The 57,671-nt window shown below is 34.0% G+C and carries 49 protein-coding genes (1 of these 49 running past the window's edge); 19 read left to right on the top strand and 30 right to left on the bottom strand.

Annotated features, from left to right (window positions below; all coding sequences use genetic code 11):
• The 3 genes in view from AC5ZCW_RS18265 to AC5ZCW_RS18255 are tightly spaced (at most 31 nt apart) and all read left to right on the top strand, a layout consistent with a single transcriptional unit that may run on beyond the window.
• A protein-coding gene (locus tag AC5ZCW_RS18265) for an ABC transporter ATP-binding protein (RefSeq protein ID WP_496121130.1) crosses the window boundary here: on the top strand, positions 1–350 show its 3' portion. 373 nt of this gene lie to the left of the window's left edge; the window shows 350 of its 723 coding nt (coding positions 374–723); its start codon lies off the left edge, out of view; the stop codon is at positions 348–350.
• On the top strand, positions 334–1,101 hold the full coding sequence (locus AC5ZCW_RS18260; protein WP_496121129.1) for an ABC transporter permease: 768 nt from the start codon (positions 334–336) through the stop codon (positions 1,099–1,101). The genes AC5ZCW_RS18265 and AC5ZCW_RS18260 overlap by 17 nt, the downstream gene beginning before the upstream one ends.
• 31 nt (positions 1,102–1,132) lie before the next feature.
• Entirely contained in the window at positions 1,133–1,504 is a 372-nt protein-coding gene (locus AC5ZCW_RS18255; protein ID WP_496121128.1) for a group III truncated hemoglobin, read from the top strand.
• 139 nt (positions 1,505–1,643) lie between these two features.
• On the opposite strand, the gene AC5ZCW_RS18250 is transcribed toward AC5ZCW_RS18255, so the two are convergent.
• The 8 genes from AC5ZCW_RS18250 to AC5ZCW_RS18215 all read right to left on the bottom strand — a co-directional run bounded on the left by AC5ZCW_RS18250 (position 1,644) and on the right by AC5ZCW_RS18215 (position 15,476).
• Positions 1,644–2,240: a Crp/Fnr family transcriptional regulator gene (locus AC5ZCW_RS18250; RefSeq protein WP_281632765.1), complete on the bottom strand. Its 597-nt coding sequence runs from the start codon at positions 2,238–2,240 to the stop codon at positions 1,644–1,646.
• A 251-nt stretch (positions 2,241–2,491) separates the two neighbouring features.
• The gene (locus tag AC5ZCW_RS18245; RefSeq protein ID WP_496121127.1) at positions 2,492–3,802 is read right to left on the bottom strand and encodes an OmpA family protein; all 1,311 of its coding nucleotides are present in this window, start codon (positions 3,800–3,802) and stop codon (positions 2,492–2,494) included.
• Between the two features lie 29 nt (positions 3,803–3,831).
• Positions 3,832–10,509 carry an MBG domain-containing protein gene (locus tag AC5ZCW_RS18240; protein WP_496121126.1) on the bottom strand — a complete coding sequence of 2,226 codons (6,678 nt, stop codon included), beginning with the start codon at positions 10,507–10,509 and terminating at the stop codon, positions 3,832–3,834.
• A gap of 11 nt (positions 10,510–10,520) precedes the next feature.
• Positions 10,521–11,117: a phage tail protein gene (locus AC5ZCW_RS18235; protein ID WP_496121125.1), complete on the bottom strand. Its 597-nt coding sequence runs from the start codon at positions 11,115–11,117 to the stop codon at positions 10,521–10,523.
• Between the two features lie 11 nt (positions 11,118–11,128).
• Positions 11,129–11,725 carry a phage tail protein gene (locus AC5ZCW_RS18230; RefSeq protein WP_496121124.1) on the bottom strand — a complete coding sequence of 199 codons (597 nt, stop codon included), beginning with the start codon at positions 11,723–11,725 and terminating at the stop codon, positions 11,129–11,131.
• 10 nt (positions 11,726–11,735) lie between these two features.
• Positions 11,736–12,347 carry a phage tail protein gene (locus tag AC5ZCW_RS18225; protein WP_496121123.1) on the bottom strand — a complete coding sequence of 204 codons (612 nt, stop codon included), beginning with the start codon at positions 12,345–12,347 and terminating at the stop codon, positions 11,736–11,738.
• 420 nt (positions 12,348–12,767) lie between these two features.
• Complete coding sequence (locus tag AC5ZCW_RS18220; protein ID WP_343544618.1) at positions 12,768–15,122, bottom strand: mechanosensitive ion channel family protein; 2,355 nt, start codon at positions 15,120–15,122, stop codon at positions 12,768–12,770.
• Positions 15,123–15,227: 105 nt separating this feature from the next.
• Positions 15,228–15,476: a hypothetical protein gene (locus AC5ZCW_RS18215; protein ID WP_496121122.1), complete on the bottom strand. Its 249-nt coding sequence runs from the start codon at positions 15,474–15,476 to the stop codon at positions 15,228–15,230.
• Positions 15,477–15,567: 91 nt separating this feature from the next.
• Here AC5ZCW_RS18215 and AC5ZCW_RS18210 point away from each other — a divergent pair, with 91 nt between their 5' ends.
• The 4 genes from AC5ZCW_RS18210 to AC5ZCW_RS18195 all read left to right on the top strand — a co-directional run bounded on the left by AC5ZCW_RS18210 (position 15,568) and on the right by AC5ZCW_RS18195 (position 21,906).
• Entirely contained in the window at positions 15,568–15,864 is a 297-nt protein-coding gene (locus tag AC5ZCW_RS18210) for a winged helix-turn-helix transcriptional regulator (RefSeq protein ID WP_281632757.1), read from the top strand.
• Positions 15,865–15,939: 75 nt separating this feature from the next.
• Positions 15,940–16,317: a hypothetical protein gene (locus AC5ZCW_RS18205; RefSeq protein ID WP_343544617.1), complete on the top strand. Its 378-nt coding sequence runs from the start codon at positions 15,940–15,942 to the stop codon at positions 16,315–16,317.
• An 80-nt stretch (positions 16,318–16,397) separates the two neighbouring features.
• Entirely contained in the window at positions 16,398–20,774 is a 4,377-nt protein-coding gene (locus AC5ZCW_RS18200; protein WP_496121121.1) for a CusA/CzcA family heavy metal efflux RND transporter, read from the top strand.
• 1 nt (position 20,775) lies between these two features.
• A complete protein-coding gene (locus AC5ZCW_RS18195; RefSeq protein ID WP_496121120.1) occupies positions 20,776–21,906 on the top strand; it encodes an efflux RND transporter periplasmic adaptor subunit in 1,131 nt (376 codons plus the stop codon).
• A 394-nt stretch (positions 21,907–22,300) separates the two neighbouring features.
• Here the strand turns inward: AC5ZCW_RS18195 and AC5ZCW_RS18190 are convergent, their stop codons facing one another.
• The 7 genes from AC5ZCW_RS18190 to AC5ZCW_RS18160 form a co-directional block, all read right to left on the bottom strand.
• Positions 22,301–24,241: an oleate hydratase gene (locus AC5ZCW_RS18190; RefSeq protein ID WP_496121118.1), complete on the bottom strand. Its 1,941-nt coding sequence runs from the start codon at positions 24,239–24,241 to the stop codon at positions 22,301–22,303.
• A 136-nt stretch (positions 24,242–24,377) separates the two neighbouring features.
• Positions 24,378–25,013 carry a ligase-associated DNA damage response endonuclease PdeM gene (gene pdeM, locus AC5ZCW_RS18185; protein ID WP_496121117.1) on the bottom strand — a complete coding sequence of 212 codons (636 nt, stop codon included), beginning with the start codon at positions 25,011–25,013 and terminating at the stop codon, positions 24,378–24,380.
• Positions 25,014–25,018: 5 nt separating this feature from the next.
• Positions 25,019–27,478: a ligase-associated DNA damage response DEXH box helicase gene (locus AC5ZCW_RS18180; protein WP_496121115.1), complete on the bottom strand. Its 2,460-nt coding sequence runs from the start codon at positions 27,476–27,478 to the stop codon at positions 25,019–25,021.
• The gene (locus tag AC5ZCW_RS18175) at positions 27,479–29,080 is read right to left on the bottom strand and encodes an ATP-dependent DNA ligase (RefSeq protein WP_343544610.1); all 1,602 of its coding nucleotides are present in this window, start codon (positions 29,078–29,080) and stop codon (positions 27,479–27,481) included.
• Positions 29,081–29,164: 84 nt separating this feature from the next.
• On the bottom strand, positions 29,165–30,169 hold the full coding sequence (locus AC5ZCW_RS18170; protein ID WP_496121113.1) for a ligase-associated DNA damage response exonuclease: 1,005 nt from the start codon (positions 30,167–30,169) through the stop codon (positions 29,165–29,167).
• Positions 30,170–30,212: 43 nt separating this feature from the next.
• Positions 30,213–30,599 carry a YidH family protein gene (locus tag AC5ZCW_RS18165; protein WP_343544608.1) on the bottom strand — a complete coding sequence of 129 codons (387 nt, stop codon included), beginning with the start codon at positions 30,597–30,599 and terminating at the stop codon, positions 30,213–30,215.
• 17 nt (positions 30,600–30,616) lie between these two features.
• On the bottom strand, positions 30,617–30,937 hold the full coding sequence (locus AC5ZCW_RS18160; protein ID WP_343544607.1) for a hypothetical protein: 321 nt from the start codon (positions 30,935–30,937) through the stop codon (positions 30,617–30,619).
• Positions 30,938–31,159: 222 nt separating this feature from the next.
• Here AC5ZCW_RS18160 and AC5ZCW_RS18155 point away from each other — a divergent pair, with 222 nt between their 5' ends.
• Complete coding sequence (locus tag AC5ZCW_RS18155; RefSeq protein ID WP_262510489.1) at positions 31,160–31,291, top strand: hypothetical protein; 132 nt, start codon at positions 31,160–31,162, stop codon at positions 31,289–31,291.
• Positions 31,292–31,376: 85 nt separating this feature from the next.
• Here AC5ZCW_RS18155 and AC5ZCW_RS18150 read toward each other — a convergent pair whose 3' ends face one another.
• The 7 genes from AC5ZCW_RS18150 to AC5ZCW_RS18120 form a co-directional block, all read right to left on the bottom strand.
• Positions 31,377–32,006 carry a DsbA family oxidoreductase gene (locus AC5ZCW_RS18150; RefSeq protein WP_343544606.1) on the bottom strand — a complete coding sequence of 210 codons (630 nt, stop codon included), beginning with the start codon at positions 32,004–32,006 and terminating at the stop codon, positions 31,377–31,379.
• A 560-nt stretch (positions 32,007–32,566) separates the two neighbouring features.
• Positions 32,567–33,685 (bottom strand): DNA polymerase III subunit beta, encoded by a 1,119-nt coding sequence (gene dnaN, locus AC5ZCW_RS18145; RefSeq protein ID WP_111423316.1) that lies wholly within the window; start codon positions 33,683–33,685, stop codon positions 32,567–32,569.
• A 107-nt stretch (positions 33,686–33,792) separates the two neighbouring features.
• Positions 33,793–35,478: a gliding motility-associated ABC transporter substrate-binding protein GldG gene (gene gldG / locus AC5ZCW_RS18140; RefSeq protein ID WP_496121111.1), complete on the bottom strand. Its 1,686-nt coding sequence runs from the start codon at positions 35,476–35,478 to the stop codon at positions 33,793–33,795.
• Complete coding sequence (gldF, locus tag AC5ZCW_RS18135) at positions 35,478–36,203, bottom strand: gliding motility-associated ABC transporter permease subunit GldF (RefSeq protein WP_496121109.1); 726 nt, start codon at positions 36,201–36,203, stop codon at positions 35,478–35,480. Before gldF ends, gldG begins: the two co-directional genes overlap by 1 nt.
• 79 nt (positions 36,204–36,282) lie before the next feature.
• Complete coding sequence (locus tag AC5ZCW_RS18130; RefSeq protein ID WP_496121108.1) at positions 36,283–36,579, bottom strand: putative quinol monooxygenase; 297 nt, start codon at positions 36,577–36,579, stop codon at positions 36,283–36,285.
• A gap of 134 nt (positions 36,580–36,713) precedes the next feature.
• Complete coding sequence (locus AC5ZCW_RS18125) at positions 36,714–37,199, bottom strand: hypothetical protein (RefSeq protein ID WP_496121106.1); 486 nt, start codon at positions 37,197–37,199, stop codon at positions 36,714–36,716.
• An 11-nt stretch (positions 37,200–37,210) separates the two neighbouring features.
• Complete coding sequence (locus AC5ZCW_RS18120; protein ID WP_496121105.1) at positions 37,211–38,038, bottom strand: SAM hydrolase/SAM-dependent halogenase family protein; 828 nt, start codon at positions 38,036–38,038, stop codon at positions 37,211–37,213.
• Between the two features lie 263 nt (positions 38,039–38,301).
• Here AC5ZCW_RS18120 and AC5ZCW_RS18115 point away from each other — a divergent pair, with 263 nt between their 5' ends.
• The 8 genes from AC5ZCW_RS18115 (at position 38,302) to AC5ZCW_RS18080 (ending at position 44,377) form a co-directional block, all read left to right on the top strand.
• Entirely contained in the window at positions 38,302–39,252 is a 951-nt protein-coding gene (locus AC5ZCW_RS18115) for a PhoH family protein (protein ID WP_281632742.1), read from the top strand.
• A gap of 146 nt (positions 39,253–39,398) precedes the next feature.
• Positions 39,399–40,085, top strand: a complete 687-nt coding sequence (locus AC5ZCW_RS18110) for a hypothetical protein (RefSeq protein WP_496121104.1) — start codon at positions 39,399–39,401, stop codon at positions 40,083–40,085.
• A 14-nt stretch (positions 40,086–40,099) separates the two neighbouring features.
• On the top strand, positions 40,100–40,462 hold the full coding sequence (locus AC5ZCW_RS18105; protein WP_496121102.1) for a DUF1801 domain-containing protein: 363 nt from the start codon (positions 40,100–40,102) through the stop codon (positions 40,460–40,462).
• Between the two features lie 138 nt (positions 40,463–40,600).
• The gene (locus AC5ZCW_RS18100; RefSeq protein WP_496121101.1) at positions 40,601–41,431 is read left to right on the top strand and encodes a Cof-type HAD-IIB family hydrolase; all 831 of its coding nucleotides are present in this window, start codon (positions 40,601–40,603) and stop codon (positions 41,429–41,431) included.
• Positions 41,432–41,542: 111 nt separating this feature from the next.
• A complete protein-coding gene (locus tag AC5ZCW_RS18095) occupies positions 41,543–42,136 on the top strand; it encodes a hypothetical protein (protein WP_496121100.1) in 594 nt (197 codons plus the stop codon).
• A 91-nt stretch (positions 42,137–42,227) separates the two neighbouring features.
• A complete protein-coding gene (locus AC5ZCW_RS18090; protein ID WP_496121098.1) occupies positions 42,228–43,181 on the top strand; it encodes a phosphoribosylaminoimidazolesuccinocarboxamide synthase in 954 nt (317 codons plus the stop codon).
• 281 nt (positions 43,182–43,462) lie between these two features.
• The gene (locus AC5ZCW_RS18085) at positions 43,463–43,843 is read left to right on the top strand and encodes an ankyrin repeat domain-containing protein (protein ID WP_496121097.1); all 381 of its coding nucleotides are present in this window, start codon (positions 43,463–43,465) and stop codon (positions 43,841–43,843) included.
• A gap of 153 nt (positions 43,844–43,996) precedes the next feature.
• The gene (locus AC5ZCW_RS18080; protein WP_496121096.1) at positions 43,997–44,377 is read left to right on the top strand and encodes an ankyrin repeat domain-containing protein; all 381 of its coding nucleotides are present in this window, start codon (positions 43,997–43,999) and stop codon (positions 44,375–44,377) included.
• A gap of 64 nt (positions 44,378–44,441) precedes the next feature.
• Here AC5ZCW_RS18080 and AC5ZCW_RS18075 read toward each other — a convergent pair whose 3' ends face one another.
• Positions 44,442–44,984 carry an SRPBCC family protein gene (locus tag AC5ZCW_RS18075; protein ID WP_343544593.1) on the bottom strand — a complete coding sequence of 181 codons (543 nt, stop codon included), beginning with the start codon at positions 44,982–44,984 and terminating at the stop codon, positions 44,442–44,444.
• A 385-nt stretch (positions 44,985–45,369) separates the two neighbouring features.
• Between AC5ZCW_RS18075 and AC5ZCW_RS18070 the strand changes: the two genes are divergently transcribed.
• Entirely contained in the window at positions 45,370–45,750 is a 381-nt protein-coding gene (locus tag AC5ZCW_RS18070; RefSeq protein WP_343544592.1) for an ankyrin repeat domain-containing protein, read from the top strand.
• 163 nt (positions 45,751–45,913) lie between these two features.
• Here AC5ZCW_RS18070 and AC5ZCW_RS18065 read toward each other — a convergent pair whose 3' ends face one another.
• The 7 genes from AC5ZCW_RS18065 to AC5ZCW_RS18035 form a co-directional block, all read right to left on the bottom strand.
• Positions 45,914–49,012 (bottom strand): efflux RND transporter permease subunit, encoded by a 3,099-nt coding sequence (locus tag AC5ZCW_RS18065; protein ID WP_343544591.1) that lies wholly within the window; start codon positions 49,010–49,012, stop codon positions 45,914–45,916.
• Positions 49,013–49,092: 80 nt separating this feature from the next.
• Complete coding sequence (locus AC5ZCW_RS18060; protein WP_496121094.1) at positions 49,093–50,358, bottom strand: carbohydrate porin; 1,266 nt, start codon at positions 50,356–50,358, stop codon at positions 49,093–49,095.
• A 5-nt stretch (positions 50,359–50,363) separates the two neighbouring features.
• Positions 50,364–51,449, bottom strand: coding sequence for an efflux RND transporter periplasmic adaptor subunit (locus AC5ZCW_RS18055; protein WP_343544589.1), 1,086 nt, complete (start codon positions 51,447–51,449; stop codon positions 50,364–50,366).
• A 13-nt stretch (positions 51,450–51,462) separates the two neighbouring features.
• Entirely contained in the window at positions 51,463–52,710 is a 1,248-nt protein-coding gene (locus AC5ZCW_RS18050; protein ID WP_496121093.1) for a TolC family protein, read from the bottom strand.
• Between the two features lie 84 nt (positions 52,711–52,794).
• Entirely contained in the window at positions 52,795–54,156 is a 1,362-nt protein-coding gene (locus AC5ZCW_RS18045; RefSeq protein ID WP_496121091.1) for a sensor histidine kinase, read from the bottom strand.
• Complete coding sequence (locus tag AC5ZCW_RS18040) at positions 54,153–54,833, bottom strand: response regulator transcription factor (protein WP_496121089.1); 681 nt, start codon at positions 54,831–54,833, stop codon at positions 54,153–54,155. Before AC5ZCW_RS18040 ends, AC5ZCW_RS18045 begins: the two co-directional genes overlap by 4 nt.
• Before the next feature lie 64 nt (positions 54,834–54,897).
• On the bottom strand, positions 54,898–55,986 hold the full coding sequence (locus tag AC5ZCW_RS18035; RefSeq protein WP_343544585.1) for a M42 family metallopeptidase: 1,089 nt from the start codon (positions 55,984–55,986) through the stop codon (positions 54,898–54,900).
• An 81-nt stretch (positions 55,987–56,067) separates the two neighbouring features.
• Between AC5ZCW_RS18035 and AC5ZCW_RS18030 the strand changes: the two genes are divergently transcribed.
• Both AC5ZCW_RS18030 and AC5ZCW_RS18025 read left to right on the top strand, forming a co-directional pair.
• Complete coding sequence (locus AC5ZCW_RS18030) at positions 56,068–56,745, top strand: DUF4294 domain-containing protein (RefSeq protein WP_281632726.1); 678 nt, start codon at positions 56,068–56,070, stop codon at positions 56,743–56,745.
• A 480-nt stretch (positions 56,746–57,225) separates the two neighbouring features.
• The gene (locus tag AC5ZCW_RS18025) at positions 57,226–57,519 is read left to right on the top strand and encodes a hypothetical protein (RefSeq protein WP_496121087.1); all 294 of its coding nucleotides are present in this window, start codon (positions 57,226–57,228) and stop codon (positions 57,517–57,519) included.
• Positions 57,520–57,671: the final 152 nt, after the last annotated feature.

Genomic DNA, 57,671 nt, shown 5'->3' with positions numbered 1-57,671 from the left:
TGAGGACACTTTCTGGCGGAACAACGCAGAAAGTAAGTGCAACATTAGCTTTCCTTTTTAACCCAGATGTTTTAATTCTAGACGAACCGACTGCAGGACTAGATCCATTGGCAGCTGAAATCTTGAAGGAGAAAATCATTAAAGAGAAAAACAAAGGAAAATTAATCTTGATTACTTCGCATTTGCTAAGTGAACTGGACGATATGATTACTCAAATCATTTTTATGCAGGACGGAAAAGTACATTTTCATAAAACTATAAAAGATCTTTTGGAATCAACTGGAGAAACTAAAATTTCAAAATCTATTGCCACAATATTAAAAGAAAAACAGCATGAACAGAATAATTAAAATAGTCTTACTGGATATTCTTAAAAACAAGATTGTTGTGAGTTATGCATTAATTCTAGCATTGCTTTCTTGGGGATCTTTTATGCTGGAAGATAATACAGCCAAAGGTTTATTGACTGTTTTGAATGTTATTTTATTCACAGTTCCGCTGGTATCGATACTTTTTTCAACCATTTATATTTACAACAGTTCCGAGTTTATAGAACTGTTACTGAGCCAGCCTATCAAAAGAAAAAAAATCTGGATTAGTTTGTTTACAGGACTTTCTATAGCGATGTTTTTGGCTTTTTTTCTGGGTGCAGGAATTCCTCTTTTATTAAATGCGCCAGGAATGGCAGGATTGATGATGCTGCTGTCTGGAAGTCTAATTTCGATTGTTTTTGTATCGCTGGCTTTTTTGAGCTGTATTTTAACTCGAGATAAAGCAAAAGGAATAGGTCTGGCAATTTTATTTTGGATGTATTTTGCGATACTATTTGATGCGATTGTATTGTTCCTTTTGTTTCAGTTTGCAGAATACCCAATTGAAGAAGCTATGGTTGGTGTTACAGCATCAAGTCCAATTGATTTGGCTAGAATACAAATACTGTTGCATCTGGATCAGTCGGCCATGATGGGTTATACTGGAGCCATTTTCAAAGATTTTTTCGGAACAACTGTCGGGTTGCTGATTTCTTTTCTGCTGCTTGTTTTGTGGATTGCTGTTCCGTTTGTAATTTCGGTTAGAAAATTTGACCGTAAGGATCTTTAATCTTTTATTATTTATTCAGAACAAAAGAAATATGAAAACAGATATTAAAAATAAAGATGACATAATTGTATTGGTCGATTCTTTTTACTTAAAGGTAAAATCAGATTTGACTATAGGATACTTGTTTACAGATGTGGCGATGGTCAATTGGCAAAAACACCTCCCGATTATGTATGATTTTTGGGATAACATACTTTTTCATACAGGAAATTTTGATGGTAATCCTATGTTGAAACATCGAATGTTAGATCAGAAAAGTACGCTTACAGAAGCTCATTTTAGGCATTGGACAAAGCTCTGGAAAAAGACAGTTGATGATTTGTTTGAAGGAGAAAAAGCCGATGAGATAAAAGTAAGAGCAGAAAATATTTCGAAGTGGATGATGAACAAAGTCATTTCTTAATACAAAAACGGGAGCTTTAAAAAGTTCCCGTTTTTATTTTTAAAGATATTAGAACTGAATTAATAATTTCTTTTAACCTTGATACAAAAAAAGAATAAATTGTCCTGTTTTAGTATGATTCAAATCATAAGCAATGAAATTAATAAAATAATTTATGATCCACGATTTCAATTTTTTTGTTCTTGTTCATAAGAGATAATGTTCGTATTACGGTTTCTACACGAAGACCTGTAAAATCTGCAATTTCTTGTCTTGTATACGGAATTTTCATTTTTGTACAAGACGCGATATCATGTTGTTTTTTTAAGTTGTCTAAAAAATACTGAATGCGATGCTCCGGTTTATGATTGACTATATTTTTAGAAAAAACAATTTTATTATAGATTTTCCATGCAAATAATTTGAGTATTTTAAATTGCATTTCGGGGTTTTCTTCAAGAAAAGAAAAAAAGTTTGTTTTGGATAATTTCAAAATAACGCAGTCCGTCTGGGCAATTGCTGAAGCGGGGTAGGGCTGCCCGATAAAAAGTGGCGGTTCGCCAAAACTATTTCCGTTATTAAAGATGCCAACGGTTAAATCTTTACCATCTTCATTGGTATAACTCATTTTTACAGTTCCTTCTAAAATTTGAAAATAGGAAAGAGCAACATCATTTTCAAAAAAAATAATGGTGTTTTTAGGAACCTTTTTGGCTACAGCTCCCCATGTATAAAGCAAATCAGTATCAATGTGCATAGCGAAACAATTAATACGTTATTAGGAATTGGTTAAGTGTTTGGTATTGTTTTGATTAAGGCAAATGAAGGAATTAAAAAAGAAAGAAAATATGATAATTGTTAGCTTTTGAATTGTTTTTTAAATAAAAATTTACTCAAATGAAATTTGGAAAATAATGGTGAGATAATGGAGCGTTTTATGAAAATGAAAAAGCATGATGAAGAGCTAAATTCTTGCATCATGCTTTATACAATTGTAGATTAAAAAAATTATTGTGCGTCTATCAGTATAAGCGAAACCCTTCTGTTTAAAGGTTTATTTTCTGCTGGAGTATTAGGAACCAAAGGCTCGGTTTCTCCTTTTGAAAATAAATGCATACGGTTAGATTCTATTCCTTTATTTTTTAAATAATCGGCAACAGCTTCGGCTCTTTTCATTCCAATTTCAAGATTGCGTTTTTCTGTTCCTATATCGCAAGTATACCCAGTAATATTCAGTTCTGTATCTTGATTTGATTTTAAGATTTTAGCAATTTCATCTAATCTTGAAGCAAGTTCTGGCGTTACGCTTGTATTTCCAACTTCTTGAAACGCGAGAGGTTTTTCAACATAGGTTTTTTCAGGAGCTGTAAGTTCTTTTTTGGCTGGCGGAGTTTCGACAGTTTTTTGCTGTACTGGAGCTTCCTGCTGAACTTGAACTGTCTCAGTCACTGTTTCTGCTTTTGGCTGAACTGGTTCTTGTCTGTTTTTTGCTAATGAAAAGCCTAATTTCAACTGAATACCAGCAGATAAATAACGGCTTTCCTGAACTATTTTACTATTTCCAATTGTGCCGTTTGCCTGAATATTGTCAAGCCCGTTTGGATCATATGCCACGATATTGGTGCTTGGCGTTTCTTTTGCTAAATCAGTTAAGCCGTAATCAACATACAAACCAGTGTAAAGCTTTGTTTTCTCTTTTAATTTGAATGTAAGACCAGTTTCAAAACTTAACATAAAAGCTGGATCTAAGCTTACCGTTGTTTTATCCTGCCAATTGGTTACTTTGCCAAATCCGTGAGAAGGCAGATCATCAATCAAAAGATTTAAATCTGGATAATAACCGCTCAGTTGTAACTCAGAAGCAGAAGCTTTTACTGTTTGTTTTCCAGGAAACATAATTTTTCCTCCAAATCCAAAATACAATTGTGTCTGAGAAGCAATTGAGGTTCTGTATTGCATCATTAGCGGAATCGCCACACCAATAAAATGCTGTTCTTCTTTATAGTTAGTTGGTGTTACTTGATACTCAAATGCAGAAGTCTGGTCGTCTACTTCATAAGTTGAAATTGTGGTTCCGTTGTTCAATTTAAAACTATTTTGATTGTACGTAACATCAACTCCTGTTGAGATTCCCCAGTGATTGCTGAAGAAATAGGTGTATCCGACACCTATTCCTCCTCCAAATTTCAGTTTACCGTCTCCAATAGTACTATCATAGAGAATACCCGATGGACCGCCATTAATTTTAAAATTAATTTCCTGTGCTTTTATTGTGACGCTAAACAGCAGTAGTATAGCTATAGTGGTTTTAACCTTCATTACTTGTAATTTTAAATTAAATCTCATTTTTATTTAACCAATAAATTGATTGTTTTAAGCTGACCATCTGCCAGTTTAAGAACCACAATGTATAAGGCTGCCTGCGAGGGAGCAATAATCTGATTTTTGGCTTTTGCATTTGAAATAGTCTGCAGTAATTTTCCTGTGATGTCATAAATAACTATCTCAGATCCGTTTAGTTGAGATTCGCTAAAATCACACTCTAAAGTAAATTCTGCTCCTGGTCTAACTGGGTTTGGATAGATTTTGATTTTCTTGCTGAACGCCGTTCCAGTAGTCTCAGTTGGACAAGATTTAATTGAATTTCCGTTTTTATCTTTTGCAATTACATGATAAGTACCATTTAAAGGCTGAATTTCGCTGTAATACTGACGGGTAGCGCCAGATATGGCTGTTCCGTTTTTATACCATTGCCAAGCCACAAAATTATTTGATTTGTTGTCAAAGAGCAGAACATTTGCCCATTGCTGTATAACAAGTCCGGACTGGCTTATTTCTAATGGCTTAACTATAGCTGTCGCCGCATTATGATTTTCGTCGCCATTTTGTGTTGCAGTAATGGTTGAGTTTCCTGATTCTGTAATGTTTAATGCCGATCCAGAAATTGTACCCAATGCTGTGTTTGCAATGGCATAAGAAACTGGCAAACCGCTGTCGGTTGTTGCAGTTAAAGCCACACTATTAGAATCGGCACAGCCAAATTCTAGAGTCTGATTCCAAGTTATCGTTTGGTTAGCTTTTGTAATTTCAAATTCTGCTCCAGTAAAAGCAATTACGTAATCTGCACCAGCATTGATTGTTCCCAGTTTGATGTTGTATTTTCCAACATTTTCTCCAGCATCTCTTGTAAGTAGACCGCTAAGTATTGCGTTTGTGTCTCCGTTAGCAAAACCTGAAGCAGTATAATTGAATACAGGATCAGCTGTACCATACACTTTTGTATGTCCTGTTGTGGCAGTTATAGTAAGAGTATATTTTTGTGTTGTAAAATTTACTTCGTTTCCATAATTGACAAAACCATTACTGTTTACAGCATACGTTCTAACATAGTAAGTTCTATTTCCTTTTAATCCAGATAGAGAATTTGTAAATGTTCCTAATGTTGCTGTAGCATTAATTCTAGTGTCGTCAATTGTTGGATTGGCATGCTGTGCATATACAAAACCAACCTCTGTTAGACAAGATCCATTATCTGTGTTTATTCCGTCAGAAGATGCTGTACCAGATAAAGAAGCGCCAGTTACTGTTATTTCTGAAATAGCATTCGTATTTAAAATTACTGGATTAACAGGCTGCATTATTTTGACAGTTGCAGAAGCGGAACAAGAATTCGCATCTGTAACCGTTACAGTGTAAGTTCCCGCAGTAAGATTAGTTGCAGTTGCTGCATTTCCACCAAATGGCGACCAAGAGTAAGAATAAGCACCTGTACCACCTGTTACGCTTACTGTAGCTGATCCGTTATTTCCATTATGACAAGATACGTCTACAGGAGTTGTGGTTAAATTTAAAGCATCAGGTTCCGTAATAGTAATGGTATTGGTAACAAAACATAAATTCTCATCTGTAACCGTTACAGTATATATTCCGGCAGTAAGACCAGTTGCGGTTGCAGTATTTCCACCAGATGGAGCCCAAGAGTATGTGTAAGTTCCAGTTCCGCCAGTTGCAACTACAGATGCCATGCCGTTATTGCCTCCGTGGCAGGAAACATTGGTATGTGTGTCTGATGCTGAAAGGGCAGAAGGCTCAGTAATCTGTACAGACTCTGTTACAAAACATCCATTTGCATCGGTCACTGTAACAAAATAAGTGTTTGGACTTAATCCTGTTGCAGTAGCATCAGATCCTCCAGATGGTGACCATGAATAGGTGTAAGGAAAGGTTCCTCCAGAAGGAATTACAGTTGCCGTTCCGTTATTTGCCTGATTACATAAAACATCTGTTTTGGCTATCGTTGCTTTAAGAACAGGTGGTTCAGCTATAGTTACAGTTGCCGTAGTCTGACATAAATTGGCATCTTTGACAGTAACTGTATATGTTCCTGCTGCTAAACCAGAAGCAGTCGCATTAGTTCCTCCTGATGGTGCCCAAGAATAGGTATAAAGACCTGTTCCTCCAGTTACATTTACTGTTGCAGATCCGTTAGAACCTCCATTACAAGAAACATCAGTTTGAGATGTTGTAGCAATAAGTGCATCAGGTTCTGTTATGATGACACTTTGTGTTTTCGTACAAGAGTTAGCATCTTTTACGGTTACAGTGTAAGTTCCCGCTTTAAGACCAGTTGCAGTAGCTGTTGATTGGACAGGTGTTGTATTCCATGAGTAAGTATAAGTTCCAGTTCCTCCGGTTGCTGAAACACTTGCAGAACCATTGTTTCCGCCATTGCAGCTAACATTTGTTTTTGCTCCCGGTGTTATTACAATAGCTGACGGTTCATTGATTGTAAAGTTTTTTACAATAGAACAGCCATTGTTAGCGGTAATTTTTACAGAATAATTTCCTGCTGCTAGGTCATAAACTCTACTAGTGTTTCCTACATTTGGAGTCCATTCGTAGGTAAACGGTCCAGGAGCTCCTGATGGAACAACCCAAGCAGAGCCTGTACTTGCTCCATTGCAAAGTACATCAGTTTTATCAGCAGTAGCGACTACAGTGTTGGTTGTATTGATAGTAACGTTTCTGATAATAGAACAACCATTCCCATCTGTGATTGTACAGTGATAAGTACCAGCTGATAATCCGCGTGCAGTAGCAGCAATCCCTCCAGAAGGTGCCCAAGAATAGCTATAACCTCCAACACCTCCAGATGGTATTACTGTGGCTTCACCACCCGTAGAACAAGTAGCATCTATTTGAGTTGTACTTGCGTTTAGTGCAGACGGTTCACCAATCATAAACGTTTTGGTAATAAAACAGCTGTTAGCATCTGTAATTTTACAAGTGTAAGTACCAGCAGAAAGTCCAGTAGCCGTAGCTCCCGTTTGTCTAGATGGAGTCCACAAATAGGTCAGGTTGCCAGAACCGCCAGATGCGCTAACAGTTGCAGTTCCAGTCGCTCCGCCATTGCATAAAACATCTGTCTGAGATTGTGTTGCGTTTAAAACTGGTGGGTCTATAAAGGTAAAGCTTTGTGAAGTCTGACAGTTGTTAGCATCATTTATTGTTACAGTATAAGTTCCTGCTTGAAGACCAGATGCAGTTGCTGCACTTCCTCCAGATGGAGCCCACGAGTAAGTATAAGCTCCAGTTCCTCCAGTAACATTTACAGTTGCTGTACCATTTGATCCGCCATTGCAAGAAATATTGGTTTGACTTGAAGTTATTGTAAATGCAGGTGGTTCAGATATAGGGAAATCAAGTGTTTTTACACATTGGTTTGCATCTTTTACGGTTACAGTATAAGTTCCGGCAGAAAGTCCAGTTGCAGTTGCAGTTGTCTGGATAGGATTAGTATTCCAAGAGTAAGTATAATTTCGTGTACCGCCTGAAGCAATCACTTGAGCTGTTCCATTAGCACCTCTATAACAAGAAGTATTATTTACAGTGCCTTTTGCAAGCGTGAGTGCACTTGCTGGCTGTCCTATTGTCACACTAGCTGTATTGGAACATGAGTTTTCATCTGTCACAGTTACACTGTAAGTTCCTGCTATTAATCCTGTTATAGTGGCTGTATCTCCTCCATTAGACCATGAGTATGTATAGGAACCAGTTCCACCAGTTGCAGTTGCAGTTGCTTGACCAGTTGCATCACCAAAACAAGCTATGTCAACTTTCGGTGTAAGTATAGTAATATAGTTAACAGTTAAGGTTGCATTACTTGAAGTAGCTGAAGGGGGACATGTTCCGCCAACGACAGCTCTATATTTATATCCGTTAAATGCCGCAGGCGCCCCAGTTATAGTTAGGGTAGAAGTAGTAATACCACTGTAAGGAGCGTTGTTTTGCACATCGACAAATCCTGCACCTTGACCATTATCTACCTGCCACTTGTATGCTGTTGCATTTGATGCAGTTACTGAAAAAGTAGTAGTGCCACCAGAGCAGATAGCTATTGATGAAGGGTTTGATGTAATAGCAGGAGCAGCATTTACAGTAAGCTTTGCACTGTTTGAAGTGGCTGGAGTGGTACAAATGCCGGCTGCTATAGCTCTGTATGAATACCCGTTCATTGCCACTGTCGCTCCAGTTACTGTAAGAGTTGCGTTATTTACTCCAGAATAAGGCCCACCGTCTGATATATTGGCAAATCCATCACCTTCACCTTTGTCTACCTGCCATTGATATATTGTTGCATTAGAAGCAATAGCAGTAAAGGTAGTATTAGCTCCTTGGCACACAGAGCTTGCAGAAGGCTGTCCTGTTATAGAAGGCGCAGAATTTATTGTTAAGTTTACATTAACTGAAGTTGCGGAAGGATTACATCCTCCTGTCACTACTACTCTATATGCATAACCACCTAGTTCGGCAGTTGCTCCATTTATTGTAAGAGTAGAGGTAGTAACACCAGAAAATTGAGCATTGTTTGATATGGCGTTAAATCCTGTCCCTTTATCTACATACCATTGGTATCCTGTTGCATTAGATGCTGTAACAGAAAAAGCGGCATTGTCACCAATACAAACTGATGTAGATGAAGGCTGTGTTGTTATAGACGGAGCAGAATTTACAATTAGTGTAGCATTGTTTGAATAGGCGGTAGTGTTACAGCTATTTGTTGCCAAAGCTCTATATACATTGCCTCTCATTGCTGCTGTTGCCCCAGTTATTGTAAGAGTAGTACTAGTAACACCAGAATATGGACCACCATTTAAAATGTCTCCAAATCCACTACCTTCATCTACTTGCCATTTATATGAAGTTGCATTAGTTGTATTTATATTAAAGGTAGTACTGCCGCCTGTACAGATTGTATTCGAAGAAGGTTGTGAAGTTATTGCAGGTACTGGAGTTATAGTCCCAGATAATGCTAGATTTTTTGTTGGAATTCCCGTAGAAGAAACAGTTAAATTTCCAGAGGGTGTTCCTGTGGCTGTTGCAGCGATACGTATAAATATGTTCCGATCGGTTACAATACCACCGGAAGGTGTGATAGATAAGTTAGGGGTGTAAGAACCTCCAGCCGTTGTTGCTATTTCAAAGCCTGCCGGAGCAGATAAATCTAAATTTGAAGATAACTGACCAGCTTTTACTCTAAAGCTCTGTGGAGAAGAAGGTAAATTTGGACAAGAAGTAAATCCGCTTAGTGAAGTTACATTAGTAGAAGCTCCTGGAGATTCTGCTATTACTACTGTTTGCGTGCTGGTACACGCAAAGTTATCTGTAATAGTAACGGTATATGTCATTGGAGCAAGACCGGAAGCTGTAGCACGAGTACCACCGCTAGGAGCCCAAGAATAAGAATAGTTTGAACTGCCTCCAGATACAGTAACTGTTGCTGTACCATTGTTGGCTCCATAAGCACTTGGGGTGTTAGCCGAAACATTGCTGATAATTTCTGGAGAAACGGTCAAAACAGCCGAACTTGTAGTAATAGAGCACGAGCCATTTGAAGCGATACAGTAATATTTATATCCGTTTATACTTGAGTTTACATTCGATATGCTTAATGTCTTTGTAGTAGCATTGGAGAATGAAGGAGATGTGCCTCCATTGGAAACAGGAGTTATAATACCAGCTGCATCTTGATACCATTGGTAAGAAGTTGCTCCCAAATCAGTAATGCTAAAGGTAGTATTTGATCCAAAGCATACTACTTTGCTTACAGGTGATTGACTTACTATTGGTGAAGGAGTTATTGTGCTTGACACAGCAACAGTAACGCTTGGCGCTCCTAGTGATGCAATGACAATATTTCCTGATGGATTATTGTTAGCGCTCGAATTTGTACGTACATATATCTGAGTAGGAGATAGTGTTGAACCGCCTGAAGCTAAGGTAATGCTAGAAGTAAAATTACTGCCTGAACTTAGAGAAATTTCATAACCCGTTGGAGGCGTAATTGTTACATTGCTATTTAAATTTGTGCCAGAAACAGTAAAGGATTGTTGCGCAGAAGGTGTGCCTGAGCACGCTGCAAAAGTTGGCAAATTAGCAGGTGCAGTAATTGTCGAGAGAATCTTTTCCCATTTCATAGCATCAAGTGCAACATACTCAAAGGTTCCGGTAGTACTTATTACATATTCATCTATTATCGCATTAGAATAATCGAAACCTCCATAAGTACTCAAATCTATGTTCGTGTAACCATTACTAATTGAGTTGTCAATATTAAATCCAGAATTTCCAGTTGTGGTAAAGACAGTAGCTCCGTTTAGTTTTCCTGTAATTGTGCAAGTTCCTGCTCCAGTATCTAAATCTGATTGTCTCAGAAGAAGATAAATTGACTTTAATTTAAATGGAGAAGAAGCGCTTTTAATTGTAAATTGAACTGGAATGCCAATATCTGCGGTATTTGAATTGTCAATATATTTATTATCGGGAGCTGTACCGCTCCATCCTGTTCCGCCATAAGCTGATATTGCAAATGTTCCTCCCTTTTGTGAAGTAATATTAAAAATTACGCCATTATCTGTAAAAGAAAGACTACCAGCACTTTCTGTCTCAAATGTTTCTGTCGATTGAGCAAAAATGGAACTAGAAAAGACGAATATGACCAGTATTATAGAGTATATTTTTCTCATGTTGTCTGTTTTTAATTACTACGTGGAAATATGCCCTGTAAGGCTATTATATAGTTAATTGCTGTGTAAGGTTGCATCACATTTATGGGTAAATTATTACCAACAGGAGTTGAACTTACAGGAGCCAAAGTAGTGTTTGGTGTCTTTTCATTATAACCCAGCACATCTCTTGTTATATTGTTTACCGTTATAGAAGGAGATGCAATAGAAGAGTTGGTGGAAGCAACGTTTGTTGTTGCTTTTGCAGAACTCACTTTGATATTTCCGCTATGTGTGTGTGTGGGTAAATTATTGACCGTTAAAGTAATCGATTCTGATCCGTCTACTGTTCCTTCAATTGAATTGGACGATGCTCCTATTGCGACACGACCTCGGTAATCTGGCAAGGCAAATGTCGTTATGCCATCACCGCCATAAGTGGTGCCTATTAAAGTGTATAATATTTCATTACCGCTAATTTGTAAAGCACTTCCATCACAAATATGCCATCCTAGTGGAGCATAATTACCTGTGAAAAGCCTAATTTCTCCTATGTAACAATCGACTTGCGCGTGAATTGCTTTTGTGGATAGAAAAAGAACAAATATTAAAATGTATTTTATTTTCATATTTTTTTTTATTAATTGCGAGATGGATAAAGTCCGTTAATTGCTATACAATAGTTACCTGACAAACTAGGCTGAAGTGCAACAGGACTTCCTGCTCCAGAATTTGATAGGGATAAACTTGTAGCTGGAAGTGTAACATTTGCAGAAGATGAATTGTAATAATTAATATTTCGATTAGAATTATTAAAGTTTTGAAAAGGGGCAGCCAATGATACGGCTGATGAAGGTTCCTTTGAATTTGCTGTAGCCGAAGATGCTTTTATTGTAACAGAATGTACATGAGCAGGCAAATTAGCAGTTGTTATAGTATTATTTCCAGCTTTTGATTGTCCTAAAGTGGTGTTAGTTTGATCAACTCCAATAGCCATTTTATTTCTAAGATCAGGAAGCATAAAAGTTGTTATTCCATTGCCGCCGTAGATGACACCTAAAATACTAAATAAAGCTTGGTTTGAATTTATGGACAAAGTTTGCCCTTCGCATTTCATCCATCCTTTTGGAACGATTTGGCCGGGAAACAATCTTATTTCACCCACAAAAGGAATCTGTGCAAAAGTTGATTTAGCTAATAGTACAAGAATAATGAGTAGTAAGTATTTTTTTTTCATATGTTTAAATTTATGGACGTGGAGGATAAGTAGCATTCAAAGAAATGATATAGTTTAGTCCAAGAGCTGGTCTTGATAGCTTAACCGCATTTCCTGAACCTGTGGGAGTAGTAGTAATAGTTTGAATATCTATATTGCCTGCACCAGAACTATATCCTGAATTGGCAACAAAAGTTCTACCCGAATTTATTCCTGAAACTGCAATGCTTGAGCTCGAAGAGGGAACGGTTGTAGAAGCATTTTCGTTACTAACAGTAATTGATGCAGAATGAGTATGATAAGGCATCTCATTAGGTAAAATAGTTATTAATTCTTGGCCGCCTGTTTGCCCTACAACGTAAAGCGATCCCGAGTTTGACTGTCCAGCACCAATAGGAACTCGGCTTCGTAAATCTGGAAGATTAAACGTAGTTTTTCCGTCACCGCCATAACTTGTGCCAATGATAGAATACAGAGCAGTGTATTGGCTTATTGGTAATGTGCGACCATCACAAAATGTCCAGCCAGCAGGTGCATAATTGCCAGCAAAAAGACGAATTTCTCCTGTGTATTCATCTACTTGAGCAAATAGAAAACTCGTAAAAAATAATAGCACAAAAGTTAGAAAGTAGTTTTTTTTCATAAGTAAATATTAGTGTTAATTGCAAATAGATTTTTTATTCCGACCTAATATTAGAATGTTAAAAAATGATTATTCGCAAAAAGTTAGTTTTTAATTTCTTTAATCAATTGATGTTTGATTTTTTATAAAGAAAGGAATAGGCCAAGTGTAATAAGACAAAAGTAAGGTTCTGCAGGCACTTTTAAAATAGGTGAAAATACCCATTTTTTAATCTTTCACTGAAAATCAGAAAAATATCTCAATGGTTTTTTAGAATTTATCTTATAATATCACAAGATTAATTCTGTCTCAGATATTTCAAACATAACTATTCAATAAAATCTTGCATGAAAAATGCTTATAGTACATAATAGACCAGTTTATATACAAAAAGAACTGCCTTATAAAAGGCAGTTCTTTTTGTATTTAGCTTGGTTTTGATTAACTGGAAAAAGTTAAACCCTTGTTTTTAAAACTGATATAAAGCTCTTGCCTTGCTGAACTTATCGTTTCTTCCGTCCTGTAAATACTACACCAAAATTTGATTAAAAGCTTATATTTCCCGTCAGAAATTGAACTATAATATATTTGTGATGGTTTTGAATTGTTTACTAATGGAAGATTAGCAAGCGTTTCGTTTACGATTGCATTAATTTCCTCTGGAATTGTTTCTCCGTTGATTTCAACAGTAATTTCAACCAATTTAAAATTGTCCGTATACGTCCAGTTCGTGATATTTTGAGATAATAAGTTACCATTCGGGATTATAATTTCGGCACCGTTTGGAGCATTGATTTTAGTTGTACGAAGTCCCATCGATTTGATTCGGCCAGATTCGGAACTAATTTCTACGACATCACCAACTTGAATAGGTTTATCAAAAATCAGGATAATTCCCGATACAAAATTGTTTACAACGTTCTGAAGCCCAAGTCCGACACCAACACCTAAAGCACCAAGAAGAATACTCAATTTGTCTAAAGGCATTCCAGAAGCTGCGACAGCAAGCAGATACCCGCTTATAAGAACAACCAATCTTGTAATAAGCAATTTTGAATGCTGTCTTTTATTGATGTTTTCTTCATTTTCATCGTCAATTTCACCAAAGAAATACGCAACATACTTTTGAAGCAAATGTGCTGCCCAAATAATAATAAAGAATAAAACAATATTACCAAGAGTAAATGTAATGCTTCCTATTGTATTTGGATGACTTAACAGCTTAGTCAGAGAAGCACGAAGCGATTCCCAAATATTCAAATTTGACGCAATCACAATCAGCCACATATAGCTAATAACAATAATAAAAGGTTTTTTTAAAGTATCTGATAAACTTTCATAATCAAACATTTTTTCAATTCCTCTTTTTACTCTAGTAGTGTAAATTTGAAGCAGAATAATTTCCAAAATAATCTTCAAAAGGACACTTAAAGCAACGATTTGAGTAAGCGATATAAAAGCCGTAATGGTTAGCATATTAGAAAGAGAGACTCTTCCAAATAAGTTGTAAAGAATTGATAAAATATTTAACCCGATAAAAATGATACTTGCCCATTTAAAAAAGCCTTTTATGTAAAGCTCTTCTTTAAGTGTTTTTATCTGAACAAAACCATAGCGAATTCCTAAAACATTAATGGCAACAAATGCAAAACGCTGCAATAATCCAATTGTAATAAACAAATCCAGAAAGCAAAGTGCGAAGAATAATCCTAAAAGATAAAGCCAATTTCTCATGGCAACACCAGACCATTGATTTTTGAAAAGGAAAATTAAAACGCCTAAAAGGAAAAGCTGAATCAATTCTAAAAATAAAGCAGGAGCATACAAATTGGTTACAACAGCAATATTCAAAGCGATTACTAATACCGGAAGTAAAACTCCACGATTTAAATATTTGAAGTTTAAAAGCAGAAGATTTTCAGAATAACCGTTTGTTTTAAGGAATTTGATATTTCGAGAAATGTACCAAAATAAAAGTCCCATAAAGAAACATAACGTAATAAGTCCGCCAGCTTTATAGCTTAGATAGTAGGCAGCAACATTTTCTTCGATTATAATTTTTGCTTTAATGTTGTGAGTAACCCTTTTCTTAGAAGCGGTGTCATTAATCTGCCATAGAGAAGGATATTCTTTCTTAAAAATACTGATTCCAGATTTTTCCAGTTTGCCTTCAACAGTTGTCAAAGCATTAGAAACTGAAATTTTGCGTTGAACCGTTAACCTTTTTTTATTGTTTAAAGTAGTCTGGTTTTTAGTCATCAAACTATCAGTGGCAACATATCTCTTTCTAAGGTTTCCGAACTCTTTTTGAAATTGTTTACGACGAATAGTATCCTTTAACAGCGTAATTAAAGTTTTGTCTTTGCGAAGATCAATTACACGTTTTTTAATATTTTCTAGATCCAGATTTTTGGCATTGATTGCTTTATTCTGTTCTTCTAATTCCTGCTGAATTTCCTGCAATACAACACGATACATCTGCTGATTGCGTACATTAGGATTCGCTCCTTTTAAACTGGCTAAAATTAAATCCAATTTACTTTCTGTACGTTTCATATCGCCAAAAAGATGGCGCGTATCACCAGCAAAATCAATATCATTATAGGCAGATTCTAATACTTCTCCGGCTTTTTCAATTGCCATTAAGTAATCGCTGTCTGTAGCTGTAGTGTCATTAAAAAGTCTTCCGCGGCTTTCTTTTTTGATTGTTTTTTGCTCTTGCGCATAATTAAACTGCGAGAAGAAAAGAAGTAAAAATAAAGAGAAAAAATAAAAGGTTCTTTTTTGAATAATCATAATTTAAGGGCTTATTTGGGAGCCCAAATTTAATTTTTTTTGAATGACTTTCAGTTAAGAAAAATTAAAATTAAAAAACTATAACTGAATATTGAGCCGTAAATTTTATTCCAAATCTCTAGAAGTAATTTCTTGTTCAATTTCTTTAAGAGAATTAGAGTGGGTAATCATAATAAAAGCCATTAAAAAAGGAAATAGTATTAAAATGAGAAATCCTTTTTTTAGAAATAATAATACAATCAGAAATAAAATTATGATGGCAATCACAATCAATATCTTAATTGTCGACTGAATTGTTTTCTGCATTTTTAACAGCTCTTCAATACTCATTTCGCTTGGTTTCTTGGCTTTCATTTTATATTTTTACTTTAGAATTACAACAAATTTTAATTAAAAAACTTTCCAAAACAATAAGTCATTTTTTTTTTGACTACCCACAATCATTATGGAAGAAACAGAAACTTGTCCGGCACAAAGACTTTTAAAAATGTTATCTGGAAAATGGAAAGCCGAAATTTTCCGTCTGGCTGTAGAAGCACCTTTGCGTTTTAATAATTTATTGCGTCAGATTCAGGGTTCCAATAAACAATCATTATCTACAGCTTTAAAAGAGCTGGAAGAGGAAGGGCTTTTGGAAAAAACTACAATTAAACTAAAACCGCTCCATATCGAATATAATTTGACAGAAAAAGGAAAAGCTTTAATTCCAGTTTTTCAGCATTTAGAAGGGTTGTCTCAATAAGTCTAAATTGTTAAAAGATATATTATAACTATTTTTCATAGTGAAAAATTATATAATTTGGGTTAAATTTGCCTTGTGCGAAAACAAATTGTCTACATATTCATTTTTCTAATAGCTTCAAACAGCAGTTTTGTACAGCAGTTTTATAAACTGCCAATATTGATTCAGCATTATGGAGAGCACAAAAAACTGATGGACTTAAGTTTTGTAGACTTTTTATCGATGCATTATTGGGGAGAAGATCTCAAAGACAACGACGGCGATCGCGACATGCAGTTGCCTTTTAAAACCATAAGCAGCAGTTCGTTTCACTTTGTTTTTATTTTAGACGACAAAGATTTGCTTCCAATTCCTTTCAATCCAGAATTACCACAGTTAAAAATACCAACTTATAGATCTGATCTTCATTCAGATCCAAATTTACTTTCCTTATTCAGACCTCCGGTAGCATAAGTATTTTTTAAAATTTTTATTGAAGCGACTGAAACGTATTGTTTTGGTGGCTCATTTATTATTTTCTAATTAATACATTTATGCTTAATAAAGTAATTCAGTTCTCAGTTAAGAACAAACTGGCAATTGGAATCTTTACATTGCTGTGGATTATCTATGGTGTGTACGAGGTTACCCAATTACCAATTGATGCTGTACCAGACATCACAAACAATCAGGTACAAATTATTACCACAGCGCCATCATTAGGAGCCGAAGACGTCGAAAGATTAATTACTTTCCCAATGGAACAGGCCATCAGTAATATTCCTCATCTTAAAGAGAGCAGAAGTATTTCTCGCTTTGGACTTTCATTAGTAAGTGTTGTTTTTGAAGACGATGCCGATGTGTATTGGGCCAGACAGCAAATTGCAGAAAGACTCCAGCAGGTAGAAATTGATCGAAATGCCAACAGACCCGAAATGGCGCCAGTTACAACTGGTTTAGGTGAAATATACCAATATGTTTTAAAACCAAAACCAGGTTACGAGGAAAAATATTCGCTAGAAGATTTAAGAACAATTCAGGATTGGACTATTAGAAGACAGCTTTTAGGAACTGCAGGAGTTGCCGATGTTTCAACTTTTGGAGGAAAACTTAAACAGTATGAAATTGCTGTAAATCCAGCTAGATTGAAAGCACAGAACTTAACGATTAGTGATGTTTTTACCGCTTTAAATAATAGCAATGAAAACACAGGTGGAGCTTATATCGAGAAAGGGCCAACGGTTTCTTATATTAGAAGTACAGGTTTAGCTAAAAGCATTGAAGATATTGAGAATATTGTAGTTAAAAGTACTCAAGGCGGACTGCCAATTTTGGTAAAAGATGTGGCGAATGTCAAAATTTCGTCGGCTATTCGTTACGGTGCTTTAACTACAGACGAATACGGAGAATCTGTTGGCGGAATTGTGATGATGTTAAAGGGAGAAAATGCCAATAATGTTATTGTCAATGTAAAAGATAAAATTGCTCAAATTGAAAAAATCCTTCCTGAAGGTTTAAAAATTGAGCCTTTCTTAGATCGAACTAAAATGGTGGATAATGCCATCGGAACAGTTGAGAAAAATTTAATTGAAGGCGCTTTAATAGTTGTTCTGATTCTGGTTTTATTCCTCGGAAATCTTAGAGCAGGTTTTATCGTAGCTTCGGTTATTCCGCTAGCGATGCTTTTTGCCATTATAATGATGAATACTTTTGGCGTAAGCGGAAACTTAATGAGTCTTGGAGCCTTAGACTTCGGATTAATTGTAGATGGAGCCGTTATTATTGTAGAAGCCATTCTGCATCATCTTCATAGTTCTAAAAAATACCAGTCGGTTTCGAATATTTCTCAGGATGAAATGGATAAAGAAGTAACTGGATCTGCTGCTCGTATGATGAACGCGGCGGTTTTTGGACAAATTATTATCCTGATTGTTTACTTGCCGATTCTTTCTTTGCAAGGAATTGAAGGAAAAATGTTTAAGCCAATGGCACAAACTGTTGCTTTTGCCATTTTGGGAGCTTTTATTCTGTCATTGACTTATGTGCCAATGGTTAGCGCTTTGTTTTTAAGTAAAAAAATCAGCCATAAAAAGAATCTTTCAGATCGTATTATGGAAAGATTAGAAATAGCATATGAAGGATGGCTGACCAAAGCTTTAGACATCAGGAAAGCAATTGTTATCGGAGCATTTGTGCTTTTCGGAATTGCAGTTTTATTATTCGGAAGAATGGGAGGAGAGTTTATTCCACAATTGGAAGAAGGAGATTTTGCTGTAGAAACTCGTCTGCTTTTAGGAACTAATCTTTCTACGACAACAGAAACTATCACGAAAATTTCTAAAGAATTAAAGAAAGAATTTCCAGAAGTGCAACAGGTGGTTTCGCGAATTGGAAGCGCCGAGATTCCAACCGATCCAATGCCTATTGAAGGAGGAGATATGATTATTGTTTTAAAAGACAAGTCAGAATGGACAAGCGCTTCTTCGTTTCCAGAATTGGCTGATAAAATGACTAAAACCGTTAAGCGAATTGCACCTGGAGTGACAACAGGATTTCAGTTTCCGGTTCAGATGCGTTTTAATGAATTAATGACTGGAGCTAAGCAGGATTTGGTTTGTAAAATTTACGGAGAAGATCTTCAGAAACTTTCAGAATATGCCGAAAAACTTGGGGCTATTAGCAAAACTGTTGAAGGCGCAGCCGATTTATATGTAGAAAAAGTAACCGGAATGCCTCAAATCGTAATTGATTACAATTGGGCAGAAATGGCAAAATATAGTTTACGTGTTGCAGATGTAAATGCAACAATTAATGCCGCTTTTGCAGGTGCTGTTGCTGGAAGTATTTATGAAGGTGAAAAACGTTTTGATATGGTGATTCGTGTGGAAGATAACGGAAGAAAAGGCATCGAAGACGTGCGTAATCTTCTAATTGCAACTCCTTCTGGAATGCAGATTCCGCTTTATCAAGTAGCAAAAGTAGATGAAGTCGAAGGCCCAAATCAGATTCAGAGAGAAAATGCAAAACGAAGAATCATCGTCGGATTTAATGTTCGAGGTAGAGACGTACAGTCAATTGTGGAAGAATTGCAGCAAAAAGTGAATCAGCAGATCAAATTTGATCCAGGTTATTATATTACGTATGGTGGTGCTTTTGAGAATTTACAGCAAGCAAAAGCAAGATTGGGAGTTGCAGTTCCAGCTGCTTTATTAATGATTTTTGCTTTGTTGTATTTTGCTTTCAGATCGTTCAAAGAAGGAATTATCATTTTTACCGCAATTCCGTTATCTGCAATTGGAGGTGTCTTTGCATTAGTTATGAGAGATATGCCTTTTAGTATTTCTGCAGGTGTCGGATTTATTGCGCTTTTTGGAGTAGCCGTATTAAACGGAATCGTTTTGATATCAGAATTCAACCGAATTCAAAAACATGGTGAAATCACAGATCCATTTGATATTATTCTATTAGGAACCAAAAACAGATTGCGTCCGGTCTTAATGACAGCGGCTGTAGCTTCTTTAGGATTTTTGCCAATGGCTTTAAGCAACGGAGCAGGAGCAGAGGTGCAACGTCCGCTAGCAACTGTTGTAATCGGCGGATTGGTAACAGCAACTCTTTTAACATTGTTTGTACTTCCAGCTATTTATTTAATGACATATCACGCTAAAGTTTTTACGAAAAAGAGAAAAAAACAAATGAATAATCTAACCATTTTATTAAGCATTCTTTTTATTGGTAATATGGCAAATGCGCAACAATTACCAATTTCGTTAGACGAATCAATTTCAATTGCAATTCGGAATAACAGAACAATTAAATCGGCTAAGTTAAACGAACAGTCAAAAAGCCATTTGCAGAAAACGGCTTATAATCTTCCGCAAACACAAATAGATGCCGATTATGGCCAATTTAATAGCGTGCAGAAAGATACCCGTTTTGGAATCAGTCAGACTTTTGCTTTTCCTACTGTTTACAGCAATCAGAAAAAAGCATTACAAGCCGATTTTAATAAAGCTAAAGCCGAAGTACAGCTGACTTCTCAGGAAATTAAAACCAGAGTTCGTAACAGCTATTATGATTATTTATGGCTCGAAAGCAAAAAAGAACTTTTGGTTTATGCCGATTCAATTTATAGAATTATGGAGAAAAAATCAGATTTACGATTTAAAGCTGGTGAAGCCAATGTTCTAGAAAAAAGTGCTTCGCAGTCTGCCAGACAATTTTATAGCAATCAATTGGTAATGGTAAACCGAGATCTTGAAATTGCTTTAAATCTGTTTAATTCTGTTCTTCAGGATAAAGTTGCCTATGCTCCGAAAAGAGAAAAAGTAAAAGCAGTTTTGAATCCGTCATTAATTGAAAATCTAAAAACAGAGAATCTTCCGGCTGTTCAGCGTTCGCAATTTGAATCGGAATCTGCAAAGTGGAGATGGAAAACAGAAAGTGCAAAACTGCTTCCAGAAATTACTTTAGGTTATAATAATTTAAGCATTATTGGTGCTCAAACTAATACTTCAGGTCAGGAAGTTTATTATGATAGTTCACAAAGATTTAATTATATCAATGCAGGACTTTCAATCCCTATTTTCTTCACGAGTCAGACAGAACGAAAGCGTGCGGCAAAAGCAGAATATGAGAGTTACGTTGAGCTTTCTGAGGCAGCTAAAATTGAGATGAAAACCAATCTGGAGAACGCTGATCGAGAAGTGAAAAAATATCAGGAAAGTTTAGAATACTACGAAAAAGAAGGTTTAAAAAATGCGCAGACCATTATTGAGGCTTCAAGCAGTCAGCTGCAAAATGGCGATATTGATTATCTGCAATGGGTTTTAGTAGTAAATCAAGCTATTACAATCAAAAGCGAATATCTAGATGCGCTCAATGCTTATAATAAAGCCGTTGTAACTCTTCAAAATCTAAATAACATTTAAAATGAAAAAATATATTGCAGCGTTTATAGGCGCTATATTTCTATTGTCCTGCGGAAATAAGAAAACGGAAGAAAATAAAGATGCTGAAACTAAAAGCATTAATATCATTAAATTAAGCCCTGAACAGGTTAAAAATGCGGGATTAGTAAGCGATAATCCGACTTTGAAAAATGTGAAGGAGATTTTGAAATTGCAAGGCACAGTAGCTGTTCCGCCAAAAAGCGTGATAAGTATTAGCATTCCGCTGGGAGGTTATGTAAAAAGCACCAATTTAATTGCAGGAATGAATGTGCAGAAAGGACAGGTTTTGGCTGTTTTAGAAGACATGCAGTTTATTGAATTGCAGCAAGATTATCTTATGGCCAAGGAAAAGTTTGAACTGGCGCAAAACGAACACAAAAGACAAAAAGAACTTAATCTAAACAAGGCTGCAAGTGATAAGGTTTTGGAACAGATTACAACCGAAATGCGTACGCAACGTATCACAATGTCTTCTTTGGAACAAAAATTAAACTTATTAGGAATTAATGCTAAAACATTAAACGTAAATAATATAAGTAAAACCATAAAAGTAGTTTCACCTATTAATGGTTTGGTTTCTAAAGTAAATGTCAATATCGGAAAATATGTAAATCCGACTGATATGCTTTTTGAATTAATCGATAAAAAAGACATTGTTTTAACTTTAAATGCATTCGAAAAAGATGTTGCGTCGCTCTCTATAGGCCAAAGTGTGATGGTTTATGCAAATGCATCTGATACTAAAAAATACGCGGCAAAAATTGCTTTTATCAATCAAAGTCTAAATGGTGATCGTGCAGCCGAAATCATCTGTAAAGTGAATACATACAATCCGGCACTTTTGCCTGGCTTGTTTGTGAATGCAGAAGTTGAAATTGAAAACCAAAAAGCATTAACAGTTCCAGAAGATGCTGTAGTGCGTTGGGAAGGTAAATTTTATGTGTTTACAGAACTTGGAAACAATCAGTTTCAAATGGTAGAAGTAAAGTCTGGAGTTAAAAATGAAGGTTATAATCAGATTATTTCTGATGCTATTTCTACTTCTTCAAAAATAATCGTAAAAAATGCTTACACCTTATTGATGTCTGCCATGAATAACGATGAACAATAATGTTTATTTTCTGATTACAATTTAGAGTTAAACAAGAAAACCCAGTAAATTTAGTTTTACTGGGTTTTTGATTTTAAAAACAGTTTTATTTCGGTTTTGTTTCGATTTCGATTGTATTTCAATTTCTATTTGAATAGAATTTCAATTTTATTCCAATTCTTTTCTAATTTCATTCCGTAGGAATGTCTCATCGGTAGAATTAGAATTTAACCGTGTATTTACGTTCCGTAGGAACGTTTTGTTGGTAGAAATTTAGATTACGTTTAATTATTTGAACATATTTTTTTCGGTAAAAATCAGGTGTCCCTACAGGACACATTTCAAAACAATATCATATTTTTTTACCGACCAAATATTCCTAACGGAATATTATTTGATCGTTTAAATGAATTATTTAATCTTTTATGCCTTTAATCCAATCCTTAAATCGATTAACCTGTTCGGCAATAAAAGATTCATGTTCCTCTTTATCTTCTTCAATTGGTGGCAAAACATGTTCAAAATAAGTGCCTCTAAGAACTTTATGCAGAATGCCTTCTCCTAAAAATGCTTTTCCATCATTCAGTGTTCTAACCGCTTTTAGCAAATGTCGAATATCATATTGGAGCGGATTAATATCTGGAACTTGTTTATTTAAATTCAATAATTTGTAAACCGCAATTCTAGCCGTTCTAATCGAACTTTCCATAGTAAAGACAACATCATTATTTGTTTCAACAAATTGTCCAATTAAGCCAAGATTTTTGCATCCTTCAGGAACAACTCTAGGGCGATCGCCTTTTGCTCTCGGCATAAACATCGATGTGATGTAAGGCATAAAAGCAGTTCGCACGATCGTGTTTTCTACCACATTATCCAATTTATCTAGAATTCCTATATGGAAACATAGTTCGGTTAAAATTTCATCTCCAGTACATTCAGGCATTACTTTTTTGATATAATTTCCTGGTTTATCCATAAATAAGGCGTAAACCCAAAGTACTAAAATATCATCTGGCTGATCTGGAAAATGAGGCTGTCTGTTGCAAGTAAAACTCATTAACCAGTTAGAATCGGTAATCGTGATAATTCCACCAGTAACTGTTTTTCCAGAATACGGATCGTTTACCGAGTATTCTTTTAATTTTTCTACAAGAGCAGAAGGTTTGCACGTAAGCGTAACCGATTCCCAAGATGATTTTTCGATATTGGAACAGAATCTTTCTGGTTTGCCAAAAATAGGAGATTTTGCGGCAAGATTTTTCCAGAGCATCCATCCAGCACTTTTTCCGCTTGTAGAGTTGTCGATTTTAATAATTGGAGCCGTTTTATTATCTCCATAAAAAGTATCTTCGGTCATAGAACCAGTGGTTACAATTACAAAATCGTCTTTGCCAATAGGATGTCTGGTTTCTTTTCCTTCGTGTTCAGTAATAATTCCTTCGACCAATTTACCTTCAGTATTACTTTGAATAATTAGATCTTTGATTAATGTATGAAATTTAATGTTCACACCTTTTTCTTCAAGGAATTTTCGAAGCGGTGTAATAAAGGTATCGTATTGATTGTATTTTGGAAAAACTAAGGAAGAAAGATCGTTTAATCCGTCGATCGCGTGAAGAAAACGGTGCATATACAATTTAAGCTCTAATAAACTGTGCCAATTTTCAAAAGCAAACATGGTGCGCCAAAAGGTCCAGAAATTGCTTTCCAGAAATGTTTCGCTAAAATAATCTTCAATGGTCAAATCGTCTAACTCGTCTTTTCTTTTCAATAAAAGTTTAACGATTGCCAGCTGATCTTTTTTGTTTAAACCAAATTTACTGAAGTCTTTTATTTCTCCATTTTTATGGATTAATCGCGCTTTAGAATAATTGGAATCATTATCGTTGATTAATCGATATTCGTCTAAAACCGTATAAGGAGGTGGCATTTCTAGAGCTGGAATATCCTGAAAAATATCCCATAGGTTCTCATAAGTCATATCCATTTCTCGTCCGCCTCGAATAATATAGCCTTCTTTCGGATTTCCTGCTCCGTCGAGGGAACCTCCGTCAATATGAAGCTGTTCTAAAAAAGTGATGTTTTTAGCGGGAATTCTTCCATCGCGAATGAAGTAATAAGCAGCTGCCATTCCGGCAATACCGCTTCCTACAATATAAATTTTGCTGTTTTCATACGATTTGAGAGGAATACCAATGTTACGCTGGTAATTTCCAATCTGATCTGAAAACGGCATTGATTTTTCTGGGGTGTTTAACTGCGTTTCTGTACTTGAATCGGGTTCATGATTAACATTTCCGTAGGTTGTAGAATTGTTTAGGACTTTGTCAAATTTTGATGTAATATTCTTCATTTTCAAAGCTTTATAAAGTTAATCCAACTAAAGTAAGGTTAAATTATAAAACTTTGGTATTGTATTTTATATATTAAAATTGTATATTTTGCTAAATATTAATAATTTATTAATTTATTTTTACCAAAACATTACGTTATTCTTTGTTAATTTGAATAACTTCATTTCCGGCAATAGCATAAATAGTATCGTCAAAATTAGGCTTTAGAAAATATTTTCCAGTAAACTCACCAAAAGCTGGAAGTATAATCTGATTGGGTCTGCAAAAGAAACAGCGAAGCTTTAAAGTCTGCAAACCCAAGCCACGCAAGACAATTCCAGGATGAATGTGGCCTGAAAAATTAAATAAATTTTCTTTTTCGGTTGGATGATGCGTGAAAAAGAAACGGTCAATTTCTAAAATCTCTGTAACAATCACTCCAATTTTTTTATAATGAATTTCATCAATAATATCATGATTTCCAGTTATTAAATAGGTCTCTTGTTTATGATTCGAAAGCCATTCCTCAAATAAATTCCATTCTGTATTTTTGATGCTGTGAAATAAATCTCCCAAAAAAATGATTTTTTCAGGAAGAAAATAATCCAAAACGGCTGTGATTTTCCTAAAATTTTCAGAAATAGCATTTTGCGGAATAGCGATTCCGTTTTTTCTAAAATGTGTCACTTTTCCCAAATGCACATCAGAAATAATAACCGTTTTTTGCTTTTCCCAAAAAACAGCACCGCTGGCATGAAGTATAAAGTTTTCGTTTTGTATTTGAATATTCATAAGGTCTATTTCATGTATGATGCAGTCATTTTCTGAATTCTTTCAGCCAGAGTTTCACTCGAAAGCTTTTCTCTCAATCGATCGGTAATAATTGGGAAACTAAAAGGCGTTGGTTTTAAGCATTGTTTCCAGATAATTTTTTGATTTGCAATTCGTTCCAAAGCCAATATCAAACGTCCTTCTTCTAACTGATGCTCAAAGGTTTCACGGTAGGCTTGATGCAATAACAAATTATCGGGCTCAAAATCTCTAAATACTTCAAACAGCAATTGCGAACCGCTTTGCAAATGTTTGGTCTTAACCATTTTTCCTGGAAAACCTGTAAAGACCAATCCTGAAATTACCGCTATATCTCTAAATTTTCTTCTCGCCATTTCGGTTGAATTTAAACTTTTCTGCAAATCGTGATGCACATATTCGGTTGAAAATAAATTATTGTCTAAAACGGCTTCAATATCTATTTCCTGATCTGAAAGCAATTCGAAACCATAATCATTATAAGCCAAAGAAAATGTGATCGATTGCAGTAAACTAATTCTAAATGCCAATAAACTGGCTAAAGCTTCATGAACAAAGCGTCCTTCAAACGGATAAAAAATAGCATGAAATCCTTCTCGGGTTTTAAAAGTTTCAATCAAAAATTCATCTGAACTTGGCACAATAGATTCTTTTCGCTGTCTTTGAAATAAAGGCTGTAAAGCTTTTAATTCTGGCGAAAGATTATCGGTATTGGCTCGATATAATTCTTTTCGAAGCAATTCGCTCATTTGAGAAGAAAGAGCCAAACGTCCGCCCATCCAGCTCGCAATTTTAGATTCTTTCTTCGGACTCGCTTTTTTTACCAAAACCTGCATGTTCCTGATTTTGAATAATTCCAGTTTTTTTCCAGCAAAAATAAAAGTATCGCCCGGTTTTAATTTCGAAATAAACCATTCTTCAATCGTGCCAATATAACCGCCAGTGAGATATTTTACGTTCATCACAGCATCGCCAACAATAGTTCCAATCTGCATTCTGTGGTGCATGGCAATCATTCTGCTGTTTATTTTGTAACAGCCGTTTTCGTCAATTTCCACTTTTTTAAATTCGTCGTAAGCATGAAGACTTTGACTTCCTTGTGTAATGAAATTTAAAATCCAGTTCCAGTTTTCATCCGAAATGGTTTGATAACTGAAAGTTCCCTGAATTTCTTTGAAAATTTCGTTTGGATAAAATCCGTCAGAAACTGCCAGAGTATTAAGATATTGAACCAAAACATCCCAGCTATTTAAATACGGAACACGATCTTCTATTACGCTGTTTTCGACCGCTTTTTTTAGAGCTGAAGCTTCTATTAATTCAATGGCATGAGTGGCAAGAAAATAAATAACACTTTCTTTTCCAGGCTGATGTCCGCTTCGTCCGGCGCGCTGCATGAAACGGGCAACGCCTTTTGGGCCTCCGACCTGAATTATTGATTCGACAGGAGCAAAGTCAACACCCAAATCTAAACTAGAAGTGCAGACTACGACTTTTAATTCTTCGTTCCGAATAGCATTTTCAACCCAAAGTCTGGTTTCCCGATCAATACTTCCGTGATGCATGGCCATTTCTCCAGCAAATTCAGGATATTTTTCTAATAATCTCTGATACCATATTTCGCAAGCCGAACGAACATTGGTAAAAATAAGCGTCGTTTTACTGGTTTTTATAATTTTTGCGGCTTCATCAATCAGATGTAATCCCATGTGTCCGCGCCATGGATACGTATCCATTTTGTCTGGAATAATGGAAATAACTTTTATTTTCTTGTTAATTACCGCTTTGATTAAAACGGAATTATGATACGCTTCAGAATCTACTCCAAGCAAAACTTCCTGCGCTTGTTGTAGATTACCAATTGTGGCTGAGATTCCCCAGATTCGAATATTTTTAGCAACGGTTTTTAATCTTGATAAGGCTAATTCAACTTGTACGCCACGTTTGGTTCCGAGTAATTCATGCCATTCGTCAATTACGATGGAACTGCAATTTTTAAAAATATTTGAATACGCTTTTGTGGCTAAAAGCAGTTGCAGACTTTCGGGAGTTGTAATCAGCAAATCGGGCATTTTGGTTTTTTGCTTGGAGCGTTCTGCAGAAGATGTATCTCCCGACCGAATCCCAACTGTCATTGGGATGTCTAAATCTGCTAAAACTCGCTCTGCGGCTTGTTTTATTTCGACAGATAAAGACCTTAAAGGCGTAATCCAAATCGCTTTTAATCCTGAGTTATGCTTGATTTTGTAATTCGGATTTTCTTTAATATAGTTTAAAATGATAGGAAGCCAAAGCGCATAGGTTTTTCCGCTTCCAGTTGGAGCATTTAGCAAGCCGTTTTTGCCCTGCAAGAAAGCAGTCCAAGTCTGGGTCTGAAACGGAAAAGGTTTCCATCCCTGACTTTCAAACCATTCGCTGGCGATCTTATATAATTGCTCTCTATTCATTTATAAAATCATGTTTTTTAAATCTTCGATTGAATTGGCTTCTTCAATTTTTTTGTCGTGTCGCCATCTTAAAATACGCGGAAAACGGGTTGCAACTCCGCTTTTATGTCTTTTGGAAAGGGCAATTCCTTCAAAACCAATTTCGAAAACCAACTTCGGCGTAACGCTTCTAACAGGTCCAAATCTTTCTAAAGTATTTTTTTTGATGAAATCATCGACCATTCTACACTCGGCATCAGTTAAACCAGAATACGCTTTCGCGAAAGTGACGAGTTCACGTTCCTTATTTTCATTTTCCTGCCAAAGCGCAAAAGTATAATCGGTAAACAAATTAGATCTTCTGCCGTGACCGCGCATGGCGTAGGTGAGAACGGCATCAATCGTTAATGGTTCAATTTTCCATTTCCACCAATCTCCTTTTTTTCTTCCAACTAAATAGGGAGAATCTTTTCGTTTCAGCATTAAACCCTCGCTTTTCATTTCACGCGATTTTAATCTTTCGTTTGTAACATCTTCCCAAGTTGAAAAATGAATTCTTTCTGAAAGCTGTAACGGAATCTCTTTTCCAATTAAACCAGTAAATAATTCTTCCAATAAGGTTCGGCGTTCTTCGTAAGGAAGATTCCGAATATCTTTTCCCTGCCATTCCAATAAATCGTAAGCTTTAATAATAACTGGCGTATTTTTTAAAACAGAAGCCGATACATTTTTACGACCAATTCGGGTTTGTAGATCATTAAATGTCCCAATTTGATTGTCTATAAAAGGAAGAATTTCGCCGTCTATAACCGTTCCGTCGGGAATATTGCCAATGAAAGATTGAAATTCTGGATATTTATCGGTTACTAATTCTTCGCCACGGCTCCAAACGTAAATTTCGTTATCGCGAATAATGGTTTGAGATCGAATTCCGTCCCATTTATGTTCGGCGCTCCAGTCTTCGGGATTTCCAAGATTTTCAATTTCACCTTCAATTGGATATGCCAAATAAAAAGGATAAGGTTTCGATAAATAATCGCTACTTTTTTCGTCCAAAATCAATTCTTGAAACGTAATCGTATTCGGATTCCAGTCGCCCATTAATTTATAAGCGAGTGTATCTTCATCAATATTTTCGGCTTTAGAAAGTGCTCGAGTCATTAATTTTTGACTTAAACCAATTCTGAAACTGCCCGTTATTAATTTAGTAAAAACGAATCTTTCGTAATAATTTAAATTCAGCCAGTTGGTTTGTAAATATTCTTTTTTCTCTGAGTCAGTTTTCTTTTTTAAGGCAATGATTTCCTGTAAAAATTCAGTTAGACTTTTATCAGAATGTTCTTTTGTGGTTGGAATTACAAGCGCAATCGTTTCGGCCAAATCACCAACAATATGGTAACTTTCTTCAAATAGCCAAAGCGGAATATTAGCCAATTCGTTTGCCCATAAACGTAATAAAGTCGTATTAACGGGTCGGGGAGGGCGACGATGCGAAAGAATAGCGATTGTCCAGACTTTGTCTTCGTCGTTTGCTTTTAGGAAATAATTCGTCAGCGCATCAACTTTTACCGATGTTTTATTAGAACTGTCTAAGGTTTTTATAAGCTCGGCAAAGTTTTTCATTTTTTTTGTTGTAAAGTGTTAGATGTAAAATGTGAGAGGAGGTTAAATGTTGTCTTTTTACATTTAACTTTTTACATTTTACAATTATTCTTCATCTGTATTATTGGTTTCTCCTTCATATTGCGTGTTTGCTGTTCTGGCATCATAGCCTAATTCTCTTAAATATCTCGAGAAAATATCTGAATATCCATGAGTGCAGATGACTCTTTCTGCGCCTGTTGCTTTTATGCTTTCCAATAAACCAGTCCAGTCACAGTGATCGCTTAAGACAAATCCGCGGTCAACGGCTCGTCTGCGTCTTGCACCTCTAAAAGCCATCCAGCCGCTTGCTGTTCCTGTTACAAAAGGAGTCATTTTTCTAATCCAAGTGCTTCCATGTGCGCTTGGCGGAGCAATTACAATATTGCCTAATAAATCTTCTTTTTTAGTTTCGGCAGTTACTCGTATAGTTGGAGGCAAATCAATCATTTGGCGCGCAATATTGGTCATATTTTCTATTGCGCCATGAGTGTAAATTTGTCCAATGTTTGTATCTAGATTTTTTAATAATCGCTGTGCTTTTCCTAAGGAATATCCAAACAAGACAGAGGTTTTTCCTTCTGCACGATTCTCAGCCCACCAATTATTAATTTCAGTCATAACATCTGCTTGCGGTTCCCATTTAAAAGCGGGAAGTCCGAAAGTACATTCGGTTATGAAAGAATGGCATTTTACGACTTCATATGGAACTGAAATTCCGTCGTCTTCTGTTTTATAATCGCCTGTAAAAACCCAAATTTCACCTTTGTATTCCACTCTAATTTGTGCTGAACCAATTATATGGCCAGCAGGGTGAAAAGAAAATTTTACGCCGTTTATGGTAAAAGTTTCATTCCAACCTTTTCCTGAAACATTAATATCTCCAAGTCGATATTTTATAATGGGAATATTGGAATAATGAGTAATATAATTTTGGTGTCCCCATCTAGCATGATCAGAATGACCATGTGTTATTATGGCATTGGTAACTGGCCGCCACGGATCAAGATAAACATCTGCCTGTTGGCAGTAAATTCCTTTGTCGTTAAATTGTAATAATGGCGGATTCATTTTTTTAATTAGATCATTAGGAAATTTGGCAATTAAATAATTTTTACGCGCTTGCTGCGATAATTAGATAAGCTATAAGTGATATGCTCAATACAAAAAGCATCATTGTAATAAAGGTAAGCATTGCGGTTGAATATTGATACTTTCCTTTTTTTAATAGTTTGATAGTGTGAATGTACCGCAGATAAGACAGCAAAATAGTTAATGCGCCAGCAATTAATAAACCAATCCCTAAATAGATGGTAAAGTTACTATTGGGCGGGACAGTTTCTGCTAAATGTTTAGCGGGAACCTGTTTTAGAAATAAAGAAAATTTTACTGCCACAAATCCGAAAACCATGATTCCAATTCCAGTACGAAGCCATGCTAATAAAGTTCTTTCATTAGACAAATATTCATTCATAACTTCCTGATCATTTTTTGGTGACATAACTGTTTTAGTTTTTTTTAGTATTCATAATTTCGATAAGGTGGACAGTTGTATTTATCATCTTCATTATCTAAATTATAGCTATCATAAGGATTAGCATCATCATAAGTTGAAAAAGGAGTATTATCCTCAGCAACATTTAATCCGCTTTCAATAATTTGATAGCAATCATTAGAATAGCAATTATATTGATTTCTGTAGTTGGTATCTGGATTTTGCCCTGAAGTAAACTCTTCATCCAAAGCTTCATTTTCATGTGCAGTATCAATATGATCAGGTTTTCTGCACTTAAGATTGTTTAATCTTGCAATTTTTAGGTTGTTGCTATCTGTACTCATAACTACTATTTTTAAGTTGTAATTTTTCGACTTTTGATATATACAAATTTGAAAATTAGATACTTGAAAAAATTATAAGATTTGATTTTAATTTTACATGATTCGTTTCTGCAAAATTTGTCTTAATTTTTATTTTATAAAATTCAATTATAATTCTGTAAAATAAGCATTTACGTATTTTGCAACTTTGTATATATTAATTATTTAAAAAATTATAACATTATGGAAACTTCAAGAAAAGATTCGAAATCTGGAATGAAAGATTCTGGAAAAACTCAAAAATCAACTTCTGGTTCTAGAGGAAAAAGCACTACAACAAAATCAAACGATTCTAAAGGTAGAGCTGGGCATTAATTTTTTAGTTTATTAGATAACTAAATAATAAAAGCGTGCTGTTTATATATAGACAGCACGCTTTTAAGTTTTATAAGGCTAAAGTTTATTTTAAAACCTCTTGAATTGTTTTTACAAAAGTTTCTACAGGTTGAGCTCCTGAAACAGCATATTTACGATTAAATACAAAAAACGGAACACCTTGAACACCAATTTCTCCGGCTTCTTTAATATCAGATTGCACTTCTTTTAAATATAAAGTATCGCTTTCTAACACTTCTCTAATTTCATTTTCTTCTAAACCGGCCTGAATACCTAATTCTATTAAAGTAGGACCGTTGTTTAAGTCTCGTCCATCAGTAAAATACGCCTTAAAGAATATTTCTTCCATTCGATCGCCCATATTTTTGGTTTTAGCCAATTGAATAATTCTATGTGCATTTAAAGAATTCGAGATTACTGCCTTGTCAAAATTGTAATCTAAACCAACACTTTTAGCGCGTTCTGCGACACCTTTGTGCATTTCTTTAGATTGTTCAATAGACATGCCTTTTCTTTCTGCTAAGAACGTGTAAACGTCCATATCAGGTTGAGCAGTAATAGTTGGATCAAGCTGAAAACTTTTCCATTCAATTTCAAATTCGTCATTTGGAAATACTGCAAGCGCAGTTTCCAACTGTCTTTTTCCGATATAACAAAACGGACACATGATGTCCGACCAAATTTCTATTTTCATTTTACAAAGATACGGAAAATTGTTTGCTTCAAGTTTCAGGTTTCAAGATTCAAGTTGATATACTATGCGTATATTTTTTACCGCAAAGTTTGCTAAGGTTTACGCAAAGGTCAGTTTTCTTTTTTCTAAAGTCTTTATAAAGAATTTAAATACACAAATCTTTACGCTCTTAGTATTCTAAAACAATCTTAAGTAAGAATCTTAGCGAACTTTGCCTAAAACCTTTGCGAACTTTGCGGTAAAAAATATACGCATAGTATATCAACTTGAAACCTGAAACTTGAAACCTGAAACTTGAAACCTGAAACTTGAAACCTGAAACTTGAAACCTGAAACTTGAAACCTGAAACATGAAACATGAAACCTGAAACATGAAACCTGAAACTTGAAACCTGAAACTTGAAATAAAGAAAATCAAATAAAAAACCGCAACTCTTTATGGGAATTGCGGTTTCTAGGTATAAAAAATGGTTGGTTAATAGCGATATCTTTTTTTTTACAATGATATATCTTTTATTTAGAACTAAAAAATATCCCTGTAACAGAAAGAAACTTTAATGTTAACTATTTAACATTACAGGCATTACAAGCATAGTAACTGTTTCTCCTTCTTCTAAACCATCAACTGGCGTTAAAATACCAGCTCTATTTGGTAACGACATTTCAAGCATAATCATGTCAGATTGTAGGTTTGTTAGCATTTCAGTTAAGAAACGAGAGTTGAAACCAATTTGTAAATCATCTCCTTGATAATCACAAGTCAATCTTTCTTCTGCTTTGTTCGAGTAGTCAATATCTTCTGCAGAGACATTTAATTCTGCTCCAGCAATTTTCAAACGAATTTGATGTGTAGTTTTGTTAGAGAAAATGGCAACACGTTTAACAGAACTTAAGAATAAAGAACGGTCAATCATTAATTTGTTTGGATTTTCTTTAGGAATTACCGCTTCGTAATTAGGGTATTTTCCGTCGATTAAACGACACATTAAGATATAATTGTCAAATGAGAAAGTCGCATTCGAATCGTTATATTCAATTTTTACTTCAGCATCAGAAGTTCCTAAAATACTTTTTAAAATGTTTAAAGGTTTTTTAGGCATAATAAAATCTGCCACTTGAGACGCTTTTACATCTGTACGAGCATATTTAACCAATTTATGAGCATCTGTAGCAACGAAAATTAATCCTTCTGGTGAAAACTGGAAGAAAACTCCAGACATTACCGGACGTAAATCATCGTTTCCAGCAGCAAAAATAGTTTTACTAACCGCAGTTGCCAAAACTTCTGCAGGAACAAGTGTTACAGATGGATCTTCAAGACTTACTGCTTTAGGGAATTCTTCTCCTGCAGCATAAGCCAATGCATATTTACCAGAATTAGAACTAATTTCTACTGTGTTGTTATCCTCAACAGTAAAAGTTAACGGCTGCTCTGGGAACGTTTTTAAAATTTCAAGCAAAAGTTTTGCAGGAACTGCTACGCTTCCTTTGCTTGTAGAATCGATCGATAATGTAGCCGACATTGTTGTTTCAAGATCTGAAGCCGAAACGGTCAACTCATTGCTGTTTAGTTCAAATAAAAAGTTGTCTAAAATAGGCAACGTATTGTTACTATTGATTACACTACCTAAAACTTGTAATTGTTTTAATAAGTATGAACTCGATACTATAAATTTCATCTGTTTTATTTTATTTTTTGATGGATGCTCTAGCCAATAAAGGGCTAAATATACGGATTACAAATATATCTTAAACTATCTAAAGTATGACATTTTTTTATTAACATCTATTTGCTGTATTTTCTTTTTCTTACAAAAGTAAATACAAGTCCGAAAACCAATAAAATTAGAATTGGAACTCCGATAGTTATGAATTGAGTAAAGGTATAGCTCTCGTATACTTTTTCTTTATCTAATAAAGGCAATTCTACATCTTTACTTCTAATGTTAATAAGTCCAGTATCGTCTAAAAGATAATTGATACAATTCATAACGAAGTCTTTATTATCATATAGATTTCCTGTTCTTTGATCGTAACCTAGCTCGACTGGCATCATATTTTTATCCAATTGATTTCTTGCAATATCTCCGTCGGCAACAACAATCATTTTGTTTGCTTTTCCTTTTGCTGTAAAAGAATTATCCTTGAAAGGTAGAATTCTGTTCTCAAAAGCAGAATGAAAAGAACCTTCTAATAAAACAGCAAGCGGTTTATTTCCCTTATTCAAATAATCCTGCGGAGTTGTTTTTTCGGTAACCATATTCAGATTAACTTCTACAGGAGAACCAATTGTTTTAGAGTATTGAGAAGATTGCAATAAAACGGTTTTTTTAATTCCGTTTTTCAAAGTGTCAATCGGATTTGCGAAATCGAATTTAATTCCGCCCAAATTTTTAACGATAGGATGCTGGCTTGTAGGGTAAACCTGTGGCGCAAATTTCCAGATAAAATCCTGATATTGCGTTGCGCTCCCTTGTTCGCCAGTTGCTAGTTTAATCGGGCTTCCTTGTTCATCTTTAATTAAATCAGGATTAATTCTGAATCCGTATTTAAAGAACATATCGTTCAAATTTAAATCTCTTGGATATGCCAGAGTTGCGCCCATATCATTATATAGACTGTCCATATCGGCAGCGACTTGGTCAATTAACCAAAGTGTTTTTCCACCGTTCATAATAAATTGATCTAGAACCTCCTTTTCTTCGTCAGAGAACTTTTCTGTTGGTTTAGAAATAATGGCTAAATCGTATTTTTTTAATGCATTTAAAGTACCGTTTGGATCTTTTGCAACAGAATCTAAAGTAAATGGACCAATATAATAACTCTCTCGAATCTGCATCAGCATTTTAGCAACGTGAATTTCGTTCAATTCACCGTTTCCTTTTATGATCGCAACTTTTTTCTGTTTGTCTTTTGTGATTTTATTAATAGCATCTGCAATAGAATATTCTAAATGCTGAATTGATCCTATTACTTTCTGAGTTGTAGAAGCTCCCATTATGTTTTTTAATAATGGAATATTAACTTCTTTATTGTTGTAAACTGCAACTGCCCAAGGAAAAACCATTGCCTGAGATTGTTTTCCTTTATCGTCAACACTAATGTTTATTGGAGTTAATCCTTTTTGGAAAAGCGATTTTGTCAATTCGTCACTTTCGTCTTCATTCTCTAACGGATCAACAAATTCAAAAACAATATTGCTGTTATAGGCCTGAAATTCCTCTAATAATTGTTTGGTTTCCTGCTGTAAACGTCTAAAATCGGCTGGAAGATCACCTGCCATATATATTTTTACAGAAAGCGGATTCTTGATTTGCTTTACAATTCCTAACGAAGTTGGCGATAAGGTATAACGTTTGTCTTTGGTTAAATCAAAGCGATGAAAAAATAAGGTTCCAAGGACATTTAATACAACTAAAATAAATATAGTGATGCCTAACGTCTTTAAGTTATGTTTGGTAGATAGTTTCATTAGGCTTTAAAAGATTTTAATTGGTAAACTGTAAAAGACAAGAAAGCAATAGCAATGCTTATGAAATAAATAATATCTCTAGTATCGATGACACCACGACTCATACTTTTAAAATGACTCTGCATTCCTAAAACTGAAATAAAATTGTTTGAACCTGGAATTAAAGAAGCTAGACCTTCAAAACCAAAATAAAAGAAAAAGCAAAGAAAAACGGCAACAATAAAAGCCACGATCTGATTTTCTGAAAGGGTAGAAGTGAAGATTCCGATTGCTGAATAAGAAGCAATTAAAAACAATAGTCCGAAATAAGAACCAATTGTGCTTCCCATGTCAATATTACCCTCTGGCGAACCTAAATCGGAAATTACTTTAACATAAATTAAAGTTGGAATAATGGCTAAAATAATCAGTAAAAATGAGCCAAAGAATTTACCATTTACAATTTCCCAGATTGATAAAGGTTTTGTCAATAATAACTCCAAAGTTCCTTGTTTTTTTTCATCAGAGAAACTTCTCATGGTTACGGCTGGAATTAGGAAAATCAAAATCCAAGGTGCCAACGTGAAAAACGGAGTTAAATCGGCATAACCAGTATTTAGAATATTATAGTCTCCTTCAAATACCCATAAAAATAGTCCGTTACTTATTAAGAAAATCGCAATGACCAAATAGCCAATAGGAGAACCAAAAAAGGATTTTATTTCTCGTAAAATGATTGATTTCATTTGTTTGTTTTTTGTTTTTGTATAGTTTCAAGTTTCATGTTTCAAGTCGCACGTTTAACGTGAAACTTTAAACCTGAAACTAATTTAAGCTCACCAATTTATCAACGCTCCAAGCTTCTGGTTTTGCATTGAATAGTTTTTTTGTAAAATCCCAAACGCTATTAAAGAGTTCAGAATTTCTATAATTTTCCAAATCTTCTTCGGTTTCCCAGTAACTGTAAGTGAAAAAGATGCATTTGTCATTTTTGTCCTGATACAATTCTAAAAAACGATTTCCTTCGGTATTTCGTATTTTCTCTTTCACTGATTCAAAATTCTCCAGAAAATCCGGGATTTTTTCTTCGTGAAAACTCATTTTTACTATTCGAACAAACATGTTTGTAATTTTAGATTTCTGATTTTAGATTTTAGATAGTAAATCTGTTTACAGGTGCGCAAAAGTACCAAAATTGATTGTAATAAAATGAAATTCCAATTTTGAAATTCTAAATTCCAGTAAAAATTTAAATTTTAATTATTTAAGACACTTTTAACTTGATTATAATTGAGTTTGTCTTTAAAAAAAGTAAAAGGAGGTCTGCCATTTGGCTGAGTGTTAACGAGTATTTTTTCTTTTGTAATTCTTATTATAGTCACGGTTTGACTTTCATAGCTGTAAGAACTATTAGTTCTAAGTTGAATAACTCCATCACTCCAATTTGTTAATATCCAGCCATTTTTCTCTAATAGTTTTCCTATTTCAAGAGTTGATAAGTCCTTTTTAAAAAGTAGTTCTCTGAATTTTCTTTCGCTTTCTATTCTGTAGATTATATATATAAATGAAATAATCCCAACTCCAATTAGATTTAATTCAACATTATTATCAGTAGATTTACCCAATCCTGCATAAATCATTATAAAAGGAAAAAACATAATAAAGTATTTACCAAGGTAATCTAAGCTTGTAATTGGCCATTTTAAATTTTCTATTATGTATTTTTTAGTTTTCGAAGTCATTTGTAGTTTAACTAAGAAAATTTAATCGTAATCACATCACGATAATTCAATCCAAGAAGACTATTTGCAGAACCCACTTTAGAAGGATTGCTTCTGAAAATAGCGATTTCAAGAAAACCAGCTTCATTAAAAATAGCCAATTTTTCTCCTTCATAAGTTTTAATCGGATATTTGTCTGAAGTTGCAATAGCCGAATAATTTGGCAGAATCGTTTTGATGTTTTTTGGCTTCATCACGATTTCATACGGACGTCCGCGCGAAATTTCTAAGAATTGCTTTTTAGAGATATTCGTAACCACGTTTCCAAAATGGTCAATGTAAATGATGTTCCCTTTTATAGAATTTCCGTCATCTGCTACAAGAGCTTGCAATTCGGTAGCTTCTTTAATGGAAGGGATTTCTTTTCCAATTACATTCAATAAACCGCCTTTTGATAAGTGAGAAGCAACCTGAATGAAGATGTCTAAATCTGTAGCTTCAATCGGGAAACGATCGTGAATATTGATTGCTACAATCTTTTGCGGTACGATTTTCTGTGTCAGCATGCTCAAGATTCCGTTATCTGCACAAATAAAGTAGTGATCGTTCCATTGCATGGCTATATGCTGGTTCTCTTTATTGCGTTCAATATCAACACCAATTAAGTGTACGGTTCCTTTTGGGAAACTCATATAAGCTGCGCCAATTATATAACTTGCTTCGGCAGTATTAAAGGGATCAATGTCATGAGAAATGTCAACGATTTGAACCTCTGGATTTTCAGAAAGTATTTTACCCTTCAGCGACCCCACAAAGTGATCTTTTAAGCCGTAGTCTGTAGTAAGGGTAATTATTGACATATTTTTGTTTATAACTATTGATAGTATTTAAATCTAATTTTCATTAAATTTGAGAAATGCAAAGCTAATAATAGTAAACACAAATTGAAAGAAAGAAAAGACAAATTGTGTTTTTTAAAGTATTTGCAAGTTACAATATTCAGAAACACGGATTTATGTTAAGAAATAGAAAAACTGAAAACTGCAATCGAATAGTGTGACTATAAAAAAGACCCGACAACCACTAAATATTAAAAGGAATTTTTAATTTAAAACTACTTCATTTGAACGAAAGAATAATCGAGCTAGTAGACATTGCTCCAAAAGAGTTTTGGGGCGCACAGGATAGCCATCTAGAAATCATTAAAAAGTATTACCCAAAGCTTAAAATCGTAGCACGAGGGACAACTTTAAAAGCATTTGGCGAAAAAGAAGTTTTAGACGAATTCGAAAAAAGATTTCAAAGATTAATGCTTCACTTTACACGTTACAATAATATTGACGATAATGTAATAGAACGTGTAATAATGAGTGATGGTCAGGATGAAAAGAGAGCTTACGATCATGACAAAATCTTAGTTCATGGTGTTGGCGGTAAGATTGTAAAGGCAATGACTCCAAATCAGCAATTGCTGGTTGATACTGTAAAAAAGAACGATATGGTTTTTGCAGTAGGTCCGGCCGGAACAGGAAAAACGTACACAGGAGTCGCAATGGCAGTAAAAATGCTAAAGGATAAAGAAGTAAAAAGAATCATTCTGACGCGTCCTGCAGTTGAAGCTGGTGAAAACCTAGGTTTCTTGCCTGGAGATATGAAAGAGAAACTCGATCCTTATATGCAGCCACTTTATGATGCATTACGTGATATGATTCCGAATGAAAAACTGGAAGATTATATTCTGAAGGGAATTATCCAGATTGCACCTTTGGCTTTCATGCGTGGAAGAACTCTTGACAATGCTTTTGTAATTCTTGATGAAGCTCAGAATACCACTCACTCACAAATGAAAATGTTTTTGACCCGTATGGGGAAAAATGCCAAATTCATGATTACAGGTGATCCTGGACAGGTCGATTTACCGCGAAGAACCATTTCTGGTCTTAAAGAAGCGCTTTTGGTTTTAAAAGACATTGATGGCATCGGAATTATTTATTTGGATGATAAAGATATCGTTCGCCACAGATTGGTTAAAAAGGTAATCGATGCATATAAGCAAATAGAAAATCACGACTAATTATAAATTTTAGTGAAATGTTAAATGTAAATCGTGAATTGTGTTTTAACATTTATTAATATTCGTTTTGTAAGTTTTCTTTTGAAAAGTGCAAAACGAATATTTTTTTATTATCATTGAAGAAAGAATTATTCGATTAAAAAAGAATGGAAAGTAAAATTATTTTGATTGTTGGTTTACTTTTTTTTGCGGTTAAGTGTTATGCTCAAAAAAGAGAGGAAAATAAAACAGAAAGAAAAATAAATAAATTAACCGGAAAGGAAATTGTTCAAGAGTTAAACAGATTGAATTTTTTCAATTTAACCGATAAAATTGATTTTAAAATTACAAGAGATGAATTTGAAAAATCTTATGATGAATTGAATTTCTTTGAAGGTCAAATGAGAGAAGATTTAAGTTTTACAGATAATAGATTTTATATTATTGATTCTGAAACATTGTTTGAAGGAGAGGGATTAATTCAATATTTAGAAACCGTTAAAGTTTTATTTGATAAGTTAAATTTAAAACTTGTAATATCTGAAGAATTTGAATCTCAAACGGAAAAACATTTACTGCATAAGATAAAATTAAATGGAAAAGAATATATCGCTTTCGATAATGATTTTGGAAATTATGATTGGACGATAGCTTATTTAAATTTTATTGAAATGCTAAACGATCAGCTTAAGTTGCAAGGTAGTAATGATCAATTCTATCCAATTAGTTCAGGAAATGATGGAAAAATTGTATTGTTAACGAAAGACCAATTCATATTTGTCAAAAATAATTATCCAAATGATAAGAATCACCCAAAAGAAATTTTGGATTGGAAAGATGGGTTTAATTATTAAACTTATATTTGAAGATGAAACAACTAGATGATTTCTACCTAAATCAAGAAGAACCTATAAAAGGAATATTTTTGGCATTAAAAGAAATCATCCTAAAGCAAGATCTAGATATTACAAATACTTTAAAATACGGAATGCCTTTTTTCTCTTATAAAGGGAAAATGTTCTGCTATTTATGGATTCACAAAAAACTCAAACAACCATATATCGGAATCGTTGAAGGAAAACATTTTGATGAATCTTTTCTCATCCAGGAAAATCGTTCGAGAATGAAAATTTTGATATTTGATGTTAATAAAGATTTGCCTTTGGAGCAGATTGAAACAATACTCCACAAAGCCATAAATTTATATAAAACTGGAATTGTTAAGATTTAAATTGTTTATAAAGCAATATTTAACGGAATAGTTAAATAAATAATAAACTTGCCTCAATTTTAGCTTTCAAAGACTGTAATCTTTGCCTAACCGAGCTTAAAACCGTAAATTTGCATATCATCGAATTTGATAATTAATATGACAAAACTTAAAAATATAAAAGCTGTAGTAAGTGACCTTGACGGAACTTTACTCAACCCACAACACAGAATTTCAGAATATACGAAATCAATTTTTCAAGAACTTCACAATCAAGGCTACTTGATTATTGTAGCTACAGGACGTCATCACCTAGACGCAATGGCAATTATAGACACACTTGAAGTACCAGTTTATCTTGTAAGTTCTAACGGAGGAAGAATACATTCGCCAAACAAAGAAGAACTTTTTGCTTTTAATTTAGACAGCGATATTGTCAAAGCAGCTTTAAATATAGAAATTGACCCAGATGTTACAGTTGTATTATTCAAAGAAAACGTTTGGCAGACTAATAAATGGAATGAAAGATTAAACTCTTTTCAAGCCGAATTAAAATATCGTCCTGAATTGGTCGACTATAAAACAATTGAAGATTTTAAAGCGATCAAAATTTTCTTTTCTTGCGACGATCATGAGAAATTGGTAAAAGTAAGAGATGCTGTTTTAGCCAATTCTTCAGAACACTTGCATCACGCTTTCAGCTTACCAACTTGTTTAGAATTTATGGATAAATCTGTAGACAAGGCAGTTGCAATTGAAAAAGTGTTGGAAAAAGAAGGTTTTACTTTGGATGAAGCTATTTCGTTTGGAGATGGTTTTAATGATTTGCAAATGTTGTCAGCAACGGGAAAAGGATTAATTATGGGAAATGCGCCTTCAATTTTAAAAGATGCTTTACCAGATTTAGAAGTAATTAAGACCAATGCTGAGGATGGAGTTGCAAGATATATAGCAACCAAAATTTTGGATAAAGAGTTTGCAACAACTTAATTAAGAATGTTTTATATTCGGTTTGTTGCCGAATAACAAATAATCGTTATTTTTATAAGAGCTAATTCACAGAGAGTTAGCTCTTATTTTTTTAACCTTAATTATGCAACCATGAAAAAATTTCTACTTCAAGCTGAACGAAACTTGATTTCGGGGGCATTAGTTTTATTACCGCTTTTAGTTTTTTTTATTTTGTTGGGAAAAGTCTGGAAGTTTTTTCAGAATTATGGAGAAAAATTTGCACACTTTCTGCGTTTGGATTTGATATTGGGAAAATACGCGACCGATATTGTGGGAGGAATGATTTTGGTAGTTCTAATTTATTTAAGTGGCTTTTTGATGCGTTTATCTATTCTAAAAAGATTTACCAATTGGGTAGATGAGAAATTAATGATCTTTTTGCCAGGTTATGAAAAAAATAAAAAAGAAGCCGAAGAAAAATTATTAAAGAGAAATAGTAAACCAAAACCAGTTACAGACTTGCCAATTTTGTTTAAAAATGGAAATTTCTGGCAACCAGCCCATCTGATTGAAGAAGATGAAACGGGAAATGCAGTAATTTTTGTGCCCAATGCACCAGCTCACAACGAAGGACAAATTTTAATTGTACAATCTGGAGATTTTAAAAAGTTGCCTCAAACGACAATTTCAAGTTTAGACGAGTCAATAAAATCTTTTGGAAAAGGAATTTTAAGCTTTAAATAAATCACTTAAAATTGAAGTAATATTTTCTTTGTTTGCTCTGTCAAATAGTTTTAAATTTGCATTCATTAAAAACAACACAACCAAAAGGATAATGAGTAATACAATCACAACTACAAATTTTAATTTCCCGAATCAGAAATCAGTTTACCGTGGAAAAGTTAGAGAAGTTTATAATATTAACGACGAACTTTTAGTAATGGTGGCTACCGATAGACTTTCTGCTTTTGATGTAGTTTTGCCAAAAGGAATCCCGTACAAAGGACAAATCCTAAATCAGATTGCAACAAAATTTATGGAATTGACACAAGATATCGTTCCAAACTGGCTGATTGCTACTCCAGATCCAAACGTTGCTGTTGGACATTTATGTGATCCTTTTAAAGTAGAGATGGTTATTCGCGGTTATTTGTCTGGACATGCAGCTCGTGAATATGCAGCAGGTAGAAAACAAATCTGCGGTGTTACTATGGCTGAAGGTTTAAAAGAAAATGATAAATTTCCAGAACCAATTATTACACCAACTACAAAAGCAGATAATGGTTCTCATGATGAAGACATTTCTCGCGAAGATATTTTAGCAAAAGGAATTGTTTTTGAGGAAGATTATTTAGTTTTAGAAAAATATACTCGCGCTTTATTTCAGAGAGGAACTGAAATCGCTGCTAAACGCGGATTGATTTTAGTGGATACAAAATATGAGTTTGGAAAAACAAAAGATGGTGTTATTGTTTTAATTGATGAAATTCATACTCCAGATTCTTCTCGTTATTTCTACGCTGAAGGATATGAAGAAAGACAAGAAAAAGGAGAGGAGCAAAAACAATTATCTAAAGAGTTTGTTCGTCGTTGGTTGATCGAAAATGGTTTTCAAGGGCAAGAAGGACAACAGATTCCAAATATGGCAGACGAATATATCGAGTCAGTTTCTGAAAGATATATCGAATTGTATGAGAATATTTTAGGAGAAAAGTTTGTAAAAGCTGATATTGCTAATATTGATCAGCGTATTGAGAAAAATGTATTAGATTATCTTTCTTCAAAATAATAATTTTGATTTAAGCTAAAAAAATAAATATATAAAAAGTCTTGCTGTAATAAATTCAGCAAGGCTTTTTTTCTTTTAAATAGGTTTTCGATATGAAATCTAATCTGAAATTATCCCAATTTAATTATGCGAAAAGTGCAATTGAGCCTATCTGATTGCACTTCTTTATCTTTTTTTAAGAAAAATTATCTTTTTTTTCATTTTTAATGCAACGTTTTATGCATAATGAGCGTCTAACAAGTAATCATCACAATCATTAATCATTAAACAAGTAATCAATCATGAAAAAGACAGTAATCATTCTAGGGACGGCTCTTGCCGTATTTGCAAATTTTGCAGCAGCTTCCAATCATAAGCTGGCAGTTAAAAATCAAATTGAAATTTCAGATTATTTCTCATCGCCTTTGCACATAGCTGCGTGTAATGGAGATGTTGAAACCGTAAAGAAAAGTATTGAATATGGCGCGGATGTAAATAAAATTGTGCGAAATATGACGCCTTTAATGCTTGCGGCTCGTTATAATCATATTGAAATCATTAAAATTTTGCTGGCAAATGGAGCTAAACCGTCAATTGAAAATGCACATGGACTTCGAGCATTGGATTATGCCAGATATGCAAAAGCAATAGAATCTGCAGCTATTTTAAAAGGGCTTAGATAAAATTTTAAGAGGGAAAAAAATGAAAAGCATCATCTTTTTAAAGGGTGATGCTTTTTTTTATTCTTTTTTTTTCAAAAATCTGCAACCAAATTCATTTGTTAGTCGTCTATAGTATAAATACATCATCATCAATCATTTAATAAACAATCAATTATGAAAAAGACAGTAATTATTCTAGGAACGGCATTTGTCGTATTTACAAGTTTTGCCACTGCTTCTAATCAAAGGGTGGTAATTAAAAATCAAATTGAACATCCAGATTATTCCATATCACCACTACATAGAGCTATATGTAAGGGCGATATTGAAAAAGTGAAAAAATGTATTGAATATGGGGCAGATGTCAATAAAATGTCAAGAAAGATGACACCCTTAATGTTGGCAGCTCGCTATAATTACGTTGAAATCATTAAAATTTTGTTGGCAAACGGTGCTGAATCGTCAACTGTTAATGAACAAGGGTATAAAGCATTAGATTATGCTAATTATGCAAAAGCATCTGAATCCATTGCTATTCTGGAAAAGTTGAGATGAAAATTTTTTATGAAAAAAGAAAAGCATCATTAAAGAATGATGCTTTTTATTTTAAAGTGAAGATTCAATTTTCTTCCATTTTATCTTTTAAATTTTCAAGACCTTTTTGCAAATCATTTCCAATCATCTGATCCATTCTTAACATTGGAAGCATAATATTAGTCGGGTATGGAATTACACCACTGATTCCCCATTTAACTTTTGTCTGATTTCCAGAAACAGGTTCTGTTGACATAAAACCAACAGCGGTATCATCCATTGGTTTTTTAAAACGAAGAGCAAAATCTAAACGTCTGTTTTCTATTATTTTGGTAATTTCCTGTTCGCCAACACCAACTTCTTTGACATTGCTTTCCCAAGAAGAAACAGAACCTACCATGCCGTCAATTCCTCTATAATGGACTTTCATTTTTGGATCTAAATTAGCCCAAACGCTAAACTCGTTTTGATTTTTAAGTGATCGAACATATTTAAAAATGCTATCAGCGGGTTTATTGATTGTTATTTCTCTTTCAACCGAATATTCCTTCGGCATAAAATAAGCAGCGATTAAAACAATTGAAATAAGTAAAATTAAAATAACTAAAATTCTTTTTATAAAAATCATGGCTTCTGGTTTTAAGGTTATTATCTTTTTTTTTGGTTGATTTTATTTGTGAAGTTCAGCATTATAAGGCTTTAGCATTAAAATGTTATTGTTTTGATTTTTAATGATAGAGTAAATTTAAAAAAATATTTTATGCGTTAGAAGAAGATTGATTTTAAAAAGAAGAAAAAAAATAAGATTTATTGTAACATTTTTTCTTTTCAGTAGTCTATTATAGTAAAATCAATAATTTGATAACGTTCAGGTTCTTTATTTAGCGTTTTATTAAGTAAGTGTTAAGAATTGGTTAAAACATGGTACTTTGTAATGCATAATACATAAAATATATTACCTTTACTTCATCAAATTAAAATCATCATCAATCATTGAACAAACATCAATCATTATGAAAAAATCAGTTATTTATTTAGGATTAGCCTTAGTAACATTTGGAAATGTAGCAATGGCTTCAAATGAAATTTCAACTAGTAAAAATCCAGTTGAGCTTAAAAATTATGTAGGAACTCCTTTAAATGTTGCTATTAGTAAAGGAGATCTTGAAACTGTTAAGAAATTTATTGAATACGGCGCGGATGTAAACCAATTATCTGAAGATTTTACTCCTTTAATGACGGCCGCACTTTACAATAAACACGAAATCATAAAAATTTTATTGGCTAATGGAGCAAATCCAAATGTAAAAAATGAAAAAGGTTATACTGCATTAAAATATGCACAAGGATCAAATGCTTCTGAAGCAATTGCACTTTTGAAAGATTTGAAATAACAGTTTAAAAGTTTTGAGTTAGTAAAAATGACCTTTCTGAGCAAAAGGTCATTTTTTTTGTTTAAGCAAAATTCAATTAAACAAAAAAAGCATCATTACGAAAATGATGCTTCTTCTTTTTTAAATCCCAACAAATTGATTTAAAACTAAATATTTTAACTGGTTATTCTATTGGCACATGTTTTTTTCTGTTGAATATCCAGAATAAAATTGGAAATACTAATAGCGTCAAAACAGTTGCTGTCATAAGTCCACCGATAATTACAATGGCAAGCGGTTTCTGTGATTCTGAGCCAATTCCTGTAGAAATTGCTGCAGGCATTAACCCGATAGAGGCCATTAAAGCGGTCATTACTACTGCTCTGGTTCTGGCTTTTACTCCTCTAAAAATAGATTCTTCAAGAGAATGTTTTGCTTTCAGATTATGATGAAATTCAGATATTAGAATTACTCCATTTTGAATACAAATTCCAAGAAGTGCAATAAAACCAACTCCAGCAGAAATTCCGAAATTCATTCCTGTGATATGAAGCGCAATAATTCCTCCAATAATCGCAAAAGGAACATTCGCTAAAACAAGAAGAGAATCTTTGAAATTACCAAATAGAATAAATAAAAGAACAAAAATTCCAATTAAACTTATAGGCACAACTTGAGCGAGACGAGCACTGGCACGAACCTGATTTTCAAATTCACCTGTCCAACCAGTTGTGTAACCTGTAGGAAGTTTAAGCTCGTTTACTTTTTTCTGTGCTTCTGCAATTGTACTTCCTAAATCTCGATCACGAACTGAGAATTTAACTCCGATAAAACGTTTGGTATTATCTCTGTAAATAAACGCAGGACCAGTGATAGTTTTAATATCGCAAATTTCTTTTAAAGGAATTTTGATTCCGCTAATGGTTGGAACTTTAATTTCTTCCAAATCTTTTTCATCTTTTCGATATTCTTTAGAAAAACGAACACGAACATCAAATTTCTTTTCATCTTCATACTTTTCAGTTGCCGTTTTTCCTCCAAAAGCCAATTCTAAAACAGCTTGCGCATCGCTTAATGTTACTCCGTAAGCTGCCATTTTTTCACGATCTAGAATAACGCTAATTTCTGGCTGACCTACATTTCGTAAAATACCAGCATCTTTAATACCTGGGATATTTTTAATTTTATTTAAAACTTCATTAGCAAGTTCATCTAGTTTGTTCAAATCATCACCATAAATTTTTACAGCATTAGAAGCTTTAAATCCGGCTACCGATTCGGCAACGTTGTCAATTACTGGCTGAGAGTAATTGTATGTGATTCCCTGATGCACTTTGAGTTTATTATCCATTTCATTAATTAGTTCATCCATAGAAATTTTTCGTTTCCATTCGGCTTTTGGTAATAGATCAACTTGAAGCTGGATAAATCCAAAACCATTCGGATCGGTTCCATCGTTGCTTCGTCCAGTTTGAGACAAAACTTTTTTGACTTCAGGAAAGGTCTCTAAATCTTTGCGAATTATGGCTGCCGTTTTAACACTTTCTGGAAGTGAAGTACTCATTGGTAATTCTGCCGTAACCCATAAAGCTCCTTCGTTTAATTGTGGTAAAAATTCTGTTCCTAAGAAACCTGCAGAAAAGAAAACGGCGGCTAGTAATCCTAATGAAGCAATTAATGTTTGTACTTTATGTCTAAATGTCCATTTAAAACCTTTACCAACAATTCTATCCCAAAAGTTCACAAAAGGATTATGTTTCTCTTTTACATTTTTATTCAATAAAATATGTGAAAGAACTGGAACTAAAGTCAAGGTAAAAATAAGTGCTCCCAATAATGCGAAACCTAATGTAAAGGCTAGGGGAGAGAACATTTTTCCTTCTACTTTTTGAAAGGAAAAAATTGGAAGTAACGCTGTAATAATGATAAGTTTCGAGAAGAAAATAGCTTTACCCATTTCTGTTCCCGTTTTTTTGATCAAACTTCCTTTTGCAATTTTATTAAATTTCTCCATTCCCAGCTGGTGCGCTCGATGGTCTAAAACTACAAACAGACCTTCAACCATTACGACAGCTCCGTCAATAATAATTCCGAAATCGACCGCACCTAAGCTTAATAAGTTGGCGCTCATTCCCATCATTTTAAGACACAAGAATGCAAATAATAATGAGAGCGGAATAACAATAGAAACGGTAAAAGTAGTTCTCCAGTCGGCCATAAAAAGAAATACGACAACAGTAACCAAAATAATACCTTCAAATAAATTGTGCATTACGGTTTCGGTCGTAAAATTCATCAGATTATCACGATCGTAAAAAGTTTCTATTTTTATGTCTTTCGGTAAAACATTATCATTAAGGTCTTTTATTTTTGCTTTTATTAAGGCAAGAGTTTCCTGTGGGTTTTCGCCTTTACGCATGACAACAATTCCTTCGACAGCATCATCATTATCTCCAATACCAGTTTGTCCAACTCTTGGCATTGAGCTTTCGTAAACATCAGCTAAATTTTTAACTAAAATTGGATTCCCTCCAGCATCATCAACAATAATGTTTCCAATATCTTCTTTTGACTTTAATAAACCGACACCGCGTACAACAAAAGCTTGTCCGTTTTTCTCAATAACATCGCCACCAACATTTAAGTTGCCGGCATTTACTGCGTTGTAAACTTGTAAAGGTGTAATGTTGTATTTTGCCAATTTTATAGGATCAACTCCAACTTCATAAGTTTTTGTCTGACCTCCAAAAACGTTTAGATCGGCAACACCAGGAAGAGAACGTAATTGTTTGTCAATAACCCAGTTTTGGTAAGTTAATAATTCTCTACTGTCTCTGCTGTTACTTTTTACAATATATCTAAATATTTCTCCCGTTGGACCATAAGGAGGCTGAACATCTGGTTCGACATCATCTGGAAGAGAAACATTTTTAAGTAAATTGTTTACCTGAAAACGAGCAAAAGTATCATCAACTCCATCATCAAAAATAATTTTGATAACCGATAATCCAAACATAGTAATACTTCTAACGCTTGTTTTTTTCTGAACAGAGTTCATCGAAATTTCGATTGGAGAAGTAACAAAACGCTCTACTTCTTCTGCACTTTTTCCGTTCCATTGCGTAATAATAATGATTTGCGTATTGGTAACGTCAGGAAAGGCATCGATAGGCATGTTTTTGAAAGAAATAAATCCTGCAACAGCTAATATTCCCACCCAGAAAAAGGTAAACGCTTTATTCTTAAGGGAAAAAGCAATAATGTTTCTTATGAATTTGTTCATTTTAAAAAGTATTTTTAATGATGAATTTTATTATTTAATTTATAATGCTTCATTTTTAAGCATAAATATTTTTATTGGTATTAGAATTCTGTATGAAAGCGTATCGCTAAAAACTGAACTGGTCCTCGATCTTTGTTGTATGCTGGATTCATTGCAAATTGATAATCTGGAGAAAGTGTGATTTTGGTATTGGGAACTAGAAAGGAATAAAAAACCTCTACGATTTGTTCTGTTCCGTAATTTAAAGTCCCGTCTCCAATCATAAATCCATTACCGCCCAGTTTTTGATATTCTTTATGTGGTCCAGATAATCCGTTGGCAACTATTGCAACACCTCCGAAATCATCTTTTCGGTTCCACATTTTTCCTTTTAGATTAATGCCTAATTGTGCCGATTTATCAATTTCTGTAAATGCCCATGTTTCATTTTCACCATCGTTATAACTTATTCTCGCAAAAAGCCCCCAATTGTCGCCATGGGTATAATCCATGTTTAAACCAATTCCGTATTTGGTGCGGCCACTTTGTCTTGTGCTTTTTATATCTGGAATAGTAGTGAAACTAGAATTTGCTTCGTCGTAATTTCCCATTCCTGCCATATTTCGAAATCCTAATAATTTAATGTTACTGGTATCATTGTTTTTAAAAACAATCTGTTTCTCGATTTCTACATTGATGGCATTAGAATCTTTAAAATTAAACTCGACATTTGGTCCGTTGGCATAAGTTGGTATGGCACTTAAACATGCTCTTATTTGCCAGCTGTCAAATTGATAATTTGCATACAATCCGTCTGTGTATCCTCTCGTATTTGCCGCATAATCCCAAGCGCCGTAAGTCATAAGTGACCAGTTTAAAAATTGAGTTCTGGGATCATGAGAATAGCTATTATTGTCGAAATAGTCTGATAATCCAAATTTTCCAAAGACCAATTGCAATGATTTGTTGTTTTTAAACTGAAACTTTTGCTCTAAAAGCATTCTTGCTACATAAACCACTGGTTTTGCATCTCCAATTCTAAATGTTTCTCCATTAGGAAAACCTCCCAATCCTCTGGCTTGTGACAAACCTTGTCCGCCTGACATTTCAGGATTAAAAGTGGCGGTAGCTCCTTTCCAAAGCGGAAGATCAAAAAATAGGGTAGATGTTAACGATAAAGCGCCTTCTTCTTTTGGATCCATACTATTTGTTCCTGAATAATCAGCGTGAAAATCTGGATGATATTGATATATAGATGTCATTTGAAATCTCAGGCTATATTTTCGTATCGAATCAGCTTCTTGTGAAAATGAAAACACTGAGATGAATAACATTGCAAAAGTCAATATGTTTACAGATTTCCTCATTTCATTTACTCATTTAATGCACGATAAATAAATAACTGATTATTGGTAATGACTTTTTCGTTTTCTTTTAATCCGTTAGAAATGTATGTTGTATCTCCTACAACTCTGTATACATCAACTTGTCTGGTTTCAATATTGTTACGATCTTTAAAAATCATGACAAAATTTTTGCTTTTGTCAAATACAATAGCCTTACTAGGTATGGCTATCATAGATTGGTTTTCATTAAAAGACAATTTGATATTCGCATTCATATCTGGCTTAAGCATATAATCTGGATTATTCAGCTTAATTCTGGCTTGCATGGCTTTTGTTTCAGGATCAATTACATTGTATATTTTATCCACTTTTCCGTGAAATGTTTTATCAGGATAACTCAATGTGGTTACAGAAGCGCTAGTTCCTAATTTTACCTTGTTAATATCAATTTCATTAATATTAGCCATTGCCCAAACTTCACTGATTTCTGCAATATCAAATATGTTTTCAGAACGGTCATTTCGTAAAAGCATGTCTTGATTAATGCTTTTCTGAATAATAAAACCACTTATGGGAGCCGTTACTTCATAAATAGATCCAGCCTTGATATTATAAATTTTATACGTTTCCTGAATTTTGCTTAATTGTGACTGTGCTTTATTTACTTCAGATTTTGCTTGCAGCACATCGCTTTCAGAATTTAGTTTTCCGTCAAATAATTCCTGAGCAACTTTCAAATTATTCTTAGCTACAAGCAAATCGCTTTTTGCATCGATAGATTGTTTTTCAAAATCGGCAACATCGGTACTTTTTATAGTAGCCAAAACTTGCCCTTTCTTAACATAATCACCAAGCTCAACATTTACTTTCATTACATTTCCGCCAACTAACGGATAAACGTCAATCATTTTATTATTGTCAGCTGTAATTTTTCCGTAAAAGCTAAGTTCATTTTTTAGTGGTTCTGTTACCGCCTCGGCTGTTGTTGTAGTTTTTAACATCGCATCACTTAAAACAAAAGACGAATTTGTTTCTGGATTTTCAACTTCTTTTTTGCAGCTTGTAAGAGATAAACCAGCTAATGCAATTCCGATGAATAATATATGTTTCATTTTCTGTAATTTTTTAAAATAAATCTTTGTTGATGGTACTATTTAATTCTTCGCCAGCGATTACTACTTTTTTCTTTAATTCATTTAGCTGAATTATTGCCTGATTGTAGCTTTCCATGAAATCTGTAAATTCTAAAAGGCTTACATTTCGTTTTTGGAAATTGGTTAGCATCCCATTATATACTGCCTCAAAATCTGAATTTACGGTTGGTTTTATAACCGCATAATTTTGTCTTGATTCATCCCATTTTGTCCATGCAGAAGTAATTTCAGTTTGCAATTGCAGTTCAAAATTTTGTTTATCTATTTTGGATTGTTCTAAAATGGTTTGGGCATATTTGATGTTTCCTTTGTTTTTATTCCAAAGAGGCAAAGGAATTCCAACGGTTAAATTTGCTTCATTGTTAAAAGCACCGCTTCGCTGATCATAATTTGCTCCTAAAGTAACATCTGGCACAGAAAGCGATTTTTGCCATTTTACATTTAGCTCGTTGGCATCTATTTCTTTTTGTTTGGCTAAATAGTCAGGACGATTTGCAATAGCTTGTTCTTCAAAGCTTTTAAGATCAAATTCTATTACTTTTAAGTATTTATTCGAATCATCTTTACTTACAACAGGAATCACGTTTTCAGTTTCATTTAAAAGTAATTTTAAATTAGCCTGTTCTTCTATATTGTTATTGATAACTTCTAGACGTTCGTTTTTAAAATTGAGATACAATGACTGCAGACGAACCACATCTTTTAGGGGGATGTTTCCTTTTTGAGCTTGTATAGAGTAAGAGTTAATCAAGTTTTCTATATGAGCCAACTGCTTATCTGTATTCTCAAGATTTTTAGTGTTGTAATACACTGTATAGAAGCTTTTGCGTAATTGTAATTTTAATGTACGAAGCAAATCATTAAATTGAAGTTCGGCTAGCTTTTCATTAGCTTGTGCTAGTTTCACTTCATTGCGTTTTTTACCACCAAGATAGATTAGCTGCTCAACCGCGAATACTTTCTGCCCATCTTTTCCAATGTCAAAAAACTTATCTCGTTCAGGATTGTACGCATTCAATTCTGCCGAAAGTGTTGGGTTGTCCCAAATACGAGCTTGAATCGTTAGTGCTTTCGAGGCATCAATATTATATTGAGATGCCAGTAAAAATAGATTCTTTTTTAAGAATTGGCTTTCGCAGTCTTGAAGAGTGACTGTTTTCTGAGCCATAACTACCTGATTGAAGAATGCAAGTAGCAAGAATGCATATAGTTTTTTCATTGTATCAAATTTATTTTATACAAATATGCTATTGGCCGACTTTAAGACACCTTAAAATCTACCTTAAAAATAGCTTAAAATAAATTATCTACGAAAAATAATACAAAATAAATTTATGTTATTACTTGGAATGCTGTAAGTTATATAAGAATTGTGAAGATTTAAGATACGGTTTACAATACGCAGACCCAATCCAAATCCTGTAATTCCTTTAGAATTTTCGCCACGCATAAAGGGCTGAAAAAGATTTTTCTGTTCGATATCGTTTAAAGTCGAACCAGAATTTGAAATTGATAAATGCAACAAACCATTTTTAGTATTTATTTTTACTTGAGCCTGCTTGTTATCAGAATAAATATAGGCGTTCTTTAAAACATTTGTGATGGCAATTTCCAAAAGGTTTTTGTTGCAATTAATTTCTAATGCAGTATCAAGATCTTCACTTTCTTCCATTTCAAATAGAATAATAAAATCAGGATATGTTTTGTTGATCTTCTCAATTGAAGAAAACAAAATTTCATCTATGCGCTGAATTTCACTATAGTCTGCATTTCGATTATCGATTTTTGAAAGAATCAATAGGGAATTTATTAACTCAGTCAAATGATTAACATCGGCTAATATAGTATTTAAGAAAGACTTGGTGTTGGGTTTGGTTTCTGGATCGGCAATGGCATTCTCAATTTGTGAAGTTATTCTCGAAAGCGGTGTCCTCAGTTCATGTGAGGCGTGAGCTGTAAATTCTTTCTGTTTTTGATACGAAATTTCAATCCGATCCATCATAAAATTAAATTCACCAGCAATAAGATCAATTTCGTCTTTACTGCTTTTAGATTCAATTCTGGTATCAAGATTGTTTTCGTTGATGTTTTTTATCTTCTGATGAAAAGTATTTAAAGGATTCATGGCCTTTCTCACCATAAATGAAGTTAATAGCCAACAGATTGTGGTAAAAAAGATATATGAAATGACCAAAGTATATCGTAAGAAAAGCAGTTTTCGGTTTCCATAATCATCTGTAGCAGAAATTAAAGCATAAAAATCTTTATCATTGGTATCATAGAAAACACCGTAAACTTCGTAATTGCCTTGCTGCTTAAAAAAGGTTTTGTTCTTTTTAAGATATTTTAAATCATCAATAGACCAATTGATTTTAGCGTCGTCAATGCTGCTGTAAATCAACTTATAATTAGAATCAAAAACCAAGGTTTTTTCATCATACAATTTATTAATAGAATTTTGATCTATAATTTTTAAAAGCTGATTGTCAACCTGCTTTACGTTTACTAATAATTTGATATTTGATAACGCTTTGATTTCTAATCGATCCCGAAATTCTTCTTTTCTGTAATTGGAGTATAAAATGAATATCACTGTAGAAGCCAATCCAAAAAGAATGGTAAACAGTAAACTTACTAAAAGTGATATTCTATTTTTTAATGTCATTCCTGATCGCTTAAATAATATCCGTAGCCGACTTTGGTTCTGAGAAGTTTTATTTCATGTTCTTTATCAATCTTTTTTCTTAAAAAATTAATATAAACCTCAATTGTATTCTGATTGGTTTCGATATGATAATCCCAAAGTTTCTCTGCTATAAATTGTTTCGAAAGCACTTTCCCTTTGGCATGAGCTAAAATCAAAATCAGTTTAAATTCTTTTGGAGTAAGTTTAATTTCCTCTCCGGCCCTAAAAACTTTCATATCTTCCTCTAAGATTTCTAAATCTTTAATGGCTATTTTACTTTCTGTGTGTTGCGGAACTTCTTTCCTTCTTAAAAGTGATTGTACACGCGCATACAATTCATCAAAATGAAATGGTTTTACTAGATAATCATCAGCACCATTATCAAAAGAAGACAATTTATCTTCAATTTCGCTAAAAGCGGTAAGCATTATAATTGGTGTTTTTTTATCGGTTTCTCGAATACCTTTACAAACATCAATTCCATTTAAACCAGGAACATTGATATCAAGGATAATCAGATCATATTCATACGGGAAATACTTTTTCAGAAGAAGAGAACCATCATAATAAGGAACACACTCAAATTCCTTTGAAGTAAAGAATGCCGAGATTTCTTTAGATAGAGTAAAATCGTCTTCGAGCAGTAATATTTTCATGTGTAATTATATTATTTGTAAATCCGATTGAATAAATTCAAATCGGATTTACATTAAAAGTATATTATTTAAAATAAGAGAAAGTCTCGTTGTTCTCAATTTTCAACAAAGCTTCATAAATGAGCTGAATCACATTTTCAACATCATCTCTATGAACCATTTCTACAGTAGTGTGCATGTATCTTAACGGAAGGGAGATTAAAGCAGATGGCACACCACCATTGCTATATGCAAAGGCGTCGGTATCTGTACCTGTTGCACGCGAAGTAGCATGTCTCTGAAACGGAATTTTGTTTTCTTCTGCAGTATCTACAATCAAATCACGCAGCTTATTTTGGATCGCGGGAGAATATCCAATAACAGGACCTTTTCCCATTTTTAGATCACCTTCAACTTTTTTATCGATCATTGGAGTAGTAGTGTCATGACATACATCAGTCACAATTGCCACATTTGGCTTGATTCGGTGAGCAATCATTTCAGCTCCACGAAGGCCAATTTCTTCCTGAACAGAATTTACAATATATAGACCAAACGGAAGCTCTTTTTTGTTCTCATGTAACAAACGCGCAACTTCGGCAATCATAAAACCACCCATTCTGTTGTCAATAGCGCGGCACACAAATTTATTTTCATTCAAAATCATAAATTCGTCGGGATATGTAATTACACATCCTACATGAACACCTAATGCTTCGACTTGTTCTTTATTTTCACATCCTAAATCAATAAAGATATTGCTTAATTTAGGAATCTCTTCCTTGTCACGTAAACGAGTATGAATTGCTGGCCATCCAAAAACGCCTTTTACAATTCCTTTTTTTGTATGAATGTTAACTCTTTTTGAAGGAGCAATCTGATGGTCAGAACCTCCATTTCGTATTACATATATTAAACCATCCTCAGTAATATAGTTTACATACCATGAAATTTCATCAGCATGTCCTTCAATTACAACTTTATAAGGAGCATCCGGGTTAATTACCCCAACAGCTGTACCATAAGTATCTGTAATAAAAGTATCTACATAAGGTTTTAAGTAATTCATCCAAAGTTTTTGCCCTTCACTTTCGTAACCTGTTGGAGAAGCGTTATTTAGGTAGCTTTCTAGAAAAGCTATAGAAGTATCATTTAAGATCGATTTCGTGCTCATAAAAATATTTTTCCGCTAAAATATAAATTTGGTATCAGAGTTGTGTATAAATATATAATTTTACACTTTAATTATGATTCAATGAGACTAACCACCTTTTTATTTATACTACTAGTTTGTTTTTCTTCTAAAGCCCAAGTTACTCCAAAAGAGAACGAACAAATGGGATATATATTAACTGAGAAAGATTCTATTTTAAGCGATACAATTCAGCTTCCCGAAATCATCATTTCAAAAGGACAGAAGATGAGTCCAGAAGAAATGAAACAATTTCAAATTCTTCAAAATAGAGTCTATAAAGTATATCCTTATGCAAAACTAGCTTCAGAACGATTAACTGCTTTGAATAATGGAATGGCTCGTTTAAAAACAAGTCGCGAAAAAAAGAAGTACTTTAAAATTGTAGAAGATTATTTGAACAATGAATTCGAGGAAAGACTAAAAAAACTATCAAGAAAACAAGGGCAGATTTTAGTAAAACTAGTTCATCGTCAAACAGGAATCACGACCTATGAGTTGATAAAAACACTAAAAAGCGGATTCAAAGCCTTTGTATCGAATACAACAGCCAATTTGTTTGACATTAGTCTGAAAGAAGAGTACAAGCCTTATGATGTAAATGAAGACTATTTGATAGAAACCATTTTGGTTAGAGCGTTCGAATCTGGTCGATTGGTGAATCAGCGACCATCGCATCCTATAGATTATGAAGATTTATCAGAGAAGTGGCAGCAAAAAGCAAAAGAGCTTAAAAAGTAATTCTATTTATAATATATAGTATACAACCCGATAGGTTTTCAAAACCTCTCGGGTTTATTTTTTTATGTATACATATATATGTATAGAATAAATTAAAATCCAATTCGCCGTAGAGACACACAGCAGTGCATCTTGCGCGCTATGTATATTTAATATATAATGCTTGGTTGAGGGAAGCCGAAGCCTTCTGAGTTTGGAATTTGAGTTTTAAGATTTGGAATTTGTTTTTAATATGGAGCTATTTCCCGCTATCCGCTCCAATCTTCTGCTTTTTAAAGAAAAAAGCAGAAGGATTTCCGCTTCTATCGGGGCTAGGGCATGAGTTTTCAGAAGGAAAAAGGAGAAAACTTTAAGACCTGGCGTTTTTTCGGGATTAAAAGTATGGCAAAAAAAAGCATAGAAGATAAAAATCCGCAAAAATGGGAGAGGAAAGATGGCTTAAAATAGAGAAAAAACAAAGGACTTCAGAAAAACCTTACAATGTTTAAAAAAAAGTCGGTCTGTAAACCATCCGTTATCAGTGCGTTAAGAAAAAAGGCGAAAAAAGATCAAAAAAACCGGGTAAAAAAGCTTGGAAAAGCGGAAAAAGGTTCTACTTTTGCACCCGCAACAGCGAAGGCGTTCATCGAAATACCGGCAGGAAGGAAGGATCTGAAGAAAAGAAATTTTCAGAAAAAAAAAGATTCGGAAAAGCTTGCGGGATTCGGAAATGCTTTCTACATTTGCACCCCGCAAAACACGGAAAGTTCATTGATAGATTGGAAGAAGAATTGAGAGAATGAGGCGAAAAAAAAAGCTTCAAATTTTTTTAAGTTTTTCTTGCAGGAAACAAAAAGAAGTTTTAGTTTTGCACCCGCTTTGAGAGATAGGCGAAAGACAAAGAAATTACGTTCGTAGACATATTGAATTGACAGCCGTCCCGATTG

Source organism: Flavobacterium sp. PLA-DH12, assembly GCF_059511845.1.
The sequence above is the reverse complement of the archived record's forward strand: the minus strand, read 5'-3'. Positions and strand labels throughout refer to the sequence as shown.

Bases quoted from the DNA above. Each gene is read 5' to 3' on its own strand.
- AC5ZCW_RS18230 (WP_496121124.1), bottom strand. From the start codon at position 11,725: ATGAAAAAAAAATACTTACTACTCATTATTCTTGTACTATTAGCTAAA.
- AC5ZCW_RS18175 (WP_343544610.1), bottom strand. From the start codon at position 29,080: ATGAAAAACTTTGCCGAGCTTATAAAAACCTTAGACAGTTCTAATAAA.
- AC5ZCW_RS18045 (WP_496121091.1), bottom strand. From the start codon at position 54,156: ATGACATTAAAAAATAGAATATCACTTTTAGTAAGTTTACTGTTTACC.
- AC5ZCW_RS18165 (WP_343544608.1), bottom strand. From the start codon at position 30,599: ATGTCACCAAAAAATGATCAGGAAGTTATGAATGAATATTTGTCTAAT.
- AC5ZCW_RS18235 (WP_496121125.1), bottom strand. From the start codon at position 11,117: ATGAAAATAAAATACATTTTAATATTTGTTCTTTTTCTATCCACAAAA.
- AC5ZCW_RS18090 (WP_496121098.1), top strand. From the start codon at position 42,228: ATGAGTAATACAATCACAACTACAAATTTTAATTTCCCGAATCAGAAA.
- AC5ZCW_RS18085 (WP_496121097.1), top strand. From the start codon at position 43,463: ATGAAAAAGACAGTAATCATTCTAGGGACGGCTCTTGCCGTATTTGCA.
- AC5ZCW_RS18075 (WP_343544593.1), bottom strand. From the start codon at position 44,984: ATGATTTTTATAAAAAGAATTTTAGTTATTTTAATTTTACTTATTTCA.
- AC5ZCW_RS18215 (WP_496121122.1), bottom strand. From the start codon at position 15,476: ATGAAAGCCAAGAAACCAAGCGAAATGAGTATTGAAGAGCTGTTAAAA.
- AC5ZCW_RS18195 (WP_496121120.1), top strand. From the start codon at position 20,776: ATGAAAAAATATATTGCAGCGTTTATAGGCGCTATATTTCTATTGTCC.
- AC5ZCW_RS18240 (WP_496121126.1), bottom strand. From the start codon at position 10,509: ATGAGAAAAATATACTCTATAATACTGGTCATATTCGTCTTTTCTAGT.
- AC5ZCW_RS18040 (WP_496121089.1), bottom strand. From the start codon at position 54,833: ATGAAAATATTACTGCTCGAAGACGATTTTACTCTATCTAAAGAAATC.
- AC5ZCW_RS18030 (WP_281632726.1), top strand. From the start codon at position 56,068: ATGAGACTAACCACCTTTTTATTTATACTACTAGTTTGTTTTTCTTCT.
- AC5ZCW_RS18255 (WP_496121128.1), top strand. From the start codon at position 1,133: ATGAAAACAGATATTAAAAATAAAGATGACATAATTGTATTGGTCGAT.
- AC5ZCW_RS18245 (WP_496121127.1), bottom strand. From the start codon at position 3,802: ATGAAGGTTAAAACCACTATAGCTATACTACTGCTGTTTAGCGTCACA.
- AC5ZCW_RS18060 (WP_496121094.1), bottom strand. From the start codon at position 50,358: ATGAGGAAATCTGTAAACATATTGACTTTTGCAATGTTATTCATCTCA.
- AC5ZCW_RS18065 (WP_343544591.1), bottom strand. From the start codon at position 49,012: ATGAACAAATTCATAAGAAACATTATTGCTTTTTCCCTTAAGAATAAA.
- pdeM (WP_496121117.1), bottom strand. From the start codon at position 25,013: ATGAATATTCAAATACAAAACGAAAACTTTATACTTCATGCCAGCGGT.
- gldF (WP_496121109.1), bottom strand. From the start codon at position 36,203: ATGAAATCAATCATTTTACGAGAAATAAAATCCTTTTTTGGTTCTCCT.
- AC5ZCW_RS18180 (WP_496121115.1), bottom strand. From the start codon at position 27,478: ATGAATAGAGAGCAATTATATAAGATCGCCAGCGAATGGTTTGAAAGT.
- AC5ZCW_RS18035 (WP_343544585.1), bottom strand. From the start codon at position 55,986: ATGAGCACGAAATCGATCTTAAATGATACTTCTATAGCTTTTCTAGAA.
- AC5ZCW_RS18120 (WP_496121105.1), bottom strand. From the start codon at position 38,038: ATGTCAATAATTACCCTTACTACAGACTACGGCTTAAAAGATCACTTT.
- AC5ZCW_RS18110 (WP_496121104.1), top strand. From the start codon at position 39,399: ATGGAAAGTAAAATTATTTTGATTGTTGGTTTACTTTTTTTTGCGGTT.
- AC5ZCW_RS18070 (WP_343544592.1), top strand. From the start codon at position 45,370: ATGAAAAAATCAGTTATTTATTTAGGATTAGCCTTAGTAACATTTGGA.
- AC5ZCW_RS18160 (WP_343544607.1), bottom strand. From the start codon at position 30,937: ATGAGTACAGATAGCAACAACCTAAAAATTGCAAGATTAAACAATCTT.
- AC5ZCW_RS18225 (WP_496121123.1), bottom strand. From the start codon at position 12,347: ATGAAAAAAAACTACTTTCTAACTTTTGTGCTATTATTTTTTACGAGT.
- AC5ZCW_RS18220 (WP_343544618.1), bottom strand. From the start codon at position 15,122: ATGATTATTCAAAAAAGAACCTTTTATTTTTTCTCTTTATTTTTACTT.
- AC5ZCW_RS18155 (WP_262510489.1), top strand. From the start codon at position 31,160: ATGGAAACTTCAAGAAAAGATTCGAAATCTGGAATGAAAGATTCTGGA.
- AC5ZCW_RS18250 (WP_281632765.1), bottom strand. From the start codon at position 2,240: ATGCACATTGATACTGATTTGCTTTATACATGGGGAGCTGTAGCCAAA.
- AC5ZCW_RS18105 (WP_496121102.1), top strand. From the start codon at position 40,100: ATGAAACAACTAGATGATTTCTACCTAAATCAAGAAGAACCTATAAAA.
- AC5ZCW_RS18170 (WP_496121113.1), bottom strand. From the start codon at position 30,169: ATGAATCCGCCATTATTACAATTTAACGACAAAGGAATTTACTGCCAA.
- gldG (WP_496121111.1), bottom strand. From the start codon at position 35,478: ATGAAACTATCTACCAAACATAACTTAAAGACGTTAGGCATCACTATA.
- AC5ZCW_RS18210 (WP_281632757.1), top strand. From the start codon at position 15,568: ATGGAAGAAACAGAAACTTGTCCGGCACAAAGACTTTTAAAAATGTTA.
- AC5ZCW_RS18190 (WP_496121118.1), bottom strand. From the start codon at position 24,241: ATGAAGAATATTACATCAAAATTTGACAAAGTCCTAAACAATTCTACA.
- AC5ZCW_RS18100 (WP_496121101.1), top strand. From the start codon at position 40,601: ATGACAAAACTTAAAAATATAAAAGCTGTAGTAAGTGACCTTGACGGA.
- AC5ZCW_RS18055 (WP_343544589.1), bottom strand. From the start codon at position 51,449: ATGAAACATATATTATTCATCGGAATTGCATTAGCTGGTTTATCTCTT.
- dnaN (WP_111423316.1), bottom strand. From the start codon at position 33,685: ATGAAATTTATAGTATCGAGTTCATACTTATTAAAACAATTACAAGTT.
- AC5ZCW_RS18025 (WP_496121087.1), top strand. From the start codon at position 57,226: ATGTTTAAAAAAAAGTCGGTCTGTAAACCATCCGTTATCAGTGCGTTA.
- AC5ZCW_RS18095 (WP_496121100.1), top strand. From the start codon at position 41,543: ATGAAAAAATTTCTACTTCAAGCTGAACGAAACTTGATTTCGGGGGCA.
- AC5ZCW_RS18150 (WP_343544606.1), bottom strand. From the start codon at position 32,006: ATGAAAATAGAAATTTGGTCGGACATCATGTGTCCGTTTTGTTATATC.
- AC5ZCW_RS18050 (WP_496121093.1), bottom strand. From the start codon at position 52,710: ATGAAAAAACTATATGCATTCTTGCTACTTGCATTCTTCAATCAGGTA.
- AC5ZCW_RS18130 (WP_496121108.1), bottom strand. From the start codon at position 36,579: ATGTTTGTTCGAATAGTAAAAATGAGTTTTCACGAAGAAAAAATCCCG.
- AC5ZCW_RS18200 (WP_496121121.1), top strand. From the start codon at position 16,398: ATGCTTAATAAAGTAATTCAGTTCTCAGTTAAGAACAAACTGGCAATT.
- AC5ZCW_RS18080 (WP_496121096.1), top strand. From the start codon at position 43,997: ATGAAAAAGACAGTAATTATTCTAGGAACGGCATTTGTCGTATTTACA.
- AC5ZCW_RS18260 (WP_496121129.1), top strand. From the start codon at position 334: ATGAACAGAATAATTAAAATAGTCTTACTGGATATTCTTAAAAACAAG.
- AC5ZCW_RS18125 (WP_496121106.1), bottom strand. From the start codon at position 37,199: ATGACTTCGAAAACTAAAAAATACATAATAGAAAATTTAAAATGGCCA.